Origin of the sequence: Arenibacter lacus (assembly GCF_008711145.1) — a bacterium.
GTDB classification, from domain to species: domain Bacteria; phylum Bacteroidota; class Bacteroidia; order Flavobacteriales; family Flavobacteriaceae; genus Arenibacter; species Arenibacter amylolyticus.
The window spans coordinates 1-57,671 of record NZ_VVIN01000007.1; the positions used below are offsets into that span (position 1 = coordinate 1).

General features: G+C 39.7%; 51 protein-coding genes and 1 tRNA gene. 26 read left to right on the forward strand and 26 right to left on the reverse strand.

Annotation, left to right across the window (positions count from 1 at the left end; genetic code table 11):
• Window positions 1-83 precede the first annotated feature (83 nt).
• The 3 genes from F1E73_RS04060 to F1E73_RS04070 all read left to right on the forward strand — a co-directional run bounded on the left by F1E73_RS04060 (window position 84) and on the right by F1E73_RS04070 (window position 3,405).
• Window positions 84-1,097, forward strand: a complete 1,014-nt coding sequence (locus F1E73_RS04060; RefSeq protein ID WP_150451162.1) for an IS30 family transposase — start codon at window positions 84-86, stop codon at window positions 1,095-1,097.
• 294 nt (window positions 1,098-1,391) lie between these two features.
• Complete coding sequence (locus F1E73_RS04065) at window positions 1,392-2,201, forward strand: alpha/beta fold hydrolase (protein ID WP_150451163.1); 810 nt, start codon at window positions 1,392-1,394, stop codon at window positions 2,199-2,201.
• Between the two features lie 94 nt (window positions 2,202-2,295).
• Window positions 2,296-3,405 (forward strand): sensor histidine kinase, encoded by a 1,110-nt coding sequence (locus F1E73_RS04070; RefSeq protein WP_086477821.1) that lies wholly within the window; start codon window positions 2,296-2,298, stop codon window positions 3,403-3,405.
• Between the two features lie 326 nt (window positions 3,406-3,731).
• Here the strand turns inward: F1E73_RS04070 and F1E73_RS04075 are convergent, their stop codons facing one another.
• From F1E73_RS04075 to F1E73_RS04085, 3 genes are all read right to left on the reverse strand, one after another.
• Window positions 3,732-5,393, reverse strand: a complete 1,662-nt coding sequence (locus F1E73_RS04075; protein ID WP_150451164.1) for a RagB/SusD family nutrient uptake outer membrane protein — start codon at window positions 5,391-5,393, stop codon at window positions 3,732-3,734.
• Window positions 5,394-5,411: 18 nt separating this feature from the next.
• Window positions 5,412-8,861, reverse strand: a complete 3,450-nt coding sequence (locus tag F1E73_RS04080) for a SusC/RagA family TonB-linked outer membrane protein (protein ID WP_223883348.1) — start codon at window positions 8,859-8,861, stop codon at window positions 5,412-5,414.
• A 184-nt stretch (window positions 8,862-9,045) separates the two neighbouring features.
• Complete coding sequence (locus tag F1E73_RS04085) at window positions 9,046-10,212, reverse strand: FecR family protein (protein WP_150451165.1); 1,167 nt, start codon at window positions 10,210-10,212, stop codon at window positions 9,046-9,048.
• A gap of 110 nt (window positions 10,213-10,322) precedes the next feature.
• Between F1E73_RS04085 and F1E73_RS04090 the strand changes: the two genes are divergently transcribed.
• Entirely contained in the window at window positions 10,323-10,925 is a 603-nt protein-coding gene (locus F1E73_RS04090; RefSeq protein ID WP_150451166.1) for an RNA polymerase sigma factor, read from the forward strand.
• Between the two features lie 132 nt (window positions 10,926-11,057).
• Here the strand turns inward: F1E73_RS04090 and F1E73_RS04095 are convergent, their stop codons facing one another.
• A complete protein-coding gene (locus F1E73_RS04095) occupies window positions 11,058-11,801 on the reverse strand; it encodes an SOS response-associated peptidase (protein ID WP_086477822.1) in 744 nt (247 codons plus the stop codon).
• Window positions 11,802-12,072: 271 nt separating this feature from the next.
• Here F1E73_RS04095 and F1E73_RS04100 point away from each other — a divergent pair, with 271 nt between their 5' ends.
• From F1E73_RS04100 to F1E73_RS04130, 7 genes are all read left to right on the forward strand, one after another.
• Window positions 12,073-13,512 carry an SLC13 family permease gene (locus F1E73_RS04100; protein ID WP_150451167.1) on the forward strand — a complete coding sequence of 480 codons (1,440 nt, stop codon included), beginning with the start codon at window positions 12,073-12,075 and terminating at the stop codon, window positions 13,510-13,512.
• Window positions 13,513-13,926: 414 nt separating this feature from the next.
• Window positions 13,927-15,264, forward strand: coding sequence for a sugar porter family MFS transporter (locus tag F1E73_RS04105; protein WP_150451168.1), 1,338 nt, complete (start codon window positions 13,927-13,929; stop codon window positions 15,262-15,264).
• 36 nt (window positions 15,265-15,300) lie between these two features.
• A complete protein-coding gene (locus F1E73_RS04110; RefSeq protein WP_150451169.1) occupies window positions 15,301-16,941 on the forward strand; it encodes a glycoside hydrolase family 32 protein in 1,641 nt (546 codons plus the stop codon).
• A 373-nt stretch (window positions 16,942-17,314) separates the two neighbouring features.
• Window positions 17,315-19,339: a cation:proton antiporter gene (locus tag F1E73_RS04115; RefSeq protein WP_150451170.1), complete on the forward strand. Its 2,025-nt coding sequence runs from the start codon at window positions 17,315-17,317 to the stop codon at window positions 19,337-19,339.
• A gap of 162 nt (window positions 19,340-19,501) precedes the next feature.
• On the forward strand, window positions 19,502-19,759 hold the full coding sequence (locus F1E73_RS04120; RefSeq protein WP_086477827.1) for a hypothetical protein: 258 nt from the start codon (window positions 19,502-19,504) through the stop codon (window positions 19,757-19,759).
• 202 nt (window positions 19,760-19,961) lie between these two features.
• Window positions 19,962-21,206 (forward strand): alkaline phosphatase family protein, encoded by a 1,245-nt coding sequence (locus tag F1E73_RS04125; RefSeq protein WP_223883349.1) that lies wholly within the window; start codon window positions 19,962-19,964, stop codon window positions 21,204-21,206.
• Between the two features lie 234 nt (window positions 21,207-21,440).
• Complete coding sequence (locus F1E73_RS04130) at window positions 21,441-22,592, forward strand: universal stress protein (protein ID WP_086477829.1); 1,152 nt, start codon at window positions 21,441-21,443, stop codon at window positions 22,590-22,592.
• Between the two features lie 198 nt (window positions 22,593-22,790).
• On the opposite strand, the gene F1E73_RS04135 is transcribed toward F1E73_RS04130, so the two are convergent.
• From F1E73_RS04135 to F1E73_RS04150, 4 genes are all read right to left on the reverse strand, one after another.
• Entirely contained in the window at window positions 22,791-24,101 is a 1,311-nt protein-coding gene (locus tag F1E73_RS04135) for an ABC1 kinase family protein (protein WP_086477830.1), read from the reverse strand.
• A gap of 6 nt (window positions 24,102-24,107) precedes the next feature.
• The gene (locus F1E73_RS04140; RefSeq protein ID WP_086477831.1) at window positions 24,108-24,767 is read right to left on the reverse strand and encodes a TetR family transcriptional regulator C-terminal domain-containing protein; all 660 of its coding nucleotides are present in this window, start codon (window positions 24,765-24,767) and stop codon (window positions 24,108-24,110) included.
• Between the two features lie 268 nt (window positions 24,768-25,035).
• The gene (locus F1E73_RS04145; RefSeq protein ID WP_150451171.1) at window positions 25,036-25,485 is read right to left on the reverse strand and encodes a ferritin-like domain-containing protein; all 450 of its coding nucleotides are present in this window, start codon (window positions 25,483-25,485) and stop codon (window positions 25,036-25,038) included.
• Window positions 25,486-25,902: 417 nt separating this feature from the next.
• Entirely contained in the window at window positions 25,903-26,745 is an 843-nt protein-coding gene (locus F1E73_RS04150) for a helix-turn-helix domain-containing protein (protein WP_150451172.1), read from the reverse strand.
• A 227-nt stretch (window positions 26,746-26,972) separates the two neighbouring features.
• Between F1E73_RS04150 and hxlB the strand changes: the two genes are divergently transcribed.
• From hxlB to F1E73_RS04170, 4 genes are all read left to right on the forward strand, one after another.
• A complete protein-coding gene (hxlB, locus tag F1E73_RS04155) occupies window positions 26,973-27,566 on the forward strand; it encodes a 6-phospho-3-hexuloisomerase (protein ID WP_150451173.1) in 594 nt (197 codons plus the stop codon).
• A gap of 59 nt (window positions 27,567-27,625) precedes the next feature.
• Window positions 27,626-28,255, forward strand: a complete 630-nt coding sequence (gene hxlA / locus F1E73_RS04160) for a 3-hexulose-6-phosphate synthase (RefSeq protein ID WP_086477835.1) — start codon at window positions 27,626-27,628, stop codon at window positions 28,253-28,255.
• Window positions 28,256-28,465: 210 nt separating this feature from the next.
• Window positions 28,466-29,554, forward strand: a complete 1,089-nt coding sequence (locus F1E73_RS04165) for a site-2 protease family protein (RefSeq protein ID WP_150451174.1) — start codon at window positions 28,466-28,468, stop codon at window positions 29,552-29,554.
• Between the two features lie 141 nt (window positions 29,555-29,695).
• Complete coding sequence (locus tag F1E73_RS04170) at window positions 29,696-30,091, forward strand: hypothetical protein (RefSeq protein WP_150451175.1); 396 nt, start codon at window positions 29,696-29,698, stop codon at window positions 30,089-30,091.
• Between the two features lie 66 nt (window positions 30,092-30,157).
• Here F1E73_RS04170 and F1E73_RS04175 read toward each other — a convergent pair whose 3' ends face one another.
• A complete protein-coding gene (locus F1E73_RS04175; protein WP_317045184.1) occupies window positions 30,158-30,925 on the reverse strand; it encodes an exodeoxyribonuclease III in 768 nt (255 codons plus the stop codon).
• Between the two features lie 405 nt (window positions 30,926-31,330).
• Here F1E73_RS04175 and F1E73_RS04180 point away from each other — a divergent pair, with 405 nt between their 5' ends.
• Window positions 31,331-32,290: a bile acid:sodium symporter family protein gene (locus F1E73_RS04180; protein WP_086477839.1), complete on the forward strand. Its 960-nt coding sequence runs from the start codon at window positions 31,331-31,333 to the stop codon at window positions 32,288-32,290.
• An 81-nt stretch (window positions 32,291-32,371) separates the two neighbouring features.
• Here F1E73_RS04180 and F1E73_RS04185 read toward each other — a convergent pair whose 3' ends face one another.
• Window positions 32,372-33,292 carry a serine hydrolase gene (locus F1E73_RS04185; RefSeq protein ID WP_150451176.1) on the reverse strand — a complete coding sequence of 307 codons (921 nt, stop codon included), beginning with the start codon at window positions 33,290-33,292 and terminating at the stop codon, window positions 32,372-32,374.
• Between the two features lie 312 nt (window positions 33,293-33,604).
• Between F1E73_RS04185 and F1E73_RS04190 the strand changes: the two genes are divergently transcribed.
• Complete coding sequence (locus F1E73_RS04190; RefSeq protein WP_150451177.1) at window positions 33,605-34,504, forward strand: DMT family transporter; 900 nt, start codon at window positions 33,605-33,607, stop codon at window positions 34,502-34,504.
• A gap of 205 nt (window positions 34,505-34,709) precedes the next feature.
• Here F1E73_RS04190 and F1E73_RS04195 read toward each other — a convergent pair whose 3' ends face one another.
• The 5 genes from F1E73_RS04195 to F1E73_RS04215 all read right to left on the reverse strand — a co-directional run bounded on the left by F1E73_RS04195 (window position 34,710) and on the right by F1E73_RS04215 (window position 37,052).
• On the reverse strand, window positions 34,710-35,300 hold the full coding sequence (locus F1E73_RS04195) for a TlpA family protein disulfide reductase (protein ID WP_150451178.1): 591 nt from the start codon (window positions 35,298-35,300) through the stop codon (window positions 34,710-34,712).
• 30 nt (window positions 35,301-35,330) lie between these two features.
• Window positions 35,331-35,747 (reverse strand): DsrE family protein, encoded by a 417-nt coding sequence (locus F1E73_RS04200; protein ID WP_150451179.1) that lies wholly within the window; start codon window positions 35,745-35,747, stop codon window positions 35,331-35,333.
• Window positions 35,748-35,803: 56 nt separating this feature from the next.
• Window positions 35,804-36,220: a sulfur reduction protein DsrE gene (locus F1E73_RS04205; RefSeq protein WP_150451180.1), complete on the reverse strand. Its 417-nt coding sequence runs from the start codon at window positions 36,218-36,220 to the stop codon at window positions 35,804-35,806.
• The gene (locus F1E73_RS04210; protein ID WP_150451181.1) at window positions 36,217-36,627 is read right to left on the reverse strand and encodes a DoxX family protein; all 411 of its coding nucleotides are present in this window, start codon (window positions 36,625-36,627) and stop codon (window positions 36,217-36,219) included. The genes F1E73_RS04205 and F1E73_RS04210 overlap by 4 nt, the downstream gene beginning before the upstream one ends.
• A gap of 116 nt (window positions 36,628-36,743) precedes the next feature.
• Window positions 36,744-37,052: a hypothetical protein gene (locus F1E73_RS04215; RefSeq protein ID WP_150451182.1), complete on the reverse strand. Its 309-nt coding sequence runs from the start codon at window positions 37,050-37,052 to the stop codon at window positions 36,744-36,746.
• Window positions 37,053-37,548: 496 nt separating this feature from the next.
• On the opposite strand from F1E73_RS04215, the gene F1E73_RS04220 reads away from it, so the two are divergent.
• The 4 genes from F1E73_RS04220 (at window position 37,549) to F1E73_RS04235 (ending at window position 41,392) form a co-directional block, all read left to right on the forward strand.
• Complete coding sequence (locus tag F1E73_RS04220) at window positions 37,549-38,970, forward strand: SDR family oxidoreductase (RefSeq protein ID WP_086477847.1); 1,422 nt, start codon at window positions 37,549-37,551, stop codon at window positions 38,968-38,970.
• A 296-nt stretch (window positions 38,971-39,266) separates the two neighbouring features.
• Window positions 39,267-39,482: a hypothetical protein gene (locus F1E73_RS04225; protein WP_150451183.1), complete on the forward strand. Its 216-nt coding sequence runs from the start codon at window positions 39,267-39,269 to the stop codon at window positions 39,480-39,482.
• 384 nt (window positions 39,483-39,866) lie between these two features.
• Window positions 39,867-39,940, forward strand: a tRNA-Pro gene (locus F1E73_RS04230).
• 144 nt (window positions 39,941-40,084) lie between these two features.
• Window positions 40,085-41,392 (forward strand): site-specific integrase, encoded by a 1,308-nt coding sequence (locus F1E73_RS04235; RefSeq protein WP_223883350.1) that lies wholly within the window; start codon window positions 40,085-40,087, stop codon window positions 41,390-41,392.
• Between the two features lie 643 nt (window positions 41,393-42,035).
• Here F1E73_RS04235 and F1E73_RS04240 read toward each other — a convergent pair.
• The 11 genes from F1E73_RS04240 to F1E73_RS04290 form a co-directional block, all read right to left on the reverse strand.
• On the reverse strand, window positions 42,036-42,698 hold the full coding sequence (locus tag F1E73_RS04240) for a P-loop NTPase family protein (protein ID WP_150451184.1): 663 nt from the start codon (window positions 42,696-42,698) through the stop codon (window positions 42,036-42,038).
• 92 nt (window positions 42,699-42,790) lie between these two features.
• Window positions 42,791-43,156 (reverse strand): helix-turn-helix domain-containing protein, encoded by a 366-nt coding sequence (locus F1E73_RS04245; protein WP_191088980.1) that lies wholly within the window; start codon window positions 43,154-43,156, stop codon window positions 42,791-42,793.
• 15 nt (window positions 43,157-43,171) lie between these two features.
• Window positions 43,172-43,462, reverse strand: coding sequence for a helix-turn-helix transcriptional regulator (locus F1E73_RS04250; RefSeq protein WP_150451186.1), 291 nt, complete (start codon window positions 43,460-43,462; stop codon window positions 43,172-43,174).
• A gap of 411 nt (window positions 43,463-43,873) precedes the next feature.
• A complete protein-coding gene (locus F1E73_RS04255; protein WP_150451187.1) occupies window positions 43,874-46,123 on the reverse strand; it encodes a xanthine dehydrogenase family protein molybdopterin-binding subunit in 2,250 nt (749 codons plus the stop codon).
• Window positions 46,124-46,174: 51 nt separating this feature from the next.
• Window positions 46,175-46,642, reverse strand: a complete 468-nt coding sequence (locus F1E73_RS04260) for a (2Fe-2S)-binding protein (RefSeq protein ID WP_086477852.1) — start codon at window positions 46,640-46,642, stop codon at window positions 46,175-46,177.
• 119 nt (window positions 46,643-46,761) lie between these two features.
• Window positions 46,762-47,349, reverse strand: a complete 588-nt coding sequence (locus F1E73_RS04265; protein ID WP_086477853.1) for a flavodoxin family protein — start codon at window positions 47,347-47,349, stop codon at window positions 46,762-46,764.
• A 13-nt stretch (window positions 47,350-47,362) separates the two neighbouring features.
• A complete protein-coding gene (locus tag F1E73_RS04270; RefSeq protein ID WP_086477854.1) occupies window positions 47,363-47,815 on the reverse strand; it encodes a nuclear transport factor 2 family protein in 453 nt (150 codons plus the stop codon).
• Window positions 47,816-47,830: 15 nt separating this feature from the next.
• The gene (locus F1E73_RS04275; RefSeq protein WP_086477905.1) at window positions 47,831-48,679 is read right to left on the reverse strand and encodes a DUF4440 domain-containing protein; all 849 of its coding nucleotides are present in this window, start codon (window positions 48,677-48,679) and stop codon (window positions 47,831-47,833) included.
• Between the two features lie 39 nt (window positions 48,680-48,718).
• A complete protein-coding gene (locus F1E73_RS04280) occupies window positions 48,719-49,828 on the reverse strand; it encodes an alpha/beta hydrolase (protein WP_086477855.1) in 1,110 nt (369 codons plus the stop codon).
• A 44-nt stretch (window positions 49,829-49,872) separates the two neighbouring features.
• Window positions 49,873-50,382: a cupin domain-containing protein gene (locus F1E73_RS04285; protein ID WP_217868745.1), complete on the reverse strand. Its 510-nt coding sequence runs from the start codon at window positions 50,380-50,382 to the stop codon at window positions 49,873-49,875.
• Between the two features lie 5 nt (window positions 50,383-50,387).
• Window positions 50,388-51,146, reverse strand: coding sequence for a carboxymuconolactone decarboxylase family protein (locus F1E73_RS04290; RefSeq protein ID WP_150451188.1), 759 nt, complete (start codon window positions 51,144-51,146; stop codon window positions 50,388-50,390).
• A gap of 265 nt (window positions 51,147-51,411) precedes the next feature.
• Between F1E73_RS04290 and F1E73_RS04295 the strand changes: the two genes are divergently transcribed.
• The 5 genes from F1E73_RS04295 (at window position 51,412) to F1E73_RS04315 (ending at window position 57,549) form a co-directional block, all read left to right on the forward strand.
• Window positions 51,412-52,323 (forward strand): helix-turn-helix domain-containing protein, encoded by a 912-nt coding sequence (locus F1E73_RS04295; protein ID WP_086477858.1) that lies wholly within the window; start codon window positions 51,412-51,414, stop codon window positions 52,321-52,323.
• Window positions 52,324-53,480: 1,157 nt separating this feature from the next.
• A complete protein-coding gene (locus tag F1E73_RS04300) occupies window positions 53,481-54,488 on the forward strand; it encodes a lipoate--protein ligase (protein WP_086477859.1) in 1,008 nt (335 codons plus the stop codon).
• A gap of 722 nt (window positions 54,489-55,210) precedes the next feature.
• A complete protein-coding gene (locus F1E73_RS04305) occupies window positions 55,211-55,903 on the forward strand; it encodes a mechanosensitive ion channel family protein (protein ID WP_223883351.1) in 693 nt (230 codons plus the stop codon).
• Window positions 55,904-56,618: 715 nt separating this feature from the next.
• On the forward strand, window positions 56,619-56,984 hold the full coding sequence (locus F1E73_RS04310) for a hypothetical protein (RefSeq protein ID WP_086477861.1): 366 nt from the start codon (window positions 56,619-56,621) through the stop codon (window positions 56,982-56,984).
• 94 nt (window positions 56,985-57,078) lie between these two features.
• Window positions 57,079-57,549 (forward strand): hypothetical protein, encoded by a 471-nt coding sequence (locus tag F1E73_RS04315; RefSeq protein WP_086477862.1) that lies wholly within the window; start codon window positions 57,079-57,081, stop codon window positions 57,547-57,549.
• The last annotated feature ends 122 nt before the right edge of the window (window positions 57,550-57,671 follow it).

The window sequence follows — 57,671 nt, forward strand, 5'->3', positions numbered from 1 at the left end:
GTAAGTTCAACTAATAAGTGCAACTCAAATTAAAATCATTGGGGGCTAGCCCCCAATGATTGGCCAAGTGCTAAATTTGATTTGTGAAAAAAATATATAAACAGCTTGGTCCAGAGCAAAGATACCAAATTGGTGCTCTTCTGAAGGCAGGAAAATCGAAAACTGAGATAGCCGTCATAATCGGCGTCCATAAATCTACAATAGGTCGTGAACTAGAAAGGAACACGGGAAAACGTGGCCTGCATGCCGGTAAATATATACCGCATTTAGCCCAGCGAAAAACTGAAGCCCGTCATAAGGACAAGCACAAGTTCACCAAGCTAACCAAAGAGCTCAAGGATCAAGCAGCGGGATGGCTTAGGAAGGAACGTTGGAGCCCAGAACTTATAGCGGTCGAATGGAAGGTACTGGGGATAGAAGGTGTCTCCCTGGAGTGTCTTTATCAATGGATATGGGAAGCCAAGAAAAGCAACCGTAAGGAAAATTTACCCTATAAAGACCTCTACCGTTATTTAAGGCATGGCAGGAGAAGGTTTAAACGTGGCAACTATAAGAATACCAGGGGGACCATAAAGGACAGGGTGTCTATAGAGGACCGTCCCGATGTAGTGAACCGCCGGGAGCGCTTAGGCGATGTCGAGGTGGATCTAATGATGGGAAAGGACCACAAATCCGCTCTATTGGTAATGACAGAGAGAAAGACCCTCATCACCACCTTAGATCTCTTGGACGGCAAGGATTCTAAAATTGTTCAGGACAAAATAAGTAACAGGATATCAAGAATAGGAAACAGTTGGATCAAGACACTAACCTTTGACAATGGAAAAGAATTTACAGGACATAAGGAAATTGCTGCAAAGCACAATGTTAAAACCTATTTTACGAGACCTTATACCTCACAGGACAAAGGGACTGTAGAGAACAGGATAGGGCTCATTAGAAGGTTTTTACCAAAGAAAACAGACCTGAACCTCATTAGCGAAAGCCGGATCAGGGAAATAGAAAAATTGATCAATAATCGAAGAATAAGAAAGTTTGGCTACATTAGTCCAATAGAAAAATTAAAATCAACCTGGCCAGTTGCACTTATCACTTGAACATGGCATTAAATAAAAGGGCGGCTATTGGAGTATTGGTCATTTCCTTTGTTGTGGTAGATTTACCTTCCCAATTTATTTGGTTTTAGGCTGAGAAACTTGTCCTGCTGTCATGGGAGTGTATAGAAGCTAAAAATGAATACTGGGATTCTTCACTTATTTGATTTGAACCTTAGGGAATAAAGCAGCCCTACTAAAGGAAAGGAAAACTCATATAAATAGAAATATGGCTAATTATTGGGGATGGCATATATTGTTTATACATTTTTCTATCTTTAGGAAAAATGATAGTGCATGGATACATTAAAAAGAAATAATGTAAAGGTAATTGGCAAGGGAGACCAAGTAATTATGTTTGCACACGGCTTTGGATGCGATCAGCAAATGTGGCGATATATTACACCCGCTTTTGAAGACGAGTATAAATTGGTGTTGTTTGATTATGTTGGTTGCGGAAAATCGGATATTGAGCAATATAATGAAGATCGCTACGGTTCGCTGCACGGATACGCCCAAGATATTCTTGATATATGCACTACACTAAACCTTAAAAACGTCATCTTGGTAGGTCATTCAGTAAGTTCTATGATTGGCATGCTCGCCTCCATTCAACAGCCCCATTTATTCCGGTCATTGATTCTAGTGTGTCCTTCTCCATGTTACATTAATAAGTCCGACTACATAGGAGGTTTTGAAGAAAAGGATTTACAAGGCCTTATGGAAGTTATGGAAAATAATTATGTTGGTTGGGCTAGTTTTCTGGCACCCGTGGTGATGAAGAATACAGAGAGGCCAGAACTTGTCCAGGAACTTGAAGAAAGTTTCTGCTCCATGGATAAAGAGATTACGGGCAATTTTGCCAGAGTTACTTTTTTTTCGGACAATAGGGAGGACCTTCCTAAGGTAAAGGTTCCGAGCCTTATTCTGCAATGTGCAGAAGATGACATTGCCAATGAAAAGGTGGGAGCCTATGTACATGCTAATTTAAAGAACAGTGTACTAAAGCCTATGAAGGCAACCGGACATTGTCCACATATGAGTCACCCAAAAGAAACTATTAAGTACATCCAACAATACTTGCAGAGTGAAAATATCGTTGCCTAGTTGAACTAATGAATTAAATGAATCCGTGAATATTAATCCCCCTTGTTATTTTTTTTCCTTTTCAGTAGATGGTTATTTAACACAAATTAACCAGATGATGCTAGACCATTTGGAATATAGCGAGGAGGAGGTCATTGGTAGCCTACGATTTGAGAACCTGCTAACAGGTGGTAGCCGTATATTTTATAAGACTCATTTTTCACCTATGCTTATGATGCAGGGTAAGGTAGATGAAATGTTCTTATCCCTAAACTCCAAATCGGGAATAGAATATCCAGTTCTTATGAATATGGTCTTATCTAACAATGCGCAAGTTCCGACGGTGCAAGCGGTAGGCCTTCACATGGCTAAGCGAAATAAATACGAGAAAGGTATTTTAGAGGCCAAGCAAGCGGCAGAAAAGGCGCTCAAAGAGAACGATTTGTTGTTAAAAATGAAGGCCAAATTAGAAAGGCATCAGGATTTATTAGAACAACAATTACGTGAATTAAAACGCATTAACCAAGAGCATGTGGAGTTCAATAAAGTGCTTTCCCATGATATGCAAGAACCGCTACGTAAAATGCAATTATTTGCAGGCCTTCTAGAAGATAAGATTGAGAAAGATCAAGTTGGAGAAGAATTTGGATTTTATCTAAAGAAGCTTCAAGGGCTGTCGGAGTATTCTCGGGACTTACTAACGAGGTTGCAGCGTTATCATTCCTTGGAAAGAAGGATGAACGACTTCACTACAGGAAACTTGGAGGAAATGATTAAGTCGGCCATCACTACGCTGAATATTCCTAAAATTCAACCAGATGTAAGCGGCTTAAAAGTGAAGGAAATTCGCGCAGATATACCTAAACTAACTTGGGTGTTGAAAGAATTATTATTCAATGCCTACCAGTTTAGAAGCGAGGATAAGCCCTTACATATTTCAATTGCATCCGAGCTTATCAAGGATAACTATTATAAGACTGTACAAGACGCCTACCGGTATACAGACTTCATCCAAATCCGGGTCAGGGATAATTCCAAGGGATTTCCAGATATTGATCAAGGTAATTTTTTTGGACTTTTAAATAAATTTCATAGAGAAAGCGGTAAGGGATTGGGGCTGGCTTATTGCAAAAAGATCGTGGATCTTCATGAGGGTCGTATTGAATTAAAAGACAATGCGGAGGGCGGGTCACAATTTATAATTTTACTGCCTTATTTACCTTAGGCGGTGATGAGGACGAAATGAAACCTTACCTCTAGCCATTAACAAGCTACCAACCTATGGCCATTATTTTTCATTGATTTCATGTCTAATCATATTGTCCAAGCCTGTCGGAAACTTTATAACTGAATTGGATTGGAATAGTAGGAATTTGAATTAGAAAAATCTGGGAATTCTAAGGGGGTGGTTATAGCCTAAGGGATAACAGTATTCCTTAATTATAAGCTAAGCTTCATGAACCTAAACATTCATATAAAATTAGAAAGGGGCGAGATTAAATCTCGCCCCCTTTTATAACCAATACGAACTAACAATTTCTTGGCTACTTCTTAATACCCTGGGTTTTGAGTAATAAGTGGGTCTCCATTTTCATTGGTTCCACCAAGGTCAACTTGGGATTGTGGTATTGGAAAGTATTCATGTTTCCCTCCAATAAAGTTCACACCATTGAGATAGGGGCGAATATCTTTTTCCTCCGCAACATAGTTATTCATTACCTGTTCTGCTATTCCCCACCGGACTAGATCAAAAAAGCGATGGCCTTCATGGGCAAACTCTAACCTTCTTTCCATTCTTAGGGCTGTCATCGCTTGTTCTGCATCCGTAAATGGAGGATATTCTTCAATAACATAATTGGCAGCGGGAGAACTTCCATCCAAAGTCATCACCTTGTTGCCGTCCCTTGCTCTTTTTCTAATGGTATTGATTAGCGTGCGGGCACCTTCCAGATCATCTTTGTGAATAAGCGCTTCTGCCCTCCACAACAACACATCGGCATAGCGGATAATGTAGTAATTTAAGGCATTTACATAGGGCCACACTGTAAGGTGATTGGATGAATTGGCCGAAACCAATCTTTTCTTAGGACCATATGGGCCATAGGTGGCAAGGTCTCTAGCCCAATCTGCTTGGTATAAAATACCAAGATCCTTATAGGGTATTCCCGGTCTTCCAAGGGTATAATCTATTCTTGGATCCACATTATCGTCCATAGTTAATTCAGAATTGTCCATGGTAGGTAAACCCATAACATTGGTCTTAAAGGCGTTTACCAAGTTTTGAGTGGGGCGAAGAAATCCGTATGCAGGGTATCTCGGGCCTCCTGGTGCTAACAAACGGTCGCCAATAGAGCCATTGTAATTGTTGGGAGCACCATCATTTATGGAATTCTGTATACTAAAAATCACTTCGGGACCATTGTCGTTTTCTGGAAGAAAAACATCCTCAAAGTTATCCATTAGGCTATATCCTCCATTTAAAATTACATCTTCCGTTGCGGAAAGTACCTGGTCCCATTTTTCTTGAAAGAGATATACCTTTGCTAAATAGGCAATGGCGGCATATTTAGTAGGTCGTCCTTTTTGTGATTGGATAGCCGGGAGGGTAGCATAGGCAGCATTAAAATCGGCTTCGATTTTTCCCCAGAGCTGTTCATTGGAAAGCTCTGAATTGGAAACTTGAAAATCTGTTAAGGAAGTGGCATTCTCATCTAAGAATGGTATTCTGTTATAGATTTTCTTAAGCTCAAAATAAAAATGCCCTCTTAAGAATTTCATTTCTGCCAACCGTTGTTCTTTCAAATCTGCAGAAATATCCTCGGACTCATTCAATACGCCAATAACTAAATTAGAGCGTCTTACTCCTTCATAAAGTGCCTTCCATTTTCTTTCGATGTCTATTAAAGAAGGATTGGTGCTAAAAATTTCCATTTGGTGAATATTGTTCTGATCACCAGTACCTCCTCCGCCTTTATAGGCATCATCGGACACTACATCCCCAAAACTCCAATTGGAGGCAGGGGAATTAAAGGCATTACTAGCATTGTCTATCTGTCCGTTTAAAATGCTGTAGGCTCCAACAACTAATGATTCTAAATTTTCTTCCTTAGTAATCTGTTCTTGGGTTAATTGTCCATAGGGATCTCTTTCCAAAAAATCAGAGGAGCATGAAACCAGTAGTATGGTTAATGTAAAATATATAATCTGTTTCATTTCTTTATTTTTTAATGATTAAAAAGCAATATTCAATCCCAAAGTATACGTTCGCGATGGAGGGTAAATAGCCCGATCTACCCCAATATCCAAGTTACGGTCATCCGAACGGTAGTTCTGAAGACCAATCTCTGGGTCTATTCCATCATAGCCAGTAATTGTAAATACATTCTGTAGGTTTAGATATAGCCTTAATCTACTTAGGGAAAGGCTCTCTAGGGTGCTACTTGTAAAGTTGTACCCCATTTGCAGTGTTTGCAACTTAACAAAAGTTCCATCTTTTACGTAATAACTAGAGGGTCTAATGTTATTGTTAGGGTCGTTTAAGGATAGTCGGGGTATGGACGAGCCCGTATTGGTGGGTGTCCAAGCATCGGCAATCCTAGAATGTTTGTTGTACGATGATAGATTATAAAAATCGGAGTAATATCGGGTCAGATCATACACGTCATTGCCAAAGGATGAGCGGAAGAATGTGGTTAGATCAAAATTCTTATACTCAAAATTAAGGTTGAGGTTAAGACTGAAGTCTGGGTGTGGATTACCAATAAACTGCCGGTCCTTATCATCAATCACGTTATCATTGTTTATATCCCTAAAACGAATATCTCCTGGGGCGGTGGCAGCATTTTGGAAAGGGTGCGCATCAATTTCTGCTTGGTCTTGAAAAATCCCATCGGCAACCCATCCATAAAAGGAAGCAATAGGTTGGCCTACCGCCGTTCTAGATACTTCTTGGTCAAAATTATTGGTATGCAGGGTTACAGGATCAATGCCAACAAAATCTACCCCTTCTTTTAAGGAAGTGAGCTCATTGCGAATAATCGATAAGTTAAGTCCAGCTGAAACTTGTAGTTCCCTATCATAGTCATTACGATAATTGGCGCCCAACTCAAAACCTTTATTGTTCATGGTTCCCACATTATCCCATACAGAGCTGTTGGTGCCTCCGGCTACAGGAGCCAATTGGCGTTCTAACAACAGGTCTTCTGTTGTCTTATCAAAATAATCCAAGGTGAAAGTTAGTCTGTTGGATAGTAAGCCAAGGTCTAGACCTATATTATACTGTTCAGTAGTCTCCCATTTTAAATCTGGGTTACTGTTTCTAGACATAATATATCCGTTGTAAACGCTATTTTGAGTGCCATCCATGGAATAATTGGAATTAAAAGGATTACTAAAATAACCGCTAGAGGTTACATAGGGGGGGATGTCCTGATTACCATTTTGGCCCCATCCCAAACGTAATTTTAAGTCGTTTATATTCTCACTCTGGAAGAATGCTTCGTTCGATATCTTCCATCCCAAGGAAGCGGCAGAAAAGGTTCCCCATTTATTATTGGCCAGTTTAGAGGTGCCATCCCTTCTAAGGGTATAGGAGGCTAAGTACCGATCGTCATAACTATAATTTGCTTTCCCAAAATAGGAGACTAGTGAGCTCTCTATCTTAGCGTTGGAGTTTTGTTGGGTACCGGCATCCCCTGCATTCAGGACTTGAAAGTTGGGATCGTTTCCTGGGAATCCTTGACGGAAAGCGGACAATGTTTCTAGCTTTGATTCAATGCTCTCATAACCTGCCAATAGGTTGATATTGTGTAAATCATTATAAGAAGCATCGTAATTTAAGGTGTTGGTAAAAGTCCACTCCATCAACTTTTGCTCGGACTTACTTAAACTTGCGGCTACGCGTTGGGTATTGGGTTCCTTATAGGTTGGACTAAAATTGGTGGCAGAAAAATTACTTGCTGTAAGACCATAGTTAGTTTTAAAGGTAAGACCTTTAGCTAGTTCAATTTCAGCAAATACATTTCCAAAAAGTCGCAATGTTTGATCTTCATTGTTCCTATTCCTATATAGTCTACCAAGGGGATTCTCTATATCGTCTAAAGGATATCCGGTAAACTCTCCATTGGTATTGTAAACGGGGGCTATGGAAGGCATAAGGAATGCACTGTAAATAGGACTCCCAAGAAGTGCATTGGTATTAATGTCGGTGTTTTTGGATAGTGAAAAGGAGAAATTCTCCCCTACGGTAACCTTGCTTCCAAGTTTATAATTGGTATTGGCCCTAAAAGTATAACGGTCAAATCCTGTATGTTTTAAAATACCATCCTGCTTATAATACCCTAAGGAGAAAAAGCTGTTGGAAGTATCCGTACCACTAGAAAAGGAGATGTTATGGGAGGTAACCAAAGCGGTGTTGAACAAGGCTCCCAACCAATCTGTATTTGCAGATGGAATGGTGTTTTCGGCATCTAGAAAAGCGGGGATGACCGGAGTGCTCCCGGAGCCGTAAATATCATTTGAAGGTGTAATGCCATCGTTGGCAAAAGCTTGCCAAAGTCCTTCCCCATACTGAGAGGCGCTTGCTAATTTTGGTAATTGCATAACTGTCATTGCACCAGCATAACCATCATAAGCTATTTTCACTTTACCCTCGCGTCCTTTTTTTGTGGTAATTACAACCACCCCATTGGCAGCTCTGGAACCATAAATGGATGCGGAGGAAGCGTCTTTAAGAACCTGCAGTGACTCTATGTCATTGGGGTTTATAAGGTTGATTCCTGATGTGGTTGGAACACCGTCTATAACATACAAGGGATCGTTATTTCTAATGGTACTAAACCCTCTAATTCGGATTGCGGCATTACCACCGGGAGAATTGGAGCTAAGTACCTCAACACCTGCGGATCTACCTTGTACAATCTCATTAACACTGGCCAAGGGCTGGTCCGTCATCTCATCAATATTTACTATGGAGACTGCACCAGTAAGGTCGCTTTTTCTCTGAGATGTATACCCTGTAACGATTACTTCATCCAATTTGGCAGAGTCTTCTTGGAGTACAACATTTAATTGCTGTAGCCCTGCTATAGGCTGTTCCTTGGTTAAAAAGCCTAGGTAGGAAATGACCAGAACAGCATTCTCACTGCTGACTTCAAGAGAAAAATTACCATCAAAATCAGCAATCACCCCATTTGTTGTTCCTTTTTCAAGAATGTTTGCACCGGAAAGGGGGGTCCCAGTTTCATCGGTAACCTGACCAGAGATTTTGGTCTGTACTTCTGCATAGGCTTGGTGGGTTAAAGCTGTAGGAGAAGAAATGCGCTCTTTTAAAAATATTTGCTTGTCCAACACCTCATGGGTTGTTCTTGTATTACTAAAGATAGATTGCAAGATATTGGTAACCTTTTCCTTTTGCACGTTGATACTAACAACACGATTTAAATCTACCTCCTTAATCTGGTAGACGAAATGAAAATCGGTTTTACTTTCTATTTCATCAATGATTCTTTCTACAGAAACATTGGTCAGGTTCAGGGTGATTTCTGTCTGCTGTGAATACGATGGATTGGCCTGCATGGCAAAAAAGGCCCATAACATGAATAGCAAACTAAGTCTCTTTTTAAAATTGAATTTCAGCTGTGGGCAAGACCAATTAATTAGCCCGTAATATTTTTTTTTCATACTTTCAAAGTGTTTGATTGTGGTTAAACTTTTTTCTGATCAATTTAATATTGAGGGCAGAGATAGCACTTGATATATATTGAAATACGCTCTCCAAAATGAAATTTAAATTGAATTTTTGATGGTCGATTATTTTACATAGGCAGTTAATTTTAGTGGCTTATTTTTTTGCAAGTTTAGATGTTTAGTAGACAATAATTAGGTCGTCGTCCGTTATGGAATAGTTAATTTCATAGGCCCCTTTAAAGTACGCTAACACCTGTTCTATAGGCATGTCGTCAAAACTGGCATTAAATTTTTCACCCGATAATTTTATATTATTGTTAATAATCTGCACATCATAATGACGTTCTAATTTTTTAAGGATGTTTTCGAAGGTCATATTTCTAAAAACTAAAACTCCCTGTACCCAAGAGGTGTAAATACTCGTAATTACAGGCTCTGTTGTAATACTTCCATCAGCAATGTCATAACTTCCTTTAAATCCTGGGGTTAGCATGGTTCCCTCCTTTTTATCGGTAAAATTGTTCTCGGAATACAGTCCAACAGAACCCTCTACCAAGACTACTTCTTTGGTTTTATCTTCAGGGTAGGCCGACACATTAAACTTGGTTCCAAATACCTTTATTTTAAAATCGTCCGCAGCTACCAAAAAGGGACGTGCAGTATCCTTGGCCACATCTAAAAAAGCTTCACCAGTTAAGAAAACCTTACGTTCTTGTTTTTCTGCGAACACTACTGGATATTTTATGGAAGAGCCGGCATTGAGATGAGCTACAGTGCCATCTGATAGTTGTAACTCAAAATGTTTACCATTGGGAACATGCAGGGTGTTATATATAGGAACACTAGTAATAGTCTTCGAATTATTTGTATATACCAATTGATGTCCATTTTGGGAGCCTATTAATTTACCATGGGCATCCCTCACCTCGGAAGCACCGTCCTCTGAAATAACCTGGATGTTACCATCTTCCAGTTCTAGGGTAACAAAATTGTTGGTAGATATATTGTTTTTGATAGGGGGGTTAATAGAAAGCAATTCATTGGCTAAATATCCAACACCAATAGAAATGCCAATTACGGCGGCATACTTGAGAATACTTTTTATTTTAGGTTGAAAGGACCGTCTCTTATCTTTTCTTATCTTATTGATTAAGAGTGATTTTGATTTTTCAGTATTGTAGCTATTCATTTTATGGTCAATGAAATAATTGATTTCTGTAAACTTGCTGAACATTTCCTCGTTGGAAGGCGTTTTCAAGGCTACTTCAAGCTCTTCCATTTCTTTTGCGGATATTGAGCGGGTCAGGTATTTTACTATCAGTTCTTGTATATAATTTGATTTCATTCTTTCTTTAATCTATCGCTAATACGAAGCTGTTTTTAATAACCCTTGCTTTTTCACATTATTTTTTCATAATTTCCCTTTATATAACCAACTAATCGCCAATCTAACCTATGAAACATCATTTTGATGACCCTTCTACATTAATAGTAGGCTTGCAAAAGGGAGATGAAGCCGCTTATGTGTATGTGGTAGAGGAGTATCATCATCGTTTATGTGTGTATGCCAATAGCTTGGTCCGGGACCATCAAATGGCGGAAGATATTGTTCAAAGTGTTTTTGTACAGGTTTGGGAAAACAGAAAAAGGCTAAAACCTGATTTTTCTATCCAGAATTTACTTTACAGGTCGGTGTATAATAAGTTTATAGATCAGTACCGAAAGAACAAATCTGTATTGGCGATCGAGAAGAAATATATTGAAGCTTTGGAGATGGTAGTTGAAGAGAATAAGGAAAGCCATATTCAAAAAATGTTATCAATGCTTACCGAGGCTATTCATGAATTACCACCAAAATGCAAACAAGTTTTTATTTTAAGTAAAAAGGAAGGACTTACTAATATTGAAATATCGAATTATTTAGAAATTTCTACAAAAACTGTAGAGGGACAGATAACTAAGGCTTTCAAAATTTTAAAAGAAAAATTGGGTACAAAATATGAAACAGTACTTCTACTGGTTTTTGGTCCCTTGCCCCATAATAGAGTTTCTCTTTAACTTGATAAACTGTTATTTCCCTAATTATTAAAAAAATAAATAAGTGTTGAAGCCCTTAAATTAGTAGTTCCTGAGAAATTTTAAATACGTGGGTATAAGGTGGTAGTGCCAACCTCTAACCTCTCTCCCCATTCAATATTCTATCTCCAATTCCTGGTAGGGGACTTCCTTTATAATATCGGGCCGATTAGAATCTATCTTGCGGCTATATAGGTCTTTACTGATAGGGTAGGCCTTTAGTTCAGAGTCGGGCATATCTTGCTTTATCACGGCTTCTATCTCGTTTTGTGATAGGCCTGCATGCAACCAGGTTTCAATAGCGTCATCCTGTAGAATTACCGGTCTTCTTTTTTTGGTATTGTGTATTTTTTCGAAGAGGGGAGTGGCCTCCTTGGTAAGAATCGTAAAGGTATTGTACCCATCCTTGGTGGTAGTATATATACCGGCAAGGCTAATAGGTTCTCTGTTGATTCGTTCAAAATAGAACGGGACTTTAAAATTTTTGGGTGCGGTATGGGGCTCAAAGAAACCGTCAACAGGAATAATACAGCGCTTGGAGTAAGCACTGTGCTTATAAATAAAATGATCGAAGAGTTTTTCGGAGCGGGCATTTAATCCGGCTCCAAACCTTGCAGCACCCTTATAATAAGTCTGATAATCTGCTCCCAAGCCATTTGCTGGCATAATGCCCCACATAGAGGGAGTAATATGCTGATTTTTTTCTTGGGGAATGATCCACATCAATGGATGGGCCCATCCGTTGGCGTGGTGGTACATTAAATTGTCTTCCACTGGAGTTTTCCCAACCAGCTTGGTTACATTGTAATATTTTTGCAAATCCTTGATGGAAGTGGTTACCCTAGTTCCAAAACACATAACTATAGTTTTTACTCACTTAGTGAAATTTGAATGCTGCGATACTTTGATCGACTTACTATCTTAATTTTCCAACCGTCCTCTCATGGGCCTGCCCGTACTATTCAGGCGGGCTTGCCATGCGTTAATTGTCTTAATGTAAGAATTAAATCCCTAAGGTAAGAATACAGAATGGGAATCCATAAAAATAGCTGGTTGCTTTAGGGAAAGTGCATGCAATGCTTTCTCCTTATTGTTTTTTTAAATAGCTTAGGCTCATATATTCTACGAGATGACCATACCAAAAAACACCTTGGCCCTATTAGCAGGTCCCTTATCCTTTTTAACCTTCCTTTTTTTTGATGTCCCCACAGATATGCCCCAGAACGCCTATCTTATGCTGGCAGCTACCTGTTGGATCGCTATTTGGTGGATTACGGAAGCGGTGCCCATTGCCGTAACCGCCCTAATTCCATTAATTCTTTTCCCCATGGCGGGTATTATGAAAATAGAGGATACCACAGCTGCCTATGGGGATAAGTATGTGTTTTTGTATTTGGGAGGGTTCTTTTTGGCAATAGCGATAGAAAAATGGAACCTGCATAGGCGGATTGCCTTAAACATTATAAGAATCATTGGCACTAATATTTATAGGGTGATCCTCGGATTTATGATTGCTACCGCTTTTTTGTCCATGTGGATTTCCAATACGGCTACTTCGGTGATGATGTTGCCCATAGGGATGTCCATGGTAGCCCAATTAAAGGACAACCCTACCACCAAAGAGGATGAAAATGCTATTTTTGGAAAGGCATTGATGCTTGGTATTGCCTATTCTGCCTCTATTGGCGGAATTGCCACCTTAATTGGTACACCACCCAACCTGGTAATGGCAGGGTTTGTTCAGAAAACATACGGAGTTGAAATTACTTTTTTACAATGGTTTAAATTTGGTTTGCCAATTTCTATCATATTATTGGGGATAGCGTGGGTCTATTTAACTCGAGTTTCCTTTAAGTTTAAGCAGAAGGAATTTCCAGGGGGGAAACCAGAAATTAACCGACTCATAAAAGAGTTGGGCCCCATGCAATTTGAAGAGAAATTGGTGCTTGTGGTCTTTGTGCTTACTGCCTTTTGTTGGATTACACGCTCTTTTCTCTTACAGCATTTAATTCCGGGATTGGATGATACCATTATTGCTATGACGGCAGCGATTGTCTTATTCATTATCCCTTCTAAAAAGAAGAAAAAAAAGCTTCTTTCCTGGTCCGATTCGGTGAGAATTCCTTGGGGAATTATCTTGTTGTTTGGTGGGGGAATGGCTTTGGCAGCCGGATTTCAAGAAACAGGATTGGCAATATGGCTGGGCAGTCAAATTGATCTACTGATAGGAGTCTCCCTTTTTTTACTTGTCTTTATCGTGATTACTTGTGTAAATTTCTTGACCGAAGTAACCTCAAATCTGGCAACAACTGCCATGCTATTGCCCATTTTAGCACCCATTGCGGCTAAGTTGGAGATTGATCCCTATATTTTAATAGTAGCGGCCACCACAGCCGCCTCTTGTGCCTTTATGCTTCCCGTGGCAACCCCGCCCAATGCAGTGGTATTTGGTTCTGGTTATTTAAGAATATACGATATGACGAGGTCGGGATTATGGATGAATATCATATCTATCATCATACTTGGACTCATGGTCTATTATGTGCTTCCCCTGTCTTGGGGACTTTAAAACCTATACATACTATATTTTTAGTCGCTAACCGCTAACCATCAACGGCCTACTTTTACCATAATCCTACGGGGTGATGTATAGCTATCTTTTGGGTTACCCCTACTACCTTGTAAGGAGACAGGCTACCGCAGGATTATCAAGGTTCTGCAAAGGGGAGATTCATGGATATAAAAATGATGAATGATGGCTTTTACATCCAATATACTGATTATCATAGGTTAATTTTAAACGTTTTTGTTACCTTGGTAGAAAATGAAACTCCTGCTAATAGTTCATTTCCTATCTTTAAAGTGATGTGCTTTGGCCATTGAAAGGAAGGATGCTGAGAGGATTGTAACAGGGGTAGCATTTGAAATAAATAACCACCACTATATTTAAAATGCGAAATCCTTTATACTTAATAATAGCGATATGAGAAAAATATTGATATGGTCCATCACGGCAGCTTTAGCAGGTTTTTTATTTGGGTTTGACACGGTAGTTATCTCTGGTGCCGATAAAAAACTACAGCTCTTATGGGGCTCATCGGATGTTTTCCATGGAACTGTTGTAATGGCCATGGCCTTATGGGGAACCGTTATTGGTGCCTTGTTGGGCGGAATACCTACCAATAGACTGGGTAGAAAGAAAACCTTAATCTGGATAGGGGTGTTTTATACAGTATCAGCACTGGGTTCTGCCTTGGCAAACGACCCTATTAGCTTTGCCATGTTCCGATTCTTAGGCGGATTGGGAGTAGGGGCCTCCACTATTGCCGCCCCTGCCTATATTTCTGAAATTGCCCCTGCCAAGGATAGGGGGAAACTGGTAGGCTTGTACCAATTTAATATCGTATTTGGGATATTGGTGGCCTTCCTATCTAATTATTTATTAAGTGGGATTGGAGAAAATGCTTGGCGATGGATGCTGGGGGTAGAGGCTATTCCTGCATTAATTTATACACTTTTTGTGCTTTCGGTTCCTAAGAGTCCAAGGTGGCTGCTTACCAAGATGCGTACCGAAGAAGCAAAAAATGTACTTCAGGTTATTAATCCTGGCCAAGATGTAGAGAAATTAATGTTGGAAATAAATCAGGAAAATGAGAACAAGGTGTCGGGAGAGAACATTTTTATGAAGAAATACCGCCTCCCATTAATCCTTGCATTCTGTATGGCCTTTTTTAATCAGACTTCTGGTATTAATGCCTTTTTGTATTATGCCCCAAGAATATTGGAGGAGGCGGGTCTTGGGGAAAGTACTGCCCTATTGAGCAGTATCGGTATAGGGGTTACCAATCTTCTTTTTACGCTCCTTGGCATATTCTTAATTGATAGGCTAGGCAGAAAACAGTTGATGTATATAGGTTCCTTTGGCTATATAATTTCCCTTAGTTTGGTGTCTTGTGCATTTTTCCTGAATTGGGAGGGGATGTCTGTAGCCATATTCCTTTTCCTGTTCATTGCCGCCCATGCCGTGGGGCAGGGGACTGTTATTTGGGTGTTTATATCTGAGATTTTCCCTAATCATCTGCGCGGATCAGGGCAGTCTTTTGGGAGTTCAGTGCATTGGATTTTAGCGGCAGTTATTCCTTCCCTAATTCCCTTCCTATTCACTGCAATAGGTGCTGGGACTGTATTCGCATTCTTTGCATTTATGATGGTGTTGCAGCTGCTCTTTGTGGCCTTTATAATGCCCGAGACCAAGGGGATTTCCTTGGAGGCTCTTAGTAAATCCCTCAGTAAACCCAGTAGTAATAACGTGAAACAGTAGCATACATAAATTAATCTTTAATCTTCCTCTTTAGATATGATAAATAATAGATTAAAATTAGTTCTTGCCTTTGTGGGTCTTGGTTTAGTTCTTGCTTGTAAGGACCAGACGCAGAAGAATGAGTCCAAGGTTAAAGATATAAGCACGTTAGACTCGGAAGAGAAATTGTACCGCCCAAATTTTCATTTTACGCCCAAGGTGGGTTGGATGAACGATCCCAATGGTATGTTCTATTATAATGGGTATTACCATTTGTATTACCAACATTATCCGGATGGCAATAAATGGGGGCCTATGCATTGGGGCCATGCCATAAGCTCCGACATGATTACATGGAAAGAGCAGCCTATTGCACTGTACCCAGACGAACTTGGTTATATCTTTTCTGGTAGTGCTGTGGTAGACCTAGAAAACACTTCTGGGTTTGGGCCGGAGGGAGAAGTCCCTATCGTTGCCATGTTTACCTATCACGATCCAAAAAAGGCCGAAGCCAATAAAATAGATGTGGAGTCGCAGGCCATTGCCTATTCCTTGGATGAGGGGCTTAGCTGGACCAAATATTCAGGAAATCCTGTGATAGAGAATCCAGGGATCAGGGACTTTAGGGATCCCAAGGTATATTGGAATCAAGAACATGAAAAATGGGTAATGGTCTTGGCCGCCCATGATAAGGTACTATTCTACGGTTCCAAAAACCTTAAAAACTGGGAGTTACTATCGGAATTTGGCGGAGATTGGGATAGGGAAATTGGCACTCACGGAGGTGTCTGGGAGTGTCCAGATCTTTTTCCCCTACCCGTAGAGGGTTCTGAAGAAACCAAATGGGTACTCCTTGTAAGTATAAATCCTGGGGGACCTAATGGGGGGAGTGCCACGCAATATTTCATTGGCGACTTTGATGGTACATCATTCACTATGGATAAGGAATTTGAAGCTGAGCTAAACAAGGGGCAGCACCATTGGTTAGATTATGGAAAAGATAATTATGCAGGGGTTACTTTTTCCAATATTACCTCTAAAGATGGAAGCATGTTTTATATGGGGTGGATGTCCAATTGGGAATACGCCAATGAAGTTCCTACCGAAACCTGGCGTAGTGCCATGACTGTGGCTAGGGAAATAAAAGTTATCAAAGATGATAAATCCTATAGGTTAGCGTCTATGCCGGTTAATGAAATTGAAGCTTACAAGGGGGTGCAGTATACTTTTAATGGGATAAAGTATAAAAAGGAAAACATTCAAGTCAATGGAGAAATGGCGCTCATCAACGTAGAGGAGGTTGATTTTTCACGCGCTGTAATTAAGTTTTCTATTGCAGACATCAAAAATAACAGCTTCACTTTTAAGCTGTTTAATAAGCAAGGGGACGTATTGTTATTTGGGTACGACGGTACAGATAATACCTTTTTTATAGATCGCAGTAAATCAGGTAAAACAGGATTTTCCGAAACCTTTGCTAATAAGAAGAGTATTGCGGAACGAGTTTCCACAAGTGAAAAACTTTCTGGAACTATCCTCTTGGATAAAACGTCCTTAGAACTTTTTTTTGATGAAGGATCAACCGTACTAACGGAAATCTTCTTTCCCAATGCACCGTTTACAACGCTATCGATTAAGTCTGTTAATCAGGATTTTATACTTAATCAATTGGAAGTAAATCAGCTTAGCATACCATAAAATTGGTGTTCTATCTAAGTTGGCAGATACATCAAAAAAATGCGCTATAGTTTCACTAGAAGTCAGGACCCTATGGTAGAGGCAATTTAACTATGGCTGTTGCTATGGTTATTGGTCTGGAAAAAGTGCGAGTAGTATTTTCTTGGAGTGATTTTTTTCTTGGGATTGATGAGGTGCTAAGTAAAGGAGGTTTGTTTAGTAGGTTTTGGGGAATGGAGGTGGTAGTATGGTATTGGTTTTAGCAGGAATTGGTGGTGCCTGTGCAAAATTAACTTTACTGATAGACAATCGGTGTTAGCAATTCTTATTTTAGCGAATTGAAAAATTCGGCAAGCCGATTCTTACTGTTTAACCTTTTACCGAACCCTGCACCATGGATGTCATTATTGATCATGTTATAGAAGAGTTTCAACTACCCTTAAGAAGCCCTATTTTAATCTTCTCTTTAATTCTCTTAATTATCCTTTTGGCCCCGGTAATACTCCAAAGAATTAGGATACCAGGTATAATCGGACTCATCATTTCGGGAATCATCATTGGTCCTGCCGGATTAAATATTTTGGAGAAAAGTCTTTTTGTGGACGTGTTTTCTACCATAGGCCTACTCTATATTATGTTTATAGCGGGATTGGAGTTGGATTTAAATGAGTTTAAGGTAACAAGAAATAAAAGTGTATTGTTTGGGATACTAACCTTTACCATTCCTATCGCCATAGGCTTTCCTGTATGTCATTATTTATTGGGGTTTGATGTTAACGCAAGTTTGCTTACCTCCAGTATGTTTGCAACCCATACCCTGGTAACCTATCCCATTGTGAGTCGGTTGGGCGTATCAAAAAACATAGCCGTAGCGATAACAGTAGGGGGTACCATATTAACCGATACGGCGGTACTTATTTTGTTGGCCGTAATTTTGGGAGCCCACCAAGGCGGACTAACCCAAGAGTTTTGGATCCGACTTGCCATATCCTTGGTGTTGTTTTCTGCCTTTATGTTCCTAGTAATCCCGCGAATTGCAAAGTGGTTTTTTAGGAGCTTGGAGAGTGAAAGGCATTCCCACTATATCTTTGTGCTTTCCGTAGTGTTCTTCTCAGCATTTCTAGCTGAAATTGCCGGATTGGAATCTATCATTGGGGCCTTCGTTGCCGGTCTGGCACTAAATAAGTTAATTCCCCATTCTTCTGCCCTCATGAACCGAATAGAATTTATTGGGAATTCGCTCTTTATTCCCTTTTTCCTTATTAGTGTAGGGATGATTGTGGATGTTAGCGTTATACTAAGTGGTCCCATGGCACTGGTTATTGCGGGAACCTTAACCGTTGTTGCGATTTTTGGTAAATGGACAGCAGCTTTTTTTACCCAGAAAATCTTTAAATTCTCCAAGGGACAACGGAAGTTGATCTTTGGTCTAAGTAGTGCCCACGCTGCTGCTACCCTGGCAGTAATCCTAGTAGGATATAATGCAGGAATTTTGGATGATAATATTTTGAACGGAACTGTGGTGTTAATTCTCGTAACCTGTATTATTGCTTCCTTCGCCACGGAAAGCGCTGCTAAAATGATCATCAAAAACGCAGATGAAGATGAAGAGGTTCACCTGCCTTATGGCCCAAATAACGAATACATTCTTATCCCGATCGCCAATCTGATTAATATTGATAAGGTCTTGGATTTTGCTGTTTTGATAAAGGAAAAGAAATCGGTTAATCCGCTCGCTATCCTAACGGTTGTCCCAAATACGGATGAGGCAGAAAAGTCAATTATCAAAGCCAAACAAGGCCTAGAAAGGTTTTTAAGTGAAACTACGGCTTCGGATACACAGGCTATAGTTAAGGCCACTATAGACCATAATGCCGCTAGCGGAATTTCTAGGACAGCCAAGGAGATTATGGCCGATATAATTTTATTGGGGTGGCCGCAAAAAACCGGATTTTTAGATAAATTGATTGGGGATAAAATGGAGAGTATTTTGGAAAATACCGATAAAACCCTGTTTATCTGTAATTTCGAGATTCCATTGACTAACCATAAAAGAATATTTGTAATTGTTCCGCCCAATGCAGAATTGGAAGAAGGTTTTGCTATCTGGGTCAATAAACTGGCAAAATTATCCGTGGAGTTATCCATCCCCATCAACCTAAATTGTAATGAAGAAACCTATAAGGCCATTCTGCGATTTGCGAAAGAGAAAAAGGTACCCCTGTCTATTAACTACAATTACTTTAATGAATGGGTAGATTTCCTAATTCTTTCTAGGAAAATTTCGGATGATGATCTTATAATAATGGTGTCGGCTAGGAGAGCTCATATCTCCCATTTTGGCTTGTTGGATGGGGTGCCAGCTAAATTGGAAAGGTATTTTCCAAGCGCTAGTAAAATGGTTATTTATCCGCAGTAATAATTTTGATGTCATAAGGAGGATTACATAGATGGCTATTAAGCCATGAACGGTGCTACTTCTTTTCTACAAGAGGAGAATTTAACTTTTTTCAAGCTACTCCCTATCTATAAAATGATTAATTTTGGATATAATCCATAAAAAGGGATTTTATCCAAAATAATGAAGAATATTGTATATCGAAATCACGATCGCTATGCTATAAAGCGTCTTCTTATAGAAATAGGGGCGCATCAATTAACCAAGGAATGTGAGCAGATGCGACTCCCTTTTCCCAAGAGATTGGGGCTGTTCTACATTGAAAGTACGGATGCCTGTGTTTATTTGGTATACCGGTATTTTGATGGAGAGAAAAAAGTAATGAAACTAGACCGCTATGAACTTCCCGAAGCGGGTTGGGTACGAGTAATTGTAGAATGATGTAGGCGGAATAAGCACCATCCAACTACCACAGACTTGGAACTATTAAAGAACTGAAAAAGCCTATATTGCAAAAAAAAGGTGCGTTAGAAGCATGGTATCTTTCCAACTCAGAGAGTTTTATAAAGGTTGGCCTGCCATAGCGCTTCCTTGGAGTAAGAGTTTTACAACTTGGACTTTTGTAATTGCTTAAAAAATAATAATGATGTCCCATAGAACCCTGCTAGCATTAATAATCACTTTCCTAACAAGTTTAATTGTTATTTCCCAAGGGCCCAATACCAAGGTGTTGTTTGTAATCGCCGATGGCATCTCGTCCGACGTACTAGAGAAAATTGATACACCCCATTTAGATTTAATTGCGGGCGAGAATGGGTATGCGCGGGCTTATGTAGGTGGGGAAAAGGGAGGATATTCCCAAAGTCCTACTATTTCCGCTGTAGGCTATAATAGCTTACTAACGGGTACTTGGGCCAATAAACACAATGTATGGGGAAATGGTATTGAAGATCCCAATTACAATTATTGGAACATTTTTAGAATGGTGAGGGAATATAGGCCCCAATTAACAACGGCCATCTTCTCTACCTGGTTAGATAACCGAACCAAATTGGTAGGGGAGATGCTTGCCACAAACGGAAACATAAAGCTGGACTATCATTTTGATGGATTTGAAAATGATACTATTAGATTCCCCCATGAGGACAATTCCCTTCATATACACAAGATAGATGAGCATGTTGTGGATCAGGCAGCGAAGGTAATAAAGGAGAGCGCCCCAGACCTTTCTTGGGTATACTTGCAATACACGGACGATATGGGCCATAGGTATGGGGATAGTGAACCATTTTATATGGCGGTAAAAACCATGGATCTTCAGATGGGAAAATTATGGGAAGCGATACATTATAGAACTGAGAACTTTAATGAAAAGTGGCAGCTTTGGATTACCACAGACCATGGCCGCAATCCAAAGGATGGGAAAGGCCATGGAGGGCAATCGGATCGGGAACGTAGTATATGGATCGTGACCAATGAGAAGGAGCTTAATGACTATTATAAAGAGGGGCAAGTGGGATTGGTAGATATTGTTCCTACCATTTTACACACTCTGGACATTCAACCAAACAAAGAGCAATTATGGGAAATGGATGGGGTGCCTCTTAGCACGGAAATTTCTTTGGCCAACGCCAAAGCTATGCTCAACAATAAGGAGCTAGTCCTAACATGGGATGCCTACCAATTAGAAGGAACTCTGGATATTTGGATTACTACTACCAATAATTTTGCAAGTGGGGGGACCGATGCATATACCTTGGCAGCTACGGTAGCTATTGATTTGGGAAAAGCGACCATAGACCAATCGCAATGGCCCTCCAATTTCTATAAGGTGGTACTGTCGGGTGAACACAATGCTATTAATAGATGGGTGATGAAAAATAATTGATCCATTCTTCCATTACTTACTAAGTACGCTTTAAGTGCCTGCCCGATCTGCTCAGGCGGGCCTGCCCTGAGGTAAATGACGGAAATTTTCGAGAAATCATATTCTAGGGATGAATAATCAATCTCTAAAAACCTATAATAAATTATAATGGGCGTCTAAGATATTTCACAAATATCTTAGGTTTAATAATATCATTTGTTAAATTTAGGTTTAATTCCTACAAAAGTTAAAAACATGAAGCAACTCGAAAAAATTCTGGTTCCTATAGATATAAATGGCGATTATGATAATCAAATAGATGCGGCTATCAATATTGCCCGGGTATATAATTCCGAAGTAATTATTACCCATGTTCTGTCTGAAGAAGCGGGTAGTGGAAGCATTAGTATGCGAAAGATGTTGTTAGATAGTGTGATGGAGTCCTTAAACAAGGTGAATGATACCCTTATAGAAGCGCGTATTATAACCAAAGACCCTATTATTAAGCACGGTAAATTGATAGATAATATTTTAAAGGTAGCTTCCTTCCAAGATGTAAATTTGATTGTTGCAGGATCGGGTCGAAAACTACAGGGGCAACGACATAAATTGGGAGATAGTGCCGAAAAGTTAATGCGATATTCACCTATACCGGTATGGGTGGTATCTACCAAGGGGAAGTCTAAAGTAACCAATATACTTTGTCCGGTAGACTTTTCGGAACCTTCTAGAAGTGCACTCAACAATGCTATTTCTTTGGCGCAAGATTTTAAGGCATCACTAAGGGTGTTGGGAGTTGTAGAGCCTGTGCTAAATCTTTCTCCTAGGTACCAGTTAGAAGACTTGGAAGAGGAAAATACACGCCGAATGAAACATCTGGAAAAGGACATGAAAAAATTCTTAAAGGATTTTGACTTTACCGGTGTAGATCATAAGATAGATCTTCAGGCAGGAAGTGTTCCTCTAACCATTGTGAATATGGTGAAAAAACACAAGCACGATCTGCTGATTATGGGGACTACGGGACGTTCCGGTCTAAAGCGTGTACTTATGGGGAGCGTTACCAGTAAGGTAACCCGGGAATTACCCTGTTCTTTTATCACTACAAAATCTAAAAGCATACTCTACTCTAGATTTGATAATGATGTGAAGGAAATTGAAACACACTTTAAAAAGGGGATGATTATGGCCGAAAAAGGAAGGCCTAAAGATGCTATTCGCGAGTTTAAACTTTGTCTGCGTATAAATAATATGTACATCCCAGCTATCTATAAATTATCTGAAGTATTCCATCAGAATGGGGATGAAGCAAAAGCACTCTATTACAACAATATGGCCAAGGAATTACTTACCAGATTATGGGACGAGGATATAGAAAAGGAAATTAGGGAACATTATAAATCCTAAGGATTTCCTAGGATATAGTAGACCAATACATATTAAATCCCGCCTATTTTTAGGCGGGATTTAATATTACTAGGAATACGGATCACCTTGCTGCCAAAGATTAAATTTTCAATTTAGCAAGATACCAAATGGTGTTATGCTTATCCTAAAAGTTGCTTTTGAAAAGGATTACCAACAGCTACCTTTTCTTGTTAGTGCCTATAATCGCTGAAAATTATTAATCTCAATATTATTGGCTTTTAAATCGAACATCAAATTATAAAGGCCGAAAAAGGTTCTGTTGATATAGATAAAATGTTTGGAGCCACGATTAGCATTCATTTTACGCAATTCTGTATTCTTGGAATAGCGTTGCCCCATTGCTGATATTTTTCCAAAAAACTCCGCATCCGAAAAGTCAAATCGCTCTACGTGAAATGGTTGTGTGAAGAGTTGTAACAGTTCATGGAACATTTCGGTGAAGAATTCCGTTTCCTCCTTGGTGTCATCTACTCGAAGAATTTCCAATTCGTATAATTTTGAGACAAAAAATTCACGATTGTTGATATTTTTGGGATTAGCCAACTCAAAATAAGGGACATAAAAATCATTCGGAATTATTTTCATACATCCAAAATCCAAGGCAATCAGTTCCCCCTTCGGGGAGACTAGGAAATTACCGGGATGCGGGTCTGCGTGTACTTTTCGCAATTGATGTATTTGAAACATATAAAAATCCCAAAGGGCTTGCCCTAATTTATTGGCTTTTTCTTGATCGTCATTTAGGGCCGTAAACTCTGATAGGTGCAATCCCTCCATATAATCCATCGAAATAATATATTCAGAGGACCAAGCCTCATAGTACTCTGGAAAAAGAAGGTTTGGAATTTTGGAACATGCGGCGGCAACTTCCTTGCTCTGCTCTAATTCTAAGAGGTAATTGGTCTCTTCCAAAAGTTTTTCCTCCACTTCCTTAAAATACTTTTCCAGGTCCTTTCCCTTTATATTGAACATTTTTATGGCAATTGGTTTCACCAAGGCCAGATCGGAGGCTATACTTTCTGCAACGCCGGGATATTGAATCTTAACAGCGAGATTTTTTCCGTTTTTTTTGGCTTCGTGTACCTGTCCAATACTAGCGGCATTAACAGAATTGGGGTTAAAAGTGTCGAATAGTTCATTGGGAAGTTTACCAAAATGCCTTTTAAAAATCTTGAATACCAAAGGTGGGGATAAGGGAGGAACGGAAAATTGAGACAAGGAAAATTTTTCCACATAGGCCTGCGGCATAATGCTTTTTTCCATACTGAGCATTTGGGCCACCTTTAGCGCACTGCCCTTAAGTTGTTTTAGGCTATCATAAATATCCTCGGCGTTGTTCTCATTTAAGCGTGACCTAGCCTCTACTTCCGTTTTGGTAATTTTATCGCCATAATACTTCAGGTAGTTAACACCAAGCTTGGCACCGGTAGACACCAGTTTAGAAGCACGATGTATTTTGGAGATGGGGATGTGATCTATCGTTTTCATGTATGGCTAGTTGTTGGGATGTATTTTTTCCTTGTAAATAAATTTCCCAAAATCGATTACACTCTTTAATGGGGAAATATTTAAAATGTCGAAACTGGTATTTACAGATTTCTCTATAAATATGTCTGTTTTCTCAAAGGAGGCCGAAGTGTCGTCCATCCAAAACTTTAAGGTCAACAATAACTGTATCCAAGCCGATTCTTGCAGGGCGCGTTTTTGAAATTTTTCTAGCTCTTCCTGTTTTAAATCCAGGGTTTTAATATCTAAATCTGCAATATAGGCGGTAAAACCTTTTCTTAGTTCGGATAGAAGGGATAGCCCTTTTAAACTGTTCTTGTGCTTTTTTAAAGCATATTGTACGTAGCTTCGGTTGGCAGTTAAATTTTCAAAGAAAGTGTAATAAAAACTCAAGAGCTTATTGCGTGCGTCAAAAGATTGGAATTCTTCGCTTTTTTTCAACACTGTAAGAGTGTTATCAAAAAAGGTCTTAAAGATCTGTTGTTCCAAGGCCTTGAATGAGCCAAAGAATTCGTAGAACTGAGCCTCTTCCATATTATTTTCCTTTGCAAAAGCATAAACGGAATCTGGGCTTTTATGATGTTCCAGTACATAATCCATATACCTATCGATTAGCTGGGTGTCTGAAATTGTTTTCTTTTTTACCATGGCTGTTAAATCTATGCTACAAGATACAACTTGTTTAAGTTTTTATAATAAAAGTAAAACAAAATTTAACAGCTAATTGGCATAAGGAAGGGTAAAAAGATTGCTTTAGTAGGGAATGCTACAGCTAGATAAGCATACTGTACTATAGGCGTTGATCCTTTTCATAAAACTACTTGCTCCTAGCTCTATGGGTGTCTTAAGATATTTTTCTTTTTATAAAATAATAAAGCCCCAAATTCTGGGGCTTTTCTTAATGTCTAGTGATAATTTACCTTAAATCTTCCAAAGTTCTATTTTTAGCCAAATCTTCTTTTAGCCAATCTCTCTGAGCTCTTATTATGGAGGATACATTTGGGGGTATGTGGGTGTCGGCCAGTACTTCATTATATTCCTCAATGGCGGCTTTGTCACCTCTAATGGCCTCCTCTAGCATTGCTTCGGCATCATCCCCAGAAAAGAATGCTTTTACGTCCATCCAAGTTCTGTGTAAGGCGCCTTTAGTGCTTCCCTCTATTTTATCGCGTGTATCCAAAGCAGGGGTGGCCGACTTTAAATCTACCAAAAAGTTGCGGCGCTCCCTCGCTTTATTACTAAAGTACATTTCCAAGCCCGTTTCTTCCGTATTTTCTGCGGCTGTTTCATATCCCTTAATGGCATCTTCATTTTTTTGAATAATGTCATTAATCCTATTCTCAATCTCTTTTATATCCTTGTTCATTTATATTGAATTTAAGTCGGTAACCATATGCCTACCGATTGGCATTTCTATAAAGATAGGGGGATAGATTAAGTGGTGTTATTTCATATGCAATTCTTTCTAACTCAATAGCTTAGGGTGCGGGTTTTGTGTTGGGATTGGTTGTAAATAAAGTCTAAGGAGGTAAAAAGCTAGGTAAAAATGGGAAATAAGAGCCTGGGATTATCCGTTTTAAATAGTTGGATAGCTATTTGCCCCAAAATAAGCTTTTCTCAAAGCAGGAAATAATTGAATTAGGGTATAGGTAGTGTGTTGGTAAGGTGTAAGATGCACAGTGGTTGCTAATTTCCCGTCAGCTGCCAAAATAAGTTGTCTTTTTGGGAAGTTTGATTCATTATTATAACCTAACCAATTAATCCCACTCCAATAAATAAAGAATCAATTATATAAAGTATTGTCGTGGGAGATGACATGCTCCCTTACCTTCTTTTGAAATTCGAGCGGTGTTACACCCGCGTGCAGTTTAAAAAACCGACTGAAATAGGAGTGGTCTTTAAAGTTTAGATTATAAGCTATTTCCTTAATGGTGTTTTCACTATGAATAATTTGACGTTTAGCTTCCAAAATCAAGCGGTCATGGATAATCTGGACCCCAGTTTTATCCAACTTTTCCTTTAGAATTTGATTAAGGCGTTTTGCGCTAATTCCCAATTTACCAGCATAGAAATCGGTGTTCCGTTCTTCTTGATAATTCATTTCAAGCAAAAGCATAAACTCGTACACCCGCTTTTCATTAATATCCTGAAGGGTAAAATGCTCTTCCTTTAACTGTATCAATTTTAATAAAAATACTTTTAAGAGCGCTTTTAGCATAATAAGACTAACGGTCTCTTTCTTGTATTCCTCTTCCAAGAGCTGGTACACATCCATTAAACCTTTAGAGGTTTCCTCATTTACCTGTAAGCACGAAAATTCTCCCTGAATATTGAACATTCTAAAAACATCCAATAAAAACTCTTTTAAATCCCCTTCCAATAAATCTTGTTTAAAGGATATAAGAACGCCGTTTTTACCGGCTTTGTTGAGTTGATGTACTCTATAAGGAGGTATCAAATAAATCCAGTCTCCTTTTAAGGTCTGAAAATCGTGTTGTGGCACATGTAGCGCATCCTCGTTGCGCAACCAAACTATCTCATAAAAATCCCTTCTGGCAGGATCGTTTAAATAAGCAGGGGGGCAATTGCCCAAATTTTTAATATATAAAACCTTATCACCGAGCATTAGAACTGTTTTTTATGATGGAAAAACACGGGGTTTTCTTGCTTTTAATCGACAAAAAACGAAGCCGTTTCCAAAATGTACCACAAAAATAGTGAATAATACCATTGGTTTATTGTTGATGGGCAAATTGTACCATATAACTATCAAATTGTGTAATTATCCTAGGATGATAGCTCCTATCTTTGCACCGCAGTTTGATAGTAATCAAGCTTTTACATTAAAAAGTTATGGAGAACACATCTACAATAGAAGCAACACAAGAGACAGAATTGGTAGCATCGGCAATGCAAACCATTATGGACGAGCATCAAAGGTTAACTGCCCAGATAAAATCTGATGAAATTGCTGCATTAATGCCAGCTATCAATAAGGCAAACCGTATTTTCTTGATGGGAGCCGGAAGAACCGGACTCATGATGAAAGCTTCGGCCATGAGACTAATGCACTTGGGTTATACTGTATTTGTTGTTGGAGAAACAACTACACCAGCGATCGATGAAGGAGATTTGCTCATCGCCGGCTCAGGTTCTGGAACTACCAGTGGAATTGTAAGAGCGGCTGAGGTAGCGAAGAATGTAGGGGCTAACGTAATTTGTTTTACCACTAGTCCGACGTCTCCCCTGGCAACATTGGCAGACTATACGGTTACGATTCCTGCAGCACAAAAGCAGGCTCGGGACGAAGACGTATCTAAACAATATGCAGGTAGTCTTTTTGAGCAGTCCCTTTTATTAAGCTTCGATGCACTTATCCAGGCCCTTTGGGATATAGATGGCAGTACCGCTTCGGAATTGTGGAAGCGTCACGCAAATATGGAATAGAAAACTGCAGATAGAAAAAATTAATTAACGTAGAATATTTTAAAATTAAATATAGAATTATGGCAAAATTACAAGTAGCGATCGATTTATTGAAAATAGAGGATGCAATCGCTTTGGCAACAAAAGTGGCTCCTTATGTAGATATTATAGAATTGGGTACCCCACTTATTAAGAGTGAAGGATTAGCCGGAGTTAGAAAGATGAAAGATGCTTTTCCAGACAAATTGGTTTTGGCCGATTTTAAAACTGCCGATGCAGGTGAATTGGAAGCAAACATGGCTTTTGGAGCTGGTGCAGATTATATTACCATTTTGGGAACTACAGGTGACTCTACTATTGCTGGTGCAGTTAAAGCTGCAAAAGAGCACGGTAAAGGTGTTGTTGTAGATACCATCGGTGTTAAAGACAGAGTTCAACGTGCAAAAGAAGCAATTGCTTTGGGTGCAGAGTTTGTAGAATTACACGCTGGTTTGGACGAGCAAGCTGAAGAAGGATACTCTATCCAAGTATTGATTGACGAAGCTAAGAGAGCTGGAGTACCAGTATCTATTGCAGGTGGAGTTAATAAAGATAGCATCACCCGTGTTAAGGAAGCTGGTGCTTCTGTTGCAGTTGCTGGTGCAGCTATTTACGGAGCAGAAGATCCTGCACAAGCAGCAAAAGAATTGAAAGAACTTTTGAACGCATAAGTTATTATAAGGTTTAAGCACCATTTTAATACTATAAAGGTCCCCATAAATTAATTTTTATGGGGATCTTTAGTTATTGCCTATAGGCTATTTTTCTTTCCCTTTGCACTTCGTTTTTACTCCTTATACTTCTTGTAGCTCCCACAATTTATGATATTGATCATTGGTGATTAGCGGTTTTTGCAATAACTTGGTAAAAACTGCATTGACATGAAAGGTGTTTTAAATTTGGGAAGAGTTGCAGGAATTAAGATAGAGGTACATTGGACGTTTTCCTTATTATTGATATGGGTCGCCTTAATTGAGGTAAAGGCAGGTGCCGATCTTACCAGGATTCTACTCAATGAATTGCTGATCCTATTGCTTTTCGGATGTGTGGTGCTGCACGAATTAGGACATGCGCTCACCGCAAAGAAATTCAATATAGAGACCAAAAAAATTATGTTACTGCCCATTGGGGGAGTGGCCAGTCTAGAGAAAATGCCCGAAAAACCAGGACAAGAATTGCTAGTGGCACTTGCGGGTCCGGCCGTTAACGTGGTAATAGCCTTCCTATTAGCTCTTACCGTGCCCTTTAAGTATTACTTCGGCCTAAATGCCACAGAGATGACGGAAGTGCTCTATACTCCTTCCCTCCAAAATTTTATCTTTTACCTTTTTATTGCCAATGTAATGTTGGTGCTATTTAATCTCATTCCAGCTTTCCCTATGGATGGCGGAAGGGTACTTAGGGCCCTTTTGTCCTATAGATTGGGACGGGTAGAGGCTACCAGGATTGCTGCGGGCATAGGACAGACCTTGGCAGTGGTATTTTCATTGCTGGGACTTTTTTACAATCCATTCCTTATTTTAATTGCCTTCTTCATTTTTTTCGGGGCCTACGCAGAGAATCAAATGGTGAAAAGGACTTCCTTAATTAAAGGTCATATCGCTAAGGAGGCCACGCTAACGAATATAACCATTTTAAGTCCGGTTCATAGCGTTCAAGAGGTGGTAGACCTACTTTTGGCAGGTACGGAAAAAGATTTTGTAGTTATGGATCAGGATGAAATAGTGGGAATAGTTGCCCATAAGGATATAGTGAAACATGCGCGTACTCCCTCTCTTTTGGTAAAGGAAATTATGGGAAAGAATTTTACCACGGTAGACGCTACCACAAGCCTTACCCAAGTTTATGAAATGATCAACAGGGAAAAGAATGGTTTCTTTCCCGTAGTTGAGGATAAAAAGCTAATCGGTGCAATCGATCAGGTAAATTTAAGCGAATTTATCTTGTTAAAATCGGCGACCATACCTTAGAATTAACTTTAATGGGAGGGGAAGACCCATGGGATTCCCGGGTATAGGGCCCTTGTAATTTTTGCTAAGTGAATTAAAATTTTTGAGGGTACTGTCCAGCTTTTACCTGAGGTACCAAGATCATTATTTAAAGTAACTACTATGACAGCATCAGATTTTAAAGGAATGAAAAATTTCATCCCTGGAAGTGGATTGGATATCCTACATCAAGAAAGTAAGGAATGGCTCAATATTATCGATTTTTGGAATGACGAGTCTAGATTTTTCTCCGATCTCCTGGATAAAAGAGAACCTATGCACCCAGAAAAAAAGGAGATGTTGAAATATTTGGATAAAGTACACCTATCCCTCTTTCAATATTTGAAGGAGGATATCATAGCCCATGAAAAGCACTTATCCAACTTGTTAAAAGGTGAAAAGGGAATTACGTCGGGAGAATATGTTGAAAAACATATGGATTTGCGGGAGCAGCTCCATCTGTTTACAATGGACTTTAAAGAGTTTAAGAAAATGGTTTTTAACTATGCCAAGAAATGAGGGCATTCTTTTTAGATTTCCCTTGAAAAATGGGGCCCTTTGGCCCCATTGTTCCATTTTTTTGGGCTAAAGATCTAGTTCCAATCCTACGGGACAATGGTCCGACCCCATAATGTCTTTATAGATTTTCACGGATTTAATTTTGTCTTTTAGAGATTTGCTGACCAAAAAATAATCTAACCTCCATCCAATATTCCGTTCCCTCGCCTTAAACCGATAGCTCCAATAGGTATAAGCTTCAGTATCTGGGTTTAAAAGTCGGTACGAATCCACAAAACCAGCCGCTATAAAATTGTCCATTCCGTCAATTTCAACCTGGGTATACCCCGCAGTTTTGTTGTAGTTAGCCTTGTCGTTCTTTAAATCGATCGCCTTATGGGCTACATTAAAATCCCCACATGCAATTACAGGCTTAGTTTTTTCCAAATTAGTTAGATAGGCTAGAAAATCTGCATCCCACTGCTCGCGATAATCCAAACGGACAAGTTTTTGTCCGGAATTGGGAACATAAACGTTTACCAAATAAAAATCTGGGTACTCCACACACTGTACCCTACCTTCCGTATCGTGCTCTTCTATCCCAATACCAGTGGATTCACTTAATGGGGTAGACTTAGAGAGTATGGCGATTCCAGAATATCCCTTTCTTTCTGCAGAACTAACGCTTAATTCATAACCTTCTACAGGCGATAAGGCGTCTGCCACCTCGGCCTCCTGGGCTTTGGTTTCCTGTAAGCACAGAACGTCTGGGGCCAATTGGGCAATGGACTCAAAAAAATCTTTTTTAACCACGGCCCTTATACCGTTTACATTCCAAGTAATAATGTTCATCATATTCAACTTTTCAATTATGGGAGCAACAGCTATTTTAACCAATAACCCCTCCTTAAAATAGGGCGATGAAATTACGGAATTGCTCGGGGATTAAAAAATATCATAAACCCTTATCCTAGATGTTAAAGCTTTTAGTTATATAGACTTCGTTGGCTTTAAGGGCAGTACAAACTGTTTTTGTAAGGAGGTGAAAAAAATGTTTCGCCTATAATAGGTAAGAAATTGTCGTCCCAGGTCATAAGATGCTCATTCTTGTTGTTTTCCACTACCTTTGCTTGCAAATAAACGCTAGGACGCAATTTGCAGATTATATACTGTGATAGGACCAAATTAATGGGGAGCGAACAGGATATAATGCGCCATAATGATTGGTGTGATAGCCTCTCTAGCCAGTGATGTGTATTTATGAAATTTAAGATAGACAAGTTTGTACTTTCCATTATCACTATAGTTGGAATTGCATATTTTTTTCCGCAGTGGGGCTCCTCACAAAGTGAAATCCCATTGGATACAATAAGTGATATTGGGATTTCTCTAATTTTCTTATTCTATGGACTTAAATTGAGTCCGCAAAAAATAAAGTCGGGCCTAAAGAACTGGAAGTTGCATCTGTTGGTGCAAACTGCTACCTTTTTAATCTTTCCGCTGTTGGTCTTATTCTTTCGACCCTTTTTGCAAACAGAAGAACAGGAATTGTTGTGGTTGGCCTTCTTTTTTTTGGCAGCCTTGCCATCTACGGTTTCCTCTTCCGTGGTTATGGTATCCATGGCCAAGGGGAATGTACCAGCGGCTATTTTCAATGCCAGTATTTCGGGAATCATCGGCATAGTTCTCACGCCAATTTGGATGGGGCTCTTTGTTCAAGAGGCGCAATCGGGTTTCCAGTTTACGGAAATTTACATCAAACTCGTTTTTCAAATCATATTACCAGTGGTAGTGGGGCTTTCCTTACAGCGATTCTTGGGAGGGATGGTTCAAAAATACGGTAGCCAATTAGCCCTTTTTGATAAGGCCATTATTTTGTTGATTATCTATAAGAGTTTTGCAAGGTCTTTTGAAGAACAGATCTTTAGTACAGTATCTATATTGGATCTTATGATTATAGGGGTTGCAGTGTTAGGCTTGTTTGTGTTGGCCTATTTATTAACAGGCTTTGTTGCTGAAAAACTGCGATTTAATACTGAAGATCAAATTACGGCCCAGTATTGTGGCACCAAAAAATCCTTGGTACACGGGACCGTTTTCTCTAAGATTTTATTTGGGAAAATGGCAACGCTGGGAGTTATCCTTCTCCCGCTTATGATCTATCATGCTTTTCAGATTCTAGTTATTAGTGTGTTGGCAACCAAGAGGGGTAATAGGTAAGTTGCTTCCCCTTAAAAGGGCATGTACAAGAATACTGCATATTAAAAGCTTTGCAAGTATAATGTATATGTAAATCCTATCTTAATACCGTAGATTCCCTAGTAATTCCGAAAAATCAGCGGCAGGTTTCCACTGTGAAGTTGGGTTATAATACCTCCATAAATAAGCAGAAATTTTCCGTTGCAATTGCCAAGCCTCATTTTTAAACCCCCAGGAAGTATCATTATTGTTTTTGGTTGCGATATAAAAAACATAATCGCCCGTAGGTGCGTTCACCATCACCAATTCTGAGCGCGACTGGTTTACCATTCCTTGTTTGGCCGCAGTCTGGATAAAGGGCGGAATTTGGGAAAGAGAGTAATCCGTATAAAAGGAATTGCTTAACAGGCGATACATTTCATCGCTCGATGCCTCACTGATTAGGTTGCGGTTACGTATTTTTATTAATAGAGAAGCCATTTCCCGCGGGGTGGTCTGTCCCCATCCATATTTTTCCCAGTCCTTAGTCCTTCCTTGGGTTCTGCTATTTACACGGGTATACTGCAATCCCAAATTATCCATCAATGCGTTTATGCTTTCTCCACCACCAGCCAATTCTTGGCACCAAAGGGAGGTGGTATTATCGCTCATTGTAATCATTAAGGAGACAAGGGTCCGCAGATCGGTCTGGGTGCTATCCTTATAAAACTGCATCAACCCGGCGCCGCCATAGGCCCGTTTTGCATCGTAGACCAAAGGATCATTGAGTGAGAGTTCCCCATTATTTATCTTATCGAAAATCCCAATTAGGATAGGGACTTTTACAATGCTTGCGGTAGGGAAAATGGTATCGGCATTAATAGCGGCTTCGGTGTTCCTATTGGTATGATAAACGTAAACTCCAACCTCACCCTTAAAATTATTAACTAGCTCCCTTAGACCGTTTTGTAGGTTTTTGTCGGTTTGTTGAGCTGTAAGGGGGTGTATGGTTATTAGGAAGAGGAGTAAAAAAAAAGGTCTCATGGTTGGCTTGCATTTAAAAAACCAATTTACATAAAAATATGGAGGTATTTTGGAGTGCGCATCCGTAGTTAAGAGTTGTAATTAAGTGTGTGTTCTATAGGCTTAAACTGGAAGGTAATATTTAACAAATAATTGGATTGTTTGGAAGGTGATGTCACCATCTATTTTTAGTAGTTTTGCCGATTCTTTTTACTATACAAGGATCTTTATATCAGCAATTAAGATGATGGATGTTGGGATGTTATGGAAGGGGCTTTGCTGGTGGATGTTAGATCGATATAATGATCAATTAAAAATATTAATTTTTTAGAAATGAAGAAGGCACGATTCGCATTGGTTATGGGGGTACTCTGTATTTCCATTTTCCCAATTTTGGTGAAGCTTAACCTAACCCCTGGAGTGGTTTCCGCATTTTATAGAATGGCAATAGCTGCTTCTTTAATATTGCCCTATGTACTAATCACCAAGAAGCTGAAGGTGCCTTCCATGAAGTTTTTGCTTCCCACCGTGTTATGCGGCTTGGTTTTTGGGGCCGATGTGGCGGTTTGGAATGTTGCCATACAGGAATCTACCGCTACGCAGGCTACCCTGCTCACCAATTTGTCTCCAGTATGGGTTGGTATAGGGGCGTTTTTCTTTCTAAAGGATAAGCCCACCACCAATTTTTGGATTGGTACTGTGGTCGCTATTTTTGGTATGGTATTACTGGTGGGTTTCAGCACTTTTGTTAATCTCGACTTTGATTTGGCATTCTGTCTTGCCATCTTATCCGGGATGCTATATTCAGTATATATGTTATTGAGTAAAAAAGTCCTAAATGAAGTAGATGTAGTAAGTTTCCTAACTATAAATTTAATCTCCTCCTCCATAGGATTGGGTATTGTAAGTTATTTTCTTGGAGAGCCTTTCACAGGTTTTACTAATGCTGGTTGGTTGGTGTTGGTGGTGCAAGGGGTAGTCTGCCAGTTGTTGGCTTGGTTGCTCATTAGTTACGCCACAAAACATATGCGCGCCACTAGGGTGTCTGTAAGTCTTTTGGGACAGGCAGTTATAGCTTCCCTTTTGGCTTGGTTGTTTTTGGACGAATCTATTTCTTTGCAGATGGTCATTGGTGGTTTCTTTTTGTTGTTCGGTATACGGATTACCTTTTACCAAAAACAATTGTTTGCCAGAAAACGGGCCGTCCAAGGTGCCGTCTCACTAAAGCAATAGCATAGGGTATTGTCTTACGCTAAGGTACTTTTAAACACATCACACTATTTATTTACTTGTTTTGGATACGTTGGGTAGGGCCATTGTTTACTGATGTTTTCATTACACTAAGGTTTTAGTATATCACTATTTCAGGACGGGACCACAGTAGAAATATAAAGGGAGCCCCTTCAGAGGAGCTCCCTTTATAATAGGAGGAAACCTATTATATGCTCCGCATAAATTCGATGAATTTTTTGGTGCCGTAATTGCCCATACCTCTATGGGTCATCACTATATTTCCATCGGCATCAATCACGTAGGTAGTGGGAATACTTCTAGATTGATACATTGCTGGAAGTGGGCCATTGGGTGTATAAATCTCAAAATCGTACCCCTTCCTTTCGCTAAATGCTATTGCTTTCTCAAAGCTATCATCTACGGACAACATAATAAAAGCTATATTTTCGTCCTTTATTTCGTTGTATAATTTATTGATGCTAGGCATTTCGGCAATACATGGAGGGCACCAAGTGGCCCAAATATTGAAGAATATAGCTTTCCCTCTTAACGCTTCCATAGATACCTGGGCACCTTTGCTATCAATTAAATTTAGATTAAAGTCGGCCCGCGGATTGGAACCGTCTTTCAGCGCCAACTCCGTCTTATCTACATCGGGATTCATTAGTCCCGTTGCCAAAATCCCTCTTTGGGCAAAGCCTATTACCTCTGTGTGTAGTCCTGTGGTATACAGAATAAGGAGTACCGCTATTATTCCGGCCCATTGCCATAATTCTTTTTTTATCTTTTTTTTCATGTTTTTCTTTTAGATACTAATTGTAATTAGCTAGAGGCTTAAGCCCATAACTCCCTTTTTTTGAAGTTGTAGGTAGTGGGTAAATGCGTTGGGAACTACTTTAAATTCTTTTGGGATATCTTTTACAGATACCTTGTAGTGATCTAATGCCATTTTACAAACTACCAAACTTACCTTTGCTTTTTTTGCTTCTTTTAGGTAAGGCTTCATGATTTTTTTATCCGTTAAGGCCTCCACTTCTTTACCATATATAATAGTGCTAAAACTCCCAAAGGAATCCTCGTCTTCCTCCAACAAGGAAGCTGCGGCTAAGGTAATGGGTTTTAGTTGTTGAATTTTTGTTGTCATAACTGCATAGTGGTTCACTTTCTTGTCTTGAGCATTAAGATTGCCACCAATAACCACGGTAAAGAGTACTAATAGGGTTTTTAAGAATGTTGTTTTCATCAGATTTTATTTATTTATCCATAGCACATGGCTATGGGGAATTTTACAATTAATATTTATAGGTCTAAGTTAATATAGTCTTTCTTTAAAAGCTGGAAAAGGTATAAAATCCCGTTCTCTACGATGTCAATATCTCGCGGAATCCCACTTTGGTCTACCTTAAATTTATTAAGAGAAAATCCGCAGGCAACTACCGAAATGGGCTGGTTGCTTATCCGCTTTAAAATGGGATCCATGATTTTGGTATCCGTATTTTGGGGTATGGATTTCCCGCAGAAAACAATCTGAAACTCACCAAAACTTTTTGGGTTGTCTATCAGAAGTTCCTCTGCAGTTTCTATGGCCCCTATCAGGGAACGTTCATTTTTAACCAGTGCAGCATAGTTTGCGGGCTGTTTGGGGTCTTGAGCCATACTCTTAAGGGGTAGCAATAGGAGTGCCCCAGCTAATATTAATAAGGATTTTACTTTCATGAGCTAAGTTTTTTTGATTCGTTTTCGGTGTCGTTAAGTACAAAAAACAGTAAGCCCCCAAAGATCGCTACGTTTTTAAATAAGGGGCCCAAGGTAGTGGCTTGTCCTATTTGAATAGTAATTGTAATAGGAATTAAAACCGCGATAAGGATCCATGCGGCCCACTTAGTTTTATAGCCAATTAGGAAAGCGATTCCGGCAACTAGCATTACAATTCCAGATAATATTACCAAAAGGGTAGGGTCGCCAAAGAAATAAGCGAAGTCTTTTAAACTCGCCGTGGCAATTCGTCCTACAACTTGTTCGGTCTGGATAAGGTGGTTAAGACCAGCTAATAAGAATATTCCGCTTACCGCTATGCGCAATATCTGCACAGAACGACGGTTAATGTTAATCGTTTGTTTCATTTTTTGATGTGATAAAAGTGCTTTTAAATAGAGATTGCCAAATGGTCCTCGTCTGTTATCTGAATGAGGACACCAGCAGATGGTTCTGGATAAGGTTCCAGAACAAGCGAAATTAGTTAGGCAATTCTTGGAGGAGGTGAATTTTGGTCTTGATAGAGACCTTCCATTAAAGGCACATTAAATCCAAATACGGCATACGCTAGGTCTTGCTCCAAAAGCGTCCAGTGATGACTTTCCACTTGAAATACGGTGGAGCAGGGTACTGCCATATAGTTGACTTCGGTAAGGGAGGCCTCGGTAATTTGTGTTTCCAAGTCCTTGGGTTGGTCCCTCTTCTTTTTACAAAAAGGATTAACAAGCACTACCTGATCGCTCTCCATGGTCCAGGAAAGTACCTTTGCGTCCACAACCAGAAACTTTGTCATAAACAAAGTTAGGAGTAGTACAGATATGTATTGATTTACCTTCATTGCGCCCAAACTTACTAAAAACAACGGCTCCCTTTTGCAACAATTGTTACTTAAGCTCCCCATAGAGCCAACTTTATGATTTTGCTAACGTATTTAGGGTAGTATTCCAGCACCTTTTGTAATTTCCAGTTGACCATCCTTCGTAAGGCATATTAAGGGATATGTTTCTTACGCTTTTCAAACTACTGGTCTTAAGTGTTTAGGCTAATTTTATAACATTTCATTCTTAAAGAAACAGGGGGACTATGAATTTTGGGCTGTATAAATTTTAATGGGTTAATGTTAAGGGTGAATGAGTTAACAAAAGCAAGCGAATGTTCGTGCCGTTGTGTGGGCTTTGTATACTTTTATTCCAGCTATCTCATATACACCCTATGGTAGGTAAATAATTATGGGCCAATTATTGGTTTTTGATTATTGTCTAAGGTAAAAGGATAGAAAAAATAAGTATATGAAAATACTGGTTACAGGGGCAACCGGATATATAGGTAAACGCTTAATTCCACTGCTGGTGCAGGACGGACATCAGGTAGTGTGTGCTGTTCGCAATAAACAACGAGTGGGGAATAGTTTTCAGGATGAGGAGGAAATAGAGATTGTGGAGGCCGATTTCCTAAAGCCCGAAACCCTCCATACCATTCCAAAGGATATTGATGCAGCCTATTATTTAATCCACTCCATGTCCCATACCTCCAATGATTTTGAAACGATGGAGGAAGAATGTGCCATCAACTTTAAATCGCGTTTAGAGAATACTCAGGTTCAGCAAGTAATCTTTTTAAGCGGAATTACCAACGAAGAAAAACTTTCCAAGCACCTTAGGTCTAGAAAAAATGTAGAAGATTCCCTTGCTTCGGACAACTATGCCCTTACGGTGTTTAAGGCGGGGATTATTGTAGGTTCTGGGAGTTCGTCCTTTGAAATTATACGGGATTTGGTAGAGAAATTACCAATAATGGTTGCACCAAAATGGTTGAACACCAAAACCCAACCTCTGGCTATTAGGGATGTATTGGCCTTTTTATCCAGAGCTGTAGGAAGAGAAGAGCTTTACAATACCTCTTATGACATTTTTGGGCCGGAGATACTGACCTACAAACAAATGTTATTGCAGTTTGCAGAGGTAAGAAATTTAAAACGGACTATTCTAACAGTTCCGGTGATGACTCCAAAACTATCTTCTTATTGGTTGTATTTCGTAACCTCTACCTCCTATAAACTTGCTACCAATTTGGTAGACAGTATGGGGGTGCAAATAGTAGGGAAGCCTAGTGATATAAACCAGTTGCTCCAAGTGCAACCGCTACGGTATAAAGAGGCTGTTTCCCTAGCATTCGAAAAGATTGAACAGAATAGTATAGTTTCTAGTTGGAAAGATGCTTTGGTAAGTAGCGGCCGGTTAAAGGATGACATTCATAAATATGTGAACGTCCCAAAGTTTGGATGTTTTGTAGATTACAAGGAGGAAGAGGTGACCGATGTGCAGAGAACCATCGATAAAATATGGGCCATAGGAGGAAGAACAGGATGGTACTATGCCACTTTTTTATGGAGAGTTAGGGGGTTTTTAGACAAAATGGTGGGAGGCATTGGCCTTCGCAGGGGAAGAACCAGCGAAACGAATTTGGAGGTAGGGGATGTGTTGGATTTTTGGCGGGTTATCTATGCCGATAAGAGTCAAAGAAAATTGCTTTTATATGCAGAAATGAAATTACCAGGAGAAGCTTGGCTCGAATTTAAGATTGAGGATGATGTCTTAAAACAGACGGCCACCTTTAGACCCTGGGGGGTAGCGGGAAGATTGTATTGGTATAGTGTATTGCCTTTTCATGGACTAATTTTTAAGGGAATGATCAATAGATTAGCTTCTTAAAGTAGTAGAATTTGGATTGGAATGAAATTCTATTTTAAATATAAAACCGGTCAGGTTAAATTGAAGTTAAATAGAGGTGGTTTCTGTTAAATTATAATTAAGGGCTTTAGAAGTGATAGAAACCAGTTGTAGATTTGAGGATTTAAGGACTATGTTTCCTACTTTTTATAGAGAATGAAAGTAGTTTTTTTATCTTGTAGTTGTGTATGATGGGGTAGGGGCATAAGTAGGCCTTATTTGAAGATCTTACTGAAGGCCTGAAGGAAAATAAAAAACAGAGAATTGAAATATATAATATGGATTTAATAGATAGAGCACTGGAATTTGAGCAAAGGAAAATGAAGTCGCTTTCCACAAGCGACCGTGTTGCCCTTTCTCGTGAGGCCAAAGAGTTGATTCTTGGATTAAATGAAATCTACAAGCAAAAAAAGGACGCTAAAATAATGGATCTTATGAAGCGTTTAACGGTGATAAAACAGCGAGTAGAGAAGCGTTTAAAGTTAAGAATGTAATTCCTTAGCCCTACAACTTTTATATTGGCTAGATAAGAATCACCAAAATCCTTTCTTAACAATTCCATTCCTTTTATGGATAGAAAAGTTTTGGATGGTAAACAACCAAGATAATACTACCATTATAAGATATTCTTGGAGTAGGCTGGCTTCACAATAGCGGATTCTACTTATTCCAAGCCGGGGCATCATTCTGGTTTTTCGGCTATTGCAATATTTAAAGTTTCATAACTTCCTTTAAATCAATTGAAGTGATTCATGATTTTTGGGAATGACTGGGAAAAGTCGATTTTGATATTTTGTTGATAATGGAAGTGGTGAAAATATTTTCCCGCATTTATTGGCAAATATCATAGATGTTTATTACTTTCGCAGTCGGATTTTCGGGATGTGGCGCAGCCCGGTAGCGTACACGCCTGGGGGGCGTGGGGTCGCAGGTTCAAATCCTGTCATCCCGACTTTACATTTTCATGTAATTGCATTGAGCTGTTAATCGACTGATTAACAGCTTTTTGCGTTTTTAGGGGTATCATAAGAAATCACATGAAACCACCTGAAAACGACTTAAACGTGTTGAATACGGGATTTTTTATACCTCCTAAATGTCGTATCTTGAAGTAGCTTCTGTGGGTATTTACTGCGTGTTTTTACTTTCTAATTTCACTAATCTAAAGCTGCCTATCATGTTGGAAAACAGTAGATTATATGTTTTGTTCTTCACAAGAAAACATAACAAAGAAAGCGACACATTAAAACTATATGCACGTGTTACGGTAAGCGGAACACGATGTGAATTCAGTTTAAATCGGGATTTAAAAGCCAGTTTATGGGATCATAACCGGAAAAGAGGGAAAGGATATTCTAAATATGTGCTATCCCTGAACAAATATTTGGATCAAATATTTGTCGGATTATATGAAGCGCATCGACAACTTTTAGAAGAAGGCAAGGTTATAACCTCCGCCTTGGTAAAGGCTAGGTATTATGGGGAAGAGGAGGATGATGGAAAAACTTTGCTCGATTTGATCACCTATCATAACACGACCATGCATACCTCCCTAAAGCCCGGGACCATGAAAAATTATTACAGTACGGAGCGGTGTATAAAAAAATTCCTTGAGGAAGAATATCGGGTGGAAGACATTCCCCTTAAAAAACTCAATTATCGTTTTATTGTGGATTTTGAGCAGTACGTACGGGAATATAAACCCGCTACCCGAAGTGGCTGCGCCAATAATGGAGCTATGAAGCATATGGAGCGTTTAAAAAAGATGTCTAGGTTAGGGGTTCGTTTGGAGTGGTTGGACAAGGACCCATTTATCAATTTTAAACTTAAGTTTAACAAGACAGAACGCCAGTTTCTAACCGAACGGGAGATAAAACTTATCCAAGAAACCACTTTTACTGAGCCGAGCTACGAGAAGATCAAGGACCTTTTTGTGTTTGCCTGTTATACGGGACTCTCCTATATTGATGTAAAAGAATTGAGGTCAGACCATTTGGTAATTGGTCGTGACGGTGGGGACTGGCTGTTTACCAAAAGGGAAAAGACCGAAGAATCCTTAAAAATCCCTTTACTGCCAATAGCAAAGAAAATTATCGAAAAATATAAAGAGAATGTCGATATCAAGGCTAGGGGTAGACTATTACCTATTTATAGCAATCATATGATAAATCGGACATTGAAAGATATAGCTGATGCCTGTGGGATACACAAAAATTTGACATTTCACGTTGCACGGCACACTTTTGCTACTGCAATTACCCTATCCAATGGTGTACCCATTGAAACAGTTTCTAAACTATTGGGGCATTCCAAACTGTCTACCACCCAAATTTACGCAAGGGTATTGGAAAAGAAGATAGGGGAGGATATGCATAATTTGATGATACGGTTACAGCAGAGGTAAGAAGTTAGTCCTGATGTAATGTAAAATGTGTAGGTAGCATTTGGTAAGATTACTCAGCCCCAAATCTTACCCAAGAACTTTGCGCATGGATCCTGGTCGATTTTTGTAGTGTTCGGGAAGATAATCGTACCTGCCTGCCGGGCAGGCAGGAAGCAAAAATCGAGCAGGGCGCACCTATTTTCATAAAATTTGGGACGTTATCTATTTTGATCTATGGGAATTAACTGTGCGCTGGCAAGGATAAAGGCAAGGGGCGCTTTTTCTGCGTTCCATGCTTTTATGAGCGGTCCTGAGGAGGTTGGAAAATCCTAAGCATTTTCAACTTCCGCAGGGACTGGATTATTTTTGGGAGACATTGGAACCGATGGGCAGTTTTCTGTTTAAACAGTATTGTATACTGGGTCAGTTTAATTCGGACTTTATAGGGGTTGAACAAGGTTTTGACCCATTCAGCTAATTAAAATGGAAAGGTCATTTAATGGCAACCCCATGAACAAAGGTCTTGACCAGTAAATCAAATTTGTAACACCGCTTTAGCGTGTTACCCTCTTGCTATTCCATTTCTTTGTTTCATCTCGGATTGGAATTCTTTTGACGGAACCAAAACATTTGGTCTACTTAATTATTCTTTTTCTTTCTCTAGCTATTTTCTTCGGCTGGTACCGTCCAATTTTAACTGGTTGAACATTCTGATAAACCGATCGGAGATCTGTGTTCCGTACCGGTTCTCGATCTGGGCAAAACTCAAGTTGGTGGTTATATGGGTCTTAGTCCCCAAACTTTCAAAGTTGCGATAGCGGTTTAAAAGTATCCTGACAAATACTTCCTCCTTTCCGTATTGGTATACATTGTTTCCCACCGTTTCAGTTCCCAGGTCATCGAATAGAAACACCCCTTTGGAATAATAGTCGATTACTTCGTCCTTATTTCTTACGGCATTATATTTCGCTACTACCTCCTGAGCTGCAATGATAGGAAACCACAATTCTGGAATTCGATATTGTTGAGATATGTTCTGGATGATCTGGAAACTTGATGTCTTCCCGGTTCCGTAAGAACCAAAAACGAGCAAACCCTTTCTAAGGGATATGTTCTCCATAATTTCAAATTGGGGATCACGATTCCAATATTTGCAGAAATGCCTTAAGAAGTTCTTATTGGTACCGTCTACCTCGAAATTGAGCTCCATCTTGGCGTAAAACTCCACTGCCGACTTATAAAACAATTTTTTAAAAAGCGCTGGGTCGCAAAGCGGTTTTCGCTTTAACGGTTTTTCCGAAATTTGATTTAACCATCCCTTTTTCATATTGTCTATTCTAAGATTGGACTTCTATTTTCTTTTTCTTCTTTTAAAAAGGTAAATTGGTTTGTCTTTTGTTTTGTAACTGGTTTATTATGTTAGGCATTTTTATCTATGCTGCCTGGACTATTTTGTCTAGACTGTTCCGACGCTTTTGTCCAGTAAGCCTTGCCAGTATTAGCTTTGATACGCCACAAACTTTTCAGATAACGTTTTCTACCGTCAAAGGCCGTCTCCTCTATCCATCCCAATTTCTTTAGTTCGGTTACGTATCTCGAGACCTGTCGTTCGGAAATTTGAAGAAAAGAAGCAATGTGCTTGTTGGACATATAGCATTCCTTTCCATTTTCGGTAAAGCTGTTTATCTCAAGGAACAAAATTTTTGCATGCCAGTTCACCTCAGAGTTCATGTAAATCGATTTCGGAATCCAGATTCCTTTAAAATTTCTATCTGATTTTTCCATAACCATAGAATTCAATTATTTCTTGTTCTTCAACAGGGCCTTATTGAACTTTTCCTCCAAGGTTTCATCGGAAAGATCAGTTTCCCCCAACAACCAAGTGTCGATAGTATCCTTATCAAAGAATTTTTGACGGATATGGGGATTATTCCCCATAGGAATGAGCTTTAGCTGGGTAAGTTTGTAGATTTTGCTTTTGGACAGGCCTGTGTACAGTGCTAGGTCTTCCACGTTCATTGTTTTCTTGTTGTGGGCAAGTAGCCCCTTGATTTCCGTTAAGAGGCCTACCACTTTTTCTTGTTCTTCCATTTTATATGCTTTATGGTTTTCATCAAATTAGAGAAGCAAATGGAACTGAAAGATACTTGCTGAAATTTTAACAATTTTAAGATGTGGTTCTTGAGGGATTATCAGCGATTACTTGAAATTGGTTGGAATAACGCAACACGTAATTGTCTTATAACCCTATTTGGTAGAAGAAAGAGGTGGAGTTAATAATTGAAGAGTGATTTTAGCGCACCAATTGAAATGGTTCCCATCACTTATCTATACGAGAATTGAAGAAAACCATAGGATACTATTTTAAAGTCTAAATAAACGTGGGGTTTAATGCACCATGGGGATTGGTATTTTGTTCCTTTAAACATTTGTTTTATGGGGACATTCGAATTCGGTATTGGAATTTCAAGAAAAATAGTTTGGTTATTTGCGCCTATTTATTTATCCCACCACAGCCTTTTCGGTTATAAAAGGCTGATGATAATGACGTTGTCCTGTGGCTTTATAAAGTGCATTGGCCAATGCTCCCATTATGGGTGGAAAAGGGGGCTCTCCCAGACCGGTCGGATCAATATTGCTTTGTACGAAATGGGTCTCAATTTCTTTAGGTGCCTCGCTATAGCGTATTAAGCGGTACCTATCAAAATTGTTTTGTTCCGCTACTCCATCTTTGAATGTTAGTCCGCTATACATAGCATGACCAATACCGTCTACGGCACCCCCTTCGGCGAGATTCGTAGCAGCATCTGGATTCACTACGATACCGCAATCAATCGCCGCCGTAACTTTTTGAACCACAGGTTTATCATTTTCTATGGTCATATCCAATACCTGGGCCACGTAACTATTGTGACAGAAGTAGGCGGAAACACCCCTGTGGATGCCATCTTGTTCTTGACCCCAGTTTGATTTTTCCCTTACCAATTCTAAAACCCCGGAATAACGGTCGGCCTTGTAGTCGTTATATTCCCCAACGGGATTTTCCTGTGCGCGTTTCAAAAGTTCCAATCGAAATTCGATGGGGTCTTTTCCTGCTTCTTCGGCCACTTCGTCCAAGAACGATTGCTCGGCCCCGGCGATAAAGTTGGATCTCGGTGCACGGAACGCACCAACGGTTATATTGGAATCGATGGACCAATCTTCGGCGAGATAATTGTCCACCGCCCCGGCTGGAAAGCGGTTGGCCGCCAATGGGCTCTCGGGTATTCCACCCGCCCTTACGTGAAACGCTATAAGGTTGTTGTCCTTATCCAATGCGGCACGGTAATATGCATGGTAAGCAGGTCTGTATATCCCTGTTGTCATATCATCCTCACGGGTGTAGACCAATTTTATAGGTGCTTTCATCCTTTGGGAGATCACTCCCGCCTCGGTTAGAAAATGCCCATAAAGTCTTCGACCGAAGCCACCGCCCATTCGGGTCATTTGTATGTCCACTTTTTCCAAGGGTAGCCCCAAGCGTTCGGCAACACTTCTTTCCATAAACTCAGGAGTCTGAACCGGTCCGTTAAGAACCGCTTTGTCCTCCATTACATCCGCAAAGAAATTCATGGGTTCCATACAGTTATGGGCAAGAAACGGACAGGAATAGCTGCGCTCGATTACCTTCGCCGCCTTTTTGAACACCGCTTCAGGGTTACCATCTTTACGTACCACATTCTGTTTTATTCCGGCTTTCTCCACCATGGCTTCCCGGTGGGCTCCCGAACTTTCCAATCCGGCAGGGAACCTAACATCCATAGTACGCCCAAAAATATCCATTTGTTCTTCAATAGCAGGGGACCGGTCCCATTCGATCTTCAATGCCTTTTTGGCCTGCATTACTTCCCATGTAGTATTCCCTACCACAACAACGAGGTTCGTGAAGGAACAGTTGTCAAAGGCACTCTTTTTATAATCCTCGTTAAATGTCTGTATGGTAAACACATCTTTAATGCCAGGCATTTTCTTGGCCTCAGTATCATCTACGGATTTAAGTTGGAGCCCAAAAGCGGGTGGATGTGCGATCATTGCAATAAGCATACCTTCTTTTTGGATATCAAGACCGTACAAAGGCTGGCCTGTAACGATTTTTAGGCCGTCCACATTTTTTCTGGAAGTACCAATAATCTTAAAATCCTTTACATCCTTTAGTTTTACCTCTTCTGGAATTGGAAGTTTTGCTGCGGCGGAAGCTACTTCGCCATACCCCATCGATTTATCGGATGCTTTGTGAAAAAGCGTTCCGGCTTCCGTAGTGATTTCTTCGGCGGGTACCTGCCAAACTTCGGCTGCCGCCATTACCAACATGTGTCTTGCGGTTGCCCCGGCCATACGAAGTGCTTCCCATCCTTGACGGATAGATTGGCTTCCCCCGGCCAATTGACGCTTGAAAATGGCCGTATTTAGCGGGGCCTGTTCAACAATAACTTCGTTCCAATCCGTATCCAATTCCTCGGCGACGATCATCGGCATCGATGTTTTTACATTTTGACCGATCTCCGGATTTGGGGACATGATAGTGACCCTCCCATTATCGCCAATTTTCAGATAACCGTTTATTTCGAACCATTCTTTTGGCATACTCCGCACTTGTTCAGGAGTAGGCTTACAGGAAGCCAACCAACTAAAACCAAGCATCATTCCACCCCCGGCGAGCACGGAACATTTTAAAAAGGAGCGTCTATTATAAGTTGTTTTTATGAGTGTCATTTCTTTGATTTTAGGTGTTCGCCTTCGAATACGGTCCGGCATCGTTTTTTATTAAATGTTTTCAATATGGGCGGCCGCTTTTTTAATGGCCTTCTTTATGCGTGTATAGGTGCCGCAACGACAAATATTTCCGTTCATAGCAGTTTCGATCTGTTCGTCCGTTGGGTTTGGATTGCTTTTTAAGAAGGCACTCGCATTCATAATCTGTCCCGCCTGGCAGTACCCGCATTGATACACATCCTCTTCCAACCATGCTTTTTGTACGGGATGGTCGCCATTTTCAGAAAGTCCTTCGATTGTTGTAATGGCCTGTTCGCCCACTGCGGAGACAGGCAATTGGCACGAACGTACCGCATTGTCCCCTAAGTGGATAGTGCAAGCCCCACATTGGGAGATACCGCAACCATATTTGGTACCCACCAATTTGAAATGATCCCTTAGCACCCAAAGCATGGGTGTAGTAGGATCCAGATCGATTTGTTGTTTTTTTCCGTTGATGTTCAGATTAAAATTCGCCATGATTTTGGTGTAAATAGATGAGTATTATAAATTTACGAAATTTAAGGATACCTAAAATGACAGAATTGAAACAATTTTAAAAAAAGCTTATGTACAAGATTCATATAATCCTTAAGTTGCTACTCTAGGACCTCTATCCGGTTAAGCCATTTTTTTACCTCAGTTTCCGTTTTTGCTGCAACATCTCCTTTTATGGCAAGGTAAATACCATCCCGCTCTACACCGCCCTTTATGGAAAAGCCTTCTAAAACAGTGCTGTTCGGACAAAGTTTTTTAACGGTCCGGAAGCTGCTACCCACTCCATACCCAGCATTGGTATTGAATGGAATAATCGTTTTATCACTTAGGTCATATTGATTCAAAAAGCTTTTTATGGGGGGAGGAAGCTGCATGCCCCAAGTAGGAAATCCCAAAAAGACCGTATCGTATCGGGCCATATCTACTTTGGTCTTCAGCGGAGGTATAAAACCGATTTCGTTTTCTTCGGCCACTTGCTTCACGATGGCATGGTAATCCTCAGGATAGGGATTTTCCAGTACAAGGGCCACCAAATCTCCACCGACCTCTTCTTGGATCATCTCGGCAACGGCCTTGGTGTTATTGGTCCTTGAATGATATACAATCAAGATTTTTTCAGATTTATTTTTTTCCTCTTTTGGGAAATAACCTACCGAAACTATTAGAAAGCATAGAAATAACATTTTCATAATCGACTTGCTATTAACCTTCTGGTGTCAGCAGCTTACTAAAGGTCAGATTGGCCAATTTCCAGTTGTCATTTTCCTTCACATAGACTTCCGTTACCATAAAAGGGTTGGTTACTTCGTTTCCGCCTACAGCGGCCAGGAGCGTAATTCTATTCCAAAGTATCACGGTATTTTCATTCAACACTTCTACCATAACCTCATGCACATCTGCCTTTTTATAATGGATTCCGCCGCTTCGGATAATATCCACTTCCCGGTCTTTGCCCCAGGTACCTCCCATATGCACGAACTTGGCCTTCTCATGGAAAAGTTCCGCCAGTTTGTCCGCATCCTTGTCGGCCATCCATTGCCATTTTTGTTGGGAAAGTTGTTTGATTTCCTGTTCGATATCGGCAGATTGCGCCATGGCCATTGGCAGGCTTAAAAAAGCGATTAGTACGCGTAAAATCAGTTTATTGTTTAACATTTTGTTTTTTTAAGTTTAGTGTTCAATTTCATGGGTATCCCGTACACTACTAAAGGTCAGGTCCAATAATTTCCAATCGCCTGCTTCCTTTTTATAGAATTCCGTTACGGTAAACTCGTTTTTAACGTCATTTCCCCTTACATGGGCAGTGAGCGTAATACGGTTCCAAAGCACGGCGGTGTCATCTCCGAACGATTCAACAGCAATATCATGTACCTCGGCATTTTTGTACCAAATGCTTCCCGTTTTTATGATTTCCAGCTCCCTGTCCTTTTTCCAGGAACCGCTCATGTGCACAAATTTTGATTTGTCATGGAAAAGGGTAGCTAATTTATCCACCTTTTTATCGGCCATCCATTGCCATTTTTGTTGGGAGAGTTCCTTGATTTCGGTTTCGATATTGGCATCGTTCAATTTAGGTGCTGGAATGGCATTATAGGCCTCATCGGTCAGTTCGTCAGTCCACTCCGTGGGTGCATTGCCGCTTATGGCCAAATAGGTTACCGGGCTATTAGAAGCTGCGCCGTGCCAATGTTCCACATTCGGTTGGCATATCACCACATCGCCCGCCCGTACCACTTTCACTTCCTTACCTTTTTCCTGATAAAGTCCCACGCCATGGGTAATTAATAGTTGTTGCCCTTTGGGATGCAGGTGCCAGTTCAGTTTTGCTCCTGGAGCGGACACGGCCTGGGCAACGCTCCAGTCAAAGGTTGCATCGGCATCAACGACATGGCTCAGCCAAACATCCCCTGTGTGGTGTACGTTTTTGGCCAAAGTGCCTTTTGGAAAAATGGCATCTTGGGCCAAAGCCGGATGAATAATAGCTGCCGCAAATAATAAGGAATAAAGTATTCTTTTCATGTTTTTCATTTTAAACGTGTTCTAGCTTACATTTTTTGTTTATTTCTTGTCCAGCCCCTTTTCCTTTAACCAAACGGATAACAGGTTGGCCACTTTTTGATTGTTCAAGTCCGACATGGGGAAGTGGGTATTGCCTTTGAGACCAACATCTGGCAATTGGATCAAGGTCACATCGCCACCGTGTTTATTGACGGTATCCCTCCATAATTTGGCCATCGTGACCGCAGCGCGCCATTGTTCCTGCGCCGGGTTTTCCACGGGTTCATCGGGGATATTATCGCCGTAATAGATAACAATTGGTATTTCGGTCAGTCTTTTGAATTTGGACATTGGAACGCCCCTGGCACTTAATGTACCGCCCACATACGTAATCGATGCTGGTACTTCACCCTCGGGGAATACAAAATTACTTCCGGGCTCATAGGAGGCGATTGCCTTGATGTTTTTATTTTTAAGGGCGGTCATCCAGCCTTGCCCTCCGCTATGGGAATGGGTCACCAAGATGCCCTCGCCAATTTTATCGAACAAGGCGGAAACGGCATCAATATTGACCATGATATCGAGTGGGCCGGTATCCGGGGTAATCTGTCTAAAATACTGGTTCAGGGCTTCCGGGTCTTTGGAAAACTGGATATCCGGATAAAATTCCGTGCCTACGCCAACTCTAAAGATGCCGAACCAAAGCTGGTCATCGGTAGAGGCTTTGATGGTAGTTGGTTCCGTACTACGTCCGGACAGCCCCCTTCTGGGCTGATCTACCAAATTTACTGGGAAACCGCGTCGTAGAAAAATACTCTGAAAACCTTCCCTGCCGTCGGGAGTAGTCTGCCAAGTGCGCATGGACTGTCCGAAGCCGTGCCAAAACACCAGAGGTAATTTATTGGCATCTACGGGAACTTGGTAAAATACCGTGGCATGGTCCCCGTGAAGGGACTGGCCCTCCGCGCTTTGATTTGTTGGGTTGAATGCCCCATGCGCTATGGGATCAAAGGCTCCTGGACTGGTCTTTATCGTTCCTCCTACGGTAAAACTACCTTGTTCTAGAATGGATATGGGCAGCTTTTGGGCATGGCCCAAGAACACCCATAAAAAGATACTCCCCAGGGTAAAGAAAAGATTGGTTTTTAAATGTACTAGTACTCTGTTCATATTTTTGATGTTATTAGGGTGCTACTACAAATCAATTTACCCTATCAGTTATTTGCGTTGTATTCCTCTTCCGTAACGGGCTCCAACCACTCCGTGGGTCCATTTTCACTACTTGAAATCGCCAATTGTATAAACTCGCTGTCGCTACTGGCCCCGTGCCAATGTGGAAGGTTCGGCGGACATTTTACGGCATCCCCTTTCTGTAAAACCCGTTTGGGACTTCCTTTTTCCTGATAATACCCTTCGCCATCGACAACCAAAATGATTTGCCCAGAGGGATGGGAATGCCAGTTGGTACGCGCGCCCGGTTCAAAGGTCACGTTGCCTACGTACGTATGGTTTAAACTATCTACACTAATGAGCATGCTCACATAGGCGGTGCCCACAAAATTGTTGTTGGTTATTTTGTTGCCTTTTGTAAATATAAGGGATGCCTCCTGTTCCGGCATCACCGCTACCGTTTCAATATTTTGTATTTCGGAACTGTTTTGTTCCTTGCAGGAAAGTAATAACACCATCACAGAAAATACAAGTAAACCATTTTTAAATTTCATCTTGTTCATTTTTTGGGTTCCAATAATTCGCTTAAAACTTCCCTGGCCGATACAATTTTTGATCTGTCCACATTTTTTTCCAGGAGATCCACCAATTCAGATAATTGTTCTGGGGTGATTCCCTGTATCAAACAGATATTTAGATGCGAACTAAGCATTGGTTCTACACCTCCAATAGTTGCCAGTACAGAAACCGTGACCAGTTCCCTTTGTTGGTAGTTCAAAATATCACGCTCAAAAATATCGGCAAACAAGTGTTCCTTTAAAAAGACTTCTATTATTGGGGCAAATTGTGCATAATCGGCCGGTGGCCCGTCTAATTTGTTTTGAACCAATTCTTCTAAAATAACCTTCCCCCTATCGTATTTCGGAATCGTATCCTCGATGAGACTAGCGTCCTTCCCTATAATATCCTTAATTCCATTAACCTTTCGTTCCTCCAATACTTTAATAAAAGTTCGCATACCGCGCAGGCTGCGTGGAAATCCACAATAGGCATACAGGTGTACCATTACCTCTTTTATTTCGTTAACGGTTAGGCCAGAATCCAAACCGTCGACCAAAGCGGTTTCTAATTTTTCCAGATCCCCTTTTGCCGTTAGTGACGAAATGATGATAATCGATTTTTGCTTATTATCCAACATCTTTGTAGTACTGCCGGTTGCTTGTGCTTTCGAGCTGGCCGTAAAACCAAGAAGGAAAGTAGCAAGTGAAGCAAAAATCAATGTCTTCAGTTTTTTTATTACCCTATTATTAATCTCCATTATATCCTGTTTCTTTTTAGCGATCGGTCATTTTTTGATCAGTTGGCGAATAACATTCCCCTTAAGGTAAGTCTTTGAAGTGGCCTCCGAAATAATAATTCGTATCCTTTTGGCACTTCTCTGTATTTAACATTCAAAATTAACACTTCAAAAACCAAAAATACTTACCCAAATTACGGATAAACCTACCATTATTACGGATTAGTGAAAAGCAATTTTAATTACTTATAATCAATGTCTTATCTTTAATAAAAAATTATTGAAAATGGATAAAATCTTGTACATCAAATCGGTTTCGGACTATTGTAAACTTCGAAACTGGGAGGTGCTGCATCCTTTGGTGGCCATTATCGATTTTGACAAGCTCAGCGAGGAAGGCTATACAAACAACCAATATGATGCTTTCCATTTTAAGTGCTATGCTATTTTCCTCAAGGATGTAAAAGGGTGTAAAATCCATTATGGGGGCAAACCCTACGACTATGACGAGGGTACCCTTGTTTTCATGGCTCCTAACCAGACCATCGAGTTAGGTGGTTTTGATCCAGATTACGTGCCAAAGGGCTATGCAATGCTATTTCACCCAGACTTGTTACTGGGTACAGAATTGGGAAAAAAAATGCATATATATAATTTTTTCGCCTATTCAAGTAACGAGGCACTCCATCTCTCGGCTAAAGAACGCAAGGTGATCTTAAGCTTATTGGAAAAAATACAGTTTGAACTGGAGCAGAACTTGGACAAGCACAGCAAAAAACTGATTGTGGCCAACATCGAGCTCTTTTTGGACTATTGCACACGTTTCTATGACCGGCAATTCTTGACCCGCGAGATCGAAAACATAAGTTCCATGCAAGAGTTCGATCAATTTTTGAACGACTATTTCACCTCCGATAAGCCACAAAAGCATGGTACTCCTACGGTAGGTTATTTCGCAGAGCGATTAAACCTATCTTCCAATTACTTTGGGGATCTGGTTAAAAAAGAGACAGGGAAATCTGCACAAGAGTACATTCAAAGCAAATTGATCGAGGTGGCAAAGGAAAGGGTTTTTGATCCGACCAAATCATTGAGTGAAATTGCTTTCGAGCTTGGTTTCAAATATCCACAGCATTTCACCAGATTGTTTAAACAACGTGTTGGACATTCACCTCGCGAGTTTAGGGATTTAAATTGATTAAGATCACGGCGATATTCGGTGTATTTACCAATATGCCTTTAAGCGGTCATTTTGTGAATCATCACAAAACCATCTCAATAACTGTCTGTTGTTCCACCTCTCTTTTTAGAAGTTCCAGTAATTTTCCTTTAAGGGAAATAACAAAGTATATTTAAACGACCGTATGATCTACAATAATAAAAGTCAAGTACTTTTTTGATGCTCAGAATAAACATAGTTTATTTTTCCCGTATCTTTAATAAGTTTACACTCTTAACCTTTAAATGCCTATGATGGATTTTGACATGTTGGAGTAAATACAGAAGAACATAATTTACACCATCTGGTTAATATTCTCATTAGAAAGAATACAAAACTATACATATATAATTCGATAGGATTAAAGGGAATCGTTCAGAAAGATCTTGGCAATTTAAAGTCAGTATCCCAATCATTAAAAACACATGGTTTGGATCACTATAATTCTGCTCTTTAATATTCTATCTCCACCAAACACCTAGTCTTTTCCTAGATTGTTTGTATCAAATTATTTTTCGGAGATGTTTTTTTAAAGGATGTAAAAAATGTTGCTTGTAAAATAATTTTCTTTGTAACTTAGAGGTAGTAAAAACGCATAGTATTTACTTTCATTTAGTTACATATTTGATTAACATTTCAATAGCGGGATTATACATTAAATAAACGTACGCAAAGTCCTGATTGTCAGTTGCTTGGATTTAGTTATTGGATGCTGTCATCCCGACCAAGTAAAAAAGGGTTAAGGCGCTAGCCTTCACTTTTGCATTTGCAGCAAAGGGTTTATTAGGATTCTGCAAATCCTGTTCTGGTCGGTGTTATTTCTTGTGAGGGAGTTCCAAAACGCAGTTTTGAGAAACGATCTGAAACAAAAAAAGGAATAAGGCGCTAGCCTACAATTTTCTATTTCAAACCCTACCTACAACATAAGGGTTGGCGTAGTGTATTAATTATTGCCCAATATCCATTACCTTTATTTCGCGATTATATACTAGCCACTTTCTGCTTTTTTCTTAATGGACGATTGTGAGCAAGGGGGCTATTGTTATTGATGCTAGGGCCATGGGTTTAATAATTACGGTTGGTATATTGCTGTAAATCAGCTTTTTTCACCTTATAAAACACAAATACCTAAAGAAATGATTTTTATAGAGAACGAAGTAAATACCAACCCACGCTTAAATTTAGCACTGGAAGAATATATTTTGAGAAAGTTTAATCCTGCGAATGATTATTTGTTGTTTTATATCAATGAACCATCCATCATTATAGGTCGAAACCAAAACACCTTGGAGGAGATAAACCACCAATATGTTGAAGACCATAATATCCACGTAGTACGTAGAATTTCTGGTGGGGGAGCGGTATATCACGATTTTGGAAACCTCAATTTCAGTTTTATCACCAACCACGATGGAAAAAGTCTTAGCAATTTTGAAAAATTCACTGCTCCGGTTATTAAGGTTTTAAACGCTTTAGGGGTGAAGGCCCAACTTAAGGGGCGCAATGATATACAAGTAGCTGAAAAAAAAATCTCTGGTACCGCTCAATTTTCAACAGGTAAAAGAATGGTAAGTCATGGAACTTTATTATTGGACACCGATTTGGAGGAAGTGGTAAATGCACTAAATGTTAAAATGGACAAGATAGTGTCTAAAGGCCATAAATCCGTTCGCAGTCGTGTAGCCAATATCTCAGAATATTTAAAACAGCCCATTAAGATTGAGGAGTTCAGGAGCTTGTTATTGGCCGGACTTTATGAGGAGAGCGAGCCTTTTGAGAAGTATCAGCTTACGCCAGAGGAATGGGAGGGGGTACACCGGTTAAAGGAGGAGAAATACGATACTTGGGACTGGAATTATGGAAAATCGCCCAAGTTTAATATTCAACGAAGCAAACGCTTTCCTGTGGGTGAGTTGGATGTACGGATTTTTGTTGAAAAGGGGCATATACAGGACTTTAAGATCTATGGAGACTTTTTTGGGAAAGAACCACTGAAAAGTCTAGAAGAACGTTTTATAGGTGTTCGCTATGAGTCAGAGGATATTTTGGCGCTTTTAAATGATGTAGATATCAAAGAGTATTTTGGCGACCTCCCTAAAAACGACTTTGCCCAATTGGTATATGGTGCGGACGTGGCGGATTAGCTTGTTAAACGAGGGTGAGAGGAATACTGAAATTGGCTGTTTTAACTCTCTTAGAGGGGGATTTTGTGTTTTTTAAGTAGAGGTGTATGCCTAGGGCTTGTAGCTGTTCCTGGGTTTATTTAAGGTGAAGTGTCCTCTAAAAATCACCTCCATTAATAAATAGCTATTGAGACATTTTGGAATAAAAACTCTTATGGTTTTATGGCAACGGAAGTACATGATGTAACCCTAGCCTTATAGATGGAGAAATTCCTGGTAGAAATCTGGGTGGAGCAGAAACCCCATAAGAAAGAAGGTAGAATTATTATTTAGGTAAATTGGGCTATTATCATGTGTTTAAGGGAGCCTAATAATCTGATGCGTCCCAATTTATAATCAGTCATTTTGGGAGAACAAGTCGCAGGGTTTGCGTAATTTTATATAAACCGAAAACTATTGGAAGTTACCTTTAAGCTGGGATTATCTGGTACATATCCAAGGGATCTTGCCATGTTGGCGCAGGTCCGTAAATTAAAACTCGCTCTTTTACCGTTCCTTTCAACGGGGACGTATAGCCCTTAGAAATAGCAATTCTTAAATCCAATATAATGGAATTAATAAACAATTTTTTAGAATTTGATCTTTTAAGAATCGGGAAATATAATTTGAAGGTTGTTACTCTTTTTATAGCGTTATTAATAATAATCTTAACGAGGGTAATTATATGGCTGATAAAGAAATCTATGTTTCGTAGGAGAAATTTAGAGCACTTTAATGAAGGGAACACTTATTCTTTATTTCAAATAATAAAATATATTCTGTGGATAATAGCCATTGCATTTATCCTAGAAACCTTAGGGGTAAAGGTAACCCTATTAATTGCTGGTTCGGCGGCTTTGCTGGTGGGAGTTGGTCTAGGTTTACAGCAAACATTTAACGATATAATTTCGGGCATAATTTTGCTTTCCGAAAGATCAATTAGAATTTCCGATATTCTTGAAATAGATGGGGATATCGTGAAAATTCAGGAAATAGGCTTGCGTACTTCCAAAGGCCTCAACACAGATGATATTTCAATTATTATCCCCAACTCCTTAATAACAACCAATAAAGTTATTAATTGGAGCCATCAAACAAACCTTAATCGCTTTAGAATAGATGTGGGAGTTGCCTATGGTAGTGATGTAGAGCTCGTTATTAAAATTCTACATGAGAGCGCCATGGAACATCCAGAGGTAGATGATCAAAAATTACCGGAAGCAAGATTGGTGAATTTTGGAAGTTCATCCTTAGATTTTCAAGTGCTTTTTTATAGTAGTACCGTTTTTGGATCGGCTAGAATGAAAAGTGATATTCGCCGAATAATAAATAGGAAATTTATTCAAAGCAATATCTCCATTCCTTTCCCACAGATGGATGTGCATATGAAATCCTAAAAAGAGTAAGGGATCTAGTTGCAACTATTCTAAAGAATATCTAAGTAGAATGGAAAGGCCGTAGCTTGCAGTAATCTTTAGATTGCTGTTAATACGAAGTCAGTTCCACTTCTTTAACGCCCAACCAATAACTTGAAGAGAAATAAATCTTATAGATTTTATTTCCATACGCTATTACTTCCAAATAATAAGCGGTGTCTTGCTGTTTCAATAAAAGCCTTTCTACCTTACCAAGTCCTTAGCTTTATTGGGATTTAGTTTAAACTTAATAAACATATTTTATTTTCTTTCAAAAGTTATATATATTTACTTACAAATAATGCGATCTTTAAGTTAATTGTTTACCATAGGCGGGTGGGGGGCAAGGTGCTAAAACCTACTTGTATGGATAAAATATTTAAATCGCGTTTTGAGAAGTAATTAGCTATAACTAGATGAAATTTAACCAACTAAACCAATAAAATATGTTTCCTCCCCTTTATCCCTCAGGGATATTGCCATCTTCATTACAGTATCCCAGTATTGGGAATGCCGTTAATTTCTTAGCGCTTAAAGTCTATCATGTAAAATCTGAAGCTATCCGTACGAAAAACAATTTTAAGAGTTCCTGTCCATCAGTGTTTTTACGGCCTAGCGACGATTATTAGAAATAATGAATCATTAGATATACCATCCCAAGGGTGGTCGCATTTTAAAATCCTTTAAAACCATTTGCATGACAGCTATTTATATCATTTTAGGAATTCTAGGGATCGCCTTATTTTTAGGTTTGGGCTATTACCTGTGGTCTAGTTCCAACGAGAAGTACGATTACAACATATTTAATCTAGGAGTTATTATTAGAGGGGTGCTGGCTGTGGGATGTATTTGGTTGGCAATGGGCATGTCTGACCTCGGAGACGGATCCTCAATGGTATGGATTATTGCCTCAGTTATCTTATGGTTATGGACATTTCTGGAAACCGCTATGAGAGCAAATATATTTATAGCCATATTTTCCTTGGTTTATCAACTATTAGCGGTGGTTTTTATCTTAAATATCATTAATCGAGTTCTTAAATTATTTCCAACCAAAAATTAAATTGACTTAGCTAAGGGCATAGAGTACTCCTTCTATTTTTTAGGCAGAATGCCATGCTACCCATAAAATATATTCTGAATTAAAGCCGATTATTATGGAAAAAGAGAAACTTACCAAAAACCAAATAATTAATCCCAACCGACCTTATTGGCGAAAGGAAATTGATGAGGCATTTGCTAAAAGAAAGGCATTGATGCACGAGGTAGCTTTAAAGAGGGGAAGGGCTTATGATGGTGAAAGTATAGCGCTATTTCACGATTGCTACACAGGTAAATTGCTTAGAGGGGGTGATCGGTATGATTATGAGCATATTATATCTGCCGAAATCTTATTTGATCGGTTTAAGGCAACCCATACCAACCAGGAGATTGCAGAAATTGTAAATCATCCCGATAACGTGGGAGTTACCTTGCGTAGCATAAACCAATACAAGGGCAAACACCCTCTAGTCTCGCGTATTCTGAATAATCCAGAGAAAGTAAAGGAGTTTGGAATTGATGCTCAATTGGCTAAAACGAATTTATTAAAGGCAGAGAAAGCGGTTTATTCATTTAGGAAAAAATAATAGGCCTCTACTGCAAAGGTCAGAGTGGCCAAAAAAAAAGAGGGCGCTCCCGAAATTGCACGCCCTCCTTTTACGTCGTTTTCATACACTACACTATGACTGTAGATTATGAGCGACAAAAT

Coding starts and splice junctions, on each gene's coding strand:
- hxlB (WP_150451173.1), top strand. CDS start 26,973: ATGGAGAACACATCTACAATAGAAGCAACACAAGAGACAGAATTGGTA.
- hxlA (WP_086477835.1), top strand. CDS start 27,626: ATGGCAAAATTACAAGTAGCGATCGATTTATTGAAAATAGAGGATGCA.
- F1E73_RS04210 (WP_150451181.1), bottom strand. CDS start 36,627: ATGAAACAAACGATTAACATTAACCGTCGTTCTGTGCAGATATTGCGC.
- F1E73_RS04085 (WP_150451165.1), bottom strand. CDS start 10,212: ATGAAATCAAATTATATACAAGAACTGATAGTAAAATACCTGACCCGC.
- F1E73_RS04315 (WP_086477862.1), top strand. CDS start 57,079: ATGGAAAAAGAGAAACTTACCAAAAACCAAATAATTAATCCCAACCGA.
- F1E73_RS04295 (WP_086477858.1), top strand. CDS start 51,412: ATGGATAAAATCTTGTACATCAAATCGGTTTCGGACTATTGTAAACTT.
- F1E73_RS04070 (WP_086477821.1), top strand. CDS start 2,296: ATGATGCTAGACCATTTGGAATATAGCGAGGAGGAGGTCATTGGTAGC.
- F1E73_RS04185 (WP_150451176.1), bottom strand. CDS start 33,292: ATGAGACCTTTTTTTTTACTCCTCTTCCTAATAACCATACACCCCCTT.
- F1E73_RS04140 (WP_086477831.1), bottom strand. CDS start 24,767: ATGGTAAAAAAGAAAACAATTTCAGACACCCAGCTAATCGATAGGTAT.
- F1E73_RS04145 (WP_150451171.1), bottom strand. CDS start 25,485: ATGAACAAGGATATAAAAGAGATTGAGAATAGGATTAATGACATTATT.
- F1E73_RS04120 (WP_086477827.1), top strand. CDS start 19,502: ATGAAGAATATTGTATATCGAAATCACGATCGCTATGCTATAAAGCGT.
- F1E73_RS04200 (WP_150451179.1), bottom strand. CDS start 35,747: ATGAAAACAACATTCTTAAAAACCCTATTAGTACTCTTTACCGTGGTT.
- F1E73_RS04260 (WP_086477852.1), bottom strand. CDS start 46,642: ATGGCGAATTTTAATCTGAACATCAACGGAAAAAAACAACAAATCGAT.
- F1E73_RS04075 (WP_150451164.1), bottom strand. CDS start 5,393: ATGAAACAGATTATATATTTTACATTAACCATACTACTGGTTTCATGC.
- F1E73_RS04110 (WP_150451169.1), top strand. CDS start 15,301: ATGATAAATAATAGATTAAAATTAGTTCTTGCCTTTGTGGGTCTTGGT.
- F1E73_RS04270 (WP_086477854.1), bottom strand. CDS start 47,815: ATGTTAAACAATAAACTGATTTTACGCGTACTAATCGCTTTTTTAAGC.
- F1E73_RS04220 (WP_086477847.1), top strand. CDS start 37,549: ATGAAAATACTGGTTACAGGGGCAACCGGATATATAGGTAAACGCTTA.
- F1E73_RS04125 (WP_223883349.1), top strand. CDS start 19,962: ATGATGTCCCATAGAACCCTGCTAGCATTAATAATCACTTTCCTAACA.
- F1E73_RS04310 (WP_086477861.1), top strand. CDS start 56,619: ATGACAGCTATTTATATCATTTTAGGAATTCTAGGGATCGCCTTATTT.
- F1E73_RS04245 (WP_191088980.1), bottom strand. CDS start 43,156: ATGGAAAAATCAGATAGAAATTTTAAAGGAATCTGGATTCCGAAATCG.
- F1E73_RS04250 (WP_150451186.1), bottom strand. CDS start 43,462: ATGGAAGAACAAGAAAAAGTGGTAGGCCTCTTAACGGAAATCAAGGGG.
- F1E73_RS04175 (WP_317045184.1), bottom strand. CDS start 30,925: ATGATGAACATTATTACTTGGAATGTAAACGGTATAAGGGCCGTGGTT.
- F1E73_RS04215 (WP_150451182.1), bottom strand. CDS start 37,052: ATGACAAAGTTTCTGGTTGTGGACGCAAAGGTACTTTCCTGGACCATG.
- F1E73_RS04265 (WP_086477853.1), bottom strand. CDS start 47,349: ATGAAAATGTTATTTCTATGCTTTCTAATAGTTTCGGTAGGTTATTTC.
- F1E73_RS04190 (WP_150451177.1), top strand. CDS start 33,605: ATGAAGAAGGCACGATTCGCATTGGTTATGGGGGTACTCTGTATTTCC.
- F1E73_RS04115 (WP_150451170.1), top strand. CDS start 17,315: ATGGATGTCATTATTGATCATGTTATAGAAGAGTTTCAACTACCCTTA.
- F1E73_RS04225 (WP_150451183.1), top strand. CDS start 39,267: ATGGATTTAATAGATAGAGCACTGGAATTTGAGCAAAGGAAAATGAAG.
- F1E73_RS04305 (WP_223883351.1), top strand. CDS start 55,211: ATGTTTCGTAGGAGAAATTTAGAGCACTTTAATGAAGGGAACACTTAT.
- F1E73_RS04300 (WP_086477859.1), top strand. CDS start 53,481: ATGATTTTTATAGAGAACGAAGTAAATACCAACCCACGCTTAAATTTA.
- F1E73_RS04205 (WP_150451180.1), bottom strand. CDS start 36,220: ATGAAAGTAAAATCCTTATTAATATTAGCTGGGGCACTCCTATTGCTA.
- F1E73_RS04095 (WP_086477822.1), bottom strand. CDS start 11,801: ATGTGTTTTGGAACTAGGGTAACCACTTCCATCAAGGATTTGCAAAAA.
- F1E73_RS04235 (WP_223883350.1), top strand. CDS start 40,085: ATGTCGTATCTTGAAGTAGCTTCTGTGGGTATTTACTGCGTGTTTTTA.
- F1E73_RS04255 (WP_150451187.1), bottom strand. CDS start 46,123: ATGACACTCATAAAAACAACTTATAATAGACGCTCCTTTTTAAAATGT.
- F1E73_RS04240 (WP_150451184.1), bottom strand. CDS start 42,698: ATGAAAAAGGGATGGTTAAATCAAATTTCGGAAAAACCGTTAAAGCGA.
- F1E73_RS04285 (WP_217868745.1), bottom strand. CDS start 50,382: ATGAAATTTAAAAATGGTTTACTTGTATTTTCTGTGATGGTGTTATTA.
- F1E73_RS04280 (WP_086477855.1), bottom strand. CDS start 49,828: ATGAACAGAGTACTAGTACATTTAAAAACCAATCTTTTCTTTACCCTG.
- F1E73_RS04130 (WP_086477829.1), top strand. CDS start 21,441: ATGAAGCAACTCGAAAAAATTCTGGTTCCTATAGATATAAATGGCGAT.
- F1E73_RS04195 (WP_150451178.1), bottom strand. CDS start 35,300: ATGAAAAAAAAGATAAAAAAAGAATTATGGCAATGGGCCGGAATAATA.
- F1E73_RS04080 (WP_223883348.1), bottom strand. CDS start 8,861: ATGAAAAAAAAATATTACGGGCTAATTAATTGGTCTTGCCCACAGCTG.
- F1E73_RS04290 (WP_150451188.1), bottom strand. CDS start 51,146: ATGGAGATTAATAATAGGGTAATAAAAAAACTGAAGACATTGATTTTT.
- F1E73_RS04275 (WP_086477905.1), bottom strand. CDS start 48,679: ATGAAAAGAATACTTTATTCCTTATTATTTGCGGCAGCTATTATTCAT.
- F1E73_RS04180 (WP_086477839.1), top strand. CDS start 31,331: ATGAAATTTAAGATAGACAAGTTTGTACTTTCCATTATCACTATAGTT.
- F1E73_RS04165 (WP_150451174.1), top strand. CDS start 28,466: ATGAAAGGTGTTTTAAATTTGGGAAGAGTTGCAGGAATTAAGATAGAG.
- F1E73_RS04100 (WP_150451167.1), top strand. CDS start 12,073: ATGACCATACCAAAAAACACCTTGGCCCTATTAGCAGGTCCCTTATCC.
- F1E73_RS04135 (WP_086477830.1), bottom strand. CDS start 24,101: ATGAAAACGATAGATCACATCCCCATCTCCAAAATACATCGTGCTTCT.
- F1E73_RS04090 (WP_150451166.1), top strand. CDS start 10,323: ATGAAACATCATTTTGATGACCCTTCTACATTAATAGTAGGCTTGCAA.
- F1E73_RS04150 (WP_150451172.1), bottom strand. CDS start 26,745: ATGCTCGGTGATAAGGTTTTATATATTAAAAATTTGGGCAATTGCCCC.
- F1E73_RS04065 (WP_150451163.1), top strand. CDS start 1,392: ATGGATACATTAAAAAGAAATAATGTAAAGGTAATTGGCAAGGGAGAC.
- F1E73_RS04105 (WP_150451168.1), top strand. CDS start 13,927: ATGAGAAAAATATTGATATGGTCCATCACGGCAGCTTTAGCAGGTTTT.
- F1E73_RS04170 (WP_150451175.1), top strand. CDS start 29,696: ATGACAGCATCAGATTTTAAAGGAATGAAAAATTTCATCCCTGGAAGT.